We start from the raw sequence: 46,809 nt of genomic DNA on the forward strand, positions 1-46,809 counted from the left end.
GGTGACGACGACACCGCTCATCAGGGGCGAGAAACCGGAGCGGAAGCGGATGCCGGACGTGGTCATCGCGGCGGCGGCGACCGTACGGCCGTGGAAACCGCCGTGGCAGACCAGGATGTTGGGCCGGCCGGTGGCCTGGCGGGCCAGCCGCAGCGCGGCCTCGACGGCCTCGCTGCCGGAGTTGGTGAAGAACAGGCTGTCCAGGCCCTCGGGCAGCACCTCGCCGAGTTTCTCGACGAGGTGCCGCAGCGGGCGGTGCATGACGGTCGTGTACTGGCCGTGGACGAGGGTGCCCACCTGCTCCCGCGCCGCCGCCACGACCCTGGGGTGACAGTGCCCGGTGCTGGTGACGCCGATGCCGGCGGTGAAGTCGAGATAGCGGCGGCCGTCCTCGCCGTAGAGGTGGACGCCCTCGCCCCGGACCGCCGTGACGGGCGTGGCCTGGCGAAGGTGCGGCGACAGTGCGGTCATGGTCGTCTCCCGGCCGATGCGTTGCGGACTGCTCCGACGTGTCGAGCGTCGCGGTCCGTCCCCGGCGCGGACAATGCCCGAACTGTCCGGTGCGGGCGCGGAGTCCGGACGTTGTGTCAACCACGCGGGGGCGGATGCGGGGTCCTGGGCCTCGCGCGCCTCACCGGGGCCGCTCTTGCACAGGTCAGCACCGGTTGTCAGAGTGTCCGGACGGGCAGGGAGGCAGGATGAGCCAGAGTGCCGGACCGATTCGGCCCCCGGACGGGCACGGGACGGGCGAGGGAGCGCGGCCGGGCGGCGGGGCGTCGGGAAGCGGCCGCTCCCTCACGGTGGCCGACGCCCTGGCGCTCCCGGTGCTGGCGGCCGGTCAGCCGCAGGTCGTCACCGGCGTCACGCGCCTCGACCGGCCGGTGCGCTGGGTGCACATCACCGAACTCACCGACCCGGCCTCCTTCCTCAAGGGCGGTGAACTCGTCCTGACCACCGGCATGCCCCTGCCCGAGGACACGGCGGGCATCCGCCGCTACGTGGACGAACTCGCCGACGTCGATGCCGCGGCCCTGGTGATCGAACTCGTACGGCGCTACCACCGGCCGCCCGACGCCCTCGTGCAGGCCTGCCGGTCCCGGGAGATGCCGCTCGTCACCCTGGCCAGGGACGTCAACTTCCTGGAGGTCACCCAGGTCGTGCACGCCCTGATCCTCGGCACCCAGGCGGACGCGATGCGCCGTACCCAGCGCATCCACGAGGCGTTCACCGCTCTGACCCTGCGCGGCGCGGGACCCGAGGACGTCATGCGGGCGGCGGCGCAGATGAGCGGCCGCACGGTCGTCCTGGAGAACCTGGTGCACCAGGCCCTGATCTGCGAGCCCTCCGGCAGCACGGTGGAGGAGGCGCTCGCCGGCTGGGAGCAGCGCTCCCGGTCGACTCCCCCGGGCGATCAGCCGCGGACGCGCGGGCCCGAGGGCTGGCTGGTGACGCCGGTGGCGTACCAGGGCGAACAGTGGGGGCGCGTCGCCATGCTGCCGCCCCCGCCGGGCCCGGCAGCCGTCGGCGGGGCACCGGCGTTCTCGCCCGAGGACGTCACCGTCCTGGAGCGGACGGCGATGGCCCTCACCATCGCCCGCCTGATCCACGCCACCTCCTGGGAGCGCACCGCCCACCGCAGCGCCCTGCGCGACCTCACCGAGCAGCGTCACCACTCCCCCGAGGACGCCCGCGCCCGCTTCGCCGCGCTGGGGCTGCCCACCGAAGGCGCCGTCTACCTGGCCGTGCTGACGGACGGGGGGACCGCGGGCGACGAGGCCGGCCTGGAGAGCCGGCTGTCCCAGGAACTCACGGCGCTTGGCCTGCCGGCCCTCGTCGGCACGCTGGCCCCCGGGCGGATCGGCGTCCTGCTGGCCCTGCGGCCGGCGCAGCAGTGGCGGCCCACCGCCGAGCGGCTGAGCCGCGTCGTGCTGGGGGCGTACCCCGAAGCGGTGGTGAGCGTGGGTCCGGAGGTCACCCGTCTCGCCGACGCCCCCCGCTCCTTCCGCGCGGCGGCCCGCGTGGCCGAGGCGGCCCTGCCCGGCCGGCCGCTCCCCGACGGCAGGTCGTTCCACGAGCAGTCCGACGTCGGCCTGCGCCATCTGCTGTTCGCGCTCCGCGCGGACATCCGGGTCCAGGACTTCGCCGAACGACGGCTCGGCCCCCTCGTCGACCACGACACCCGGCACGGCACCGATCTGCTGACGACCCTGCGCCACTACCTGGACGCGGCAGGCAACAAGACCACCACCGCCCGCCGCGGCAACCTGTCCCGGGAGACCGTCTACCAGCGTCTGCGCACCATCGAGCGGGTCCTGGGCTGCGACCTCGAATCAGGCGAGGAGCGCACCGAACTGCACACGGCACTCACGGCGCTCGACGTCCTGCGACTCGGGTGACGCCGCCGTCGGGTGCTGTTCAGGCCTCTCGTCGGTCCACGACCGGATACGGCACGAACGTGCCGCTGTCGTGGTCGATCCGCGACGACGTCGAGGTCGGCGCGGCCGACCCGCCGGCCGTGCGCCGGATCGGCGGCCCGCCCACCCCGGAGGGCGTCCGCACCGACACCGCGATCGAACTGTGCCGCTTCGCCGCCCGGCCGCGCGGGCAGGGCGCGCTCACGCCGTACGGACTGATGGAGGACGCGGCGACCGCCGAGACCGCCCGCGCGCCGAGCCGAGTGGCTGCGGCACCGAGTGCTCGACCGGGAGCCGGACGCGCTAGGCCCGCGCGGTCTCGTCCGGGTGGAGGGCGTCGAGGATGAGGGCGAGGCCGAAGGTGAACTCGTCGGCATAGCGGTAGCCGGGCCGGAGGACGTGCTCGGTGGCCAGTTCGGTCAGGTGGGGGTAGGTGTCCGCGGGCATCTCGCGCAGGATCGCGCTCGCGACCTCGTCCAGCTCCGCCGCGCCCGTGAACGGCAGGCTGAGCTCCTGGAGCACGAAGCCGTACAGGTAGCTGTCGATCAGCGAGACGGCGTGCGCGGTCATCGGGACGGAGAATCCCCCGGCACGCAACGCTCCGATGACGGCGTCGTGGTGGCGCAGGGTCGCCGGGCCGGGCCGGGAGCGGGAGTCCATCAGACCGATGGCCCAGGGGTGGCGCCGCAGGGCGGCACGGGCGGAGAGCGCGCGGTGGCGCATGGCGCTCTTCCAGTCCGTGTCGCGCGGCGGCAGGTCGATCTCGCCGAACACGGCGTCCACCATGCCGTCGAGGATCTCCTCCCTGCCCGCCACGTGGTGGTAGAGCGACATCGCCTCGACTCCCAGCGCCGCGGCGACGGCCCGCATGGTGAGCGACGCCGACCCCTTCTCGTCCGCCACCGCCACGGCCGTGCGGATCACACGCTCACGACTGAGCGGGGTGCGCGCCGACGCCCCGCGCCGGCCCTTGCCGCCCTCGCGCATCTGCCCCTCCGTTCCTGCCCGTTGACTGCCTCTCAGCATACGGCTAGCTTGCCTTACTAAGTAAGGTCAGCAGGCCGGCGAAGGGGCTGCACCATGAGTACGGATCGAGTGAACAAGGTCTGCGTCGTCGGAGCTTCGGGCAAGCTCGGGCAGTACATGGTCAGGCACGCACTGGACCGCGGCTACGAGGTGGTCGGCGTGTGCCGGGAGGCCAGCGTGCCGAAGCTGGCCGCGTTCGAAGGCCGGATGACCGTCGTCCCGGGACGCACGAACGACCCGGAGGTGATCCGGCGCGCGGTCGCCGGGTGCGACGGAGTGCTGACGGTGCTGGTGCCCTGGGGCGTGCGGCAGTACGCGTCGGGCACGGCGCAGGCGGTGCTCGACCACGCACGGCCGGGCGCGCGCCTGGTCTTCTCGTGCGGCTGGCACATCACGCGCGACGGCAAGGACAGGTACTCGCGGCTGTTCACCCTGGGCGTCCGGGTCGCCGCCGTGCTGGGCAAGCTCGTCCGCGCCGTCGAGATCGACGACCAGGTGGAGGCATGCCGACGGGTGTTCGCCAGCGACACCCGCTGGACCGTGGTGCGCGGCAGCACCCTGGAAGAGGGCGAGAGCCAGGGCCTGCCCGTGTGGAGCCGGCACGTGGGCGACCCCGTGCTGGCCGGCAACCTGACGCGCCGGGTGGATTTCGCGCTGTTCATGGTCGAGGCGCTCACCGACGACACGCTCGTCCAGGAGGCCCCGGCGATCGTCGGCCGGCGAACCCCCAGCGCCCTCGCCCACACCGGCGGCCCGCCCGACCGCGCCTAGCATCGGGCGGCCGACGCCTGGTGCCCACGGCGCCGGCCGTCGCGCCTACGCGGTGACGGCCGGTGCCCGCTCGTCGGGCAGTGCCGGGGCCGGGTCCCGAAGTCACCGCGCGCTCCGGGCCGTTGAGCGCGCGCGGGCCAGGAATCGAGTGGCGGCGCCGTCCTGCCGCGGCGGGGCGCGGCCGTCCGGCCAACGACGCGCATCGCGGATCACCCCCGCCCCGGCGCGCCGCCGCCGGTGACGGCGCGAACCTGTGCGGACCGCCGCGCCTAAAATGGTTCTCACAGGCCCGGACCGGGACGCCACGGCGCTTCCCCACGGTCGCCGCCGCCGGTGCCCCGCGCGAGAGGGGGCCGCCATGGCTGCCACACGCCTGAGCAGTACGCCGCTGCCGGGGATCGGCGTCCGGTACGACCTGACCACTCGCGACCAGTGGCGCCTGTCGGTGGTCGCGCACCGCGACGGGGTGCGCACCCTCAGCACGTACCGCACGGACGACCCGGACGACTGCGCCCTGTCCGTGCGGCTCACCGCCGAGGAGGCGGCCGCTCTCGTGGACGCGCTGCTGCCAGAGCACCACGCACCGAACCTGCTGTCCCCCGCCGACCTGGGCCTGGTGGCCGAGCGGATCGAGCTGTCCGGCAGCTCGCACTGGAACGGGCGGCTGCTCGGCGAGACCCGGCTGCGCACCACGACCGGCGCCTCGATCGTGGCCGTCCTGCGCCGGGCCGAGGCGATCCCCTCCCCCACGCCGGACTTCCGGCTGGCCGGCGGAGACACCCTGATCGTGATCGGCACCCGCGAGGGCGTGGAGGCTGCCGCCGGGTCACTCGGGCGGGAGTGAGCCGCCGTGCACTCCTCGGCCGTGTTCCTGATCGAGTTCGGGGCGATCATCCTCGCCCTGGGGCTGCTGGGCCGGTTCGCGGGCCGGCTGCGGTTCTCGCCGATACCGCTGTATCTGCTGGCGGGGCTGGCGTTCGGCAGAGGCGGACTGCTTCCGCTGGGGGCCAGCGAGGAGTTCATCGCCGTCGGGGCCGAGATCGGCGTCATCCTGCTGCTGCTCATGCTCGGCCTGGAGTACACGGCCAGCGACCTCGTCACCAACCTCAAGTCCCACTACCCGGCCGGCCTGGTCGACTTCGCCCTCAACGCCGTGCCGGGCGCCGCGCTGGCGCTGCTGCTCGGCTGGGGCCCGGTCGCGGCCGTCGTCCTGGCGGGCGTCACCTGGATCTCGTCCTCCGGCGTGATCGCCAAGATCCTCGGCGACCTGGGCCGGCTGGGAAACCGTGAGACACCCGTCGTGCTGAGCATCCTGGTCCTCGAAGACCTCTCCATGGCCGTCTACCTGCCCATCCTGACAGCCCTGGTGGCGGGCATCGGCCTGGCGGCCGGCGGCATCACCCTGGCCATCGCGCTGGGCGCCGCCGCCCTCGTCCTCGTTCTCGCGGTGCGCTACGGCCGGGTCATCTCGCGGTTCGTCTCCAGCGACGACCCGGAGAAGCTGCTGCTGGTCGTCCTCGGGCTGACCCTGCTGATCGCCGGGCTCGCCCAGCAGGTGCAGGTGTCCGCGGCGGTGGGCGCCTTCCTGGTCGGCATCGCGCTGTCGGGCGAGGTCGCCGAGGGCGCGTACAGCCTGCTCGCCCCGTTGCGGGATCTGTTCGCCGCCGTCTTCTTCGTCTTCTTCGGCCTCAACACCGACCCGGCGAGCATCCCGCCCGTCCTGCTGCCCGCCCTCGCCCTGGCCGCCGTCACCGCGCTGACGAAGATCGCCACCGGCTACTGGGCGGCCCGACGGACGGACGTCGGCCCGAGGGGCCGCTGGCGGGCGGGCGGCACGCTGGTGGCTCGCGGCGAGTTCTCCATCGTCATCGCCGGGCTCGCCGTCACCGACGGGATCGAGCCCTCCCTCGGCCCGCTGGCCACCGCGTACGTCCTGATCCTGGTGATGCTCGGCCCGCTCACCGCCCGCTACACCGAGCCTGTCGCCTCACGGCTCGCCCGCCGGCGCCGCCGCGGGTCCGCGTCGGCGGACGGGAAGGCGGGGTCGGCGGGCGGCCTGGAACCGCACGAGCCGCTGGACGACCAGGACACAGTCGGCCGGGCCTGACGGACGGTGGCGCCGGGACGCGCGCCCGGGACACGAACCCTGACGCGGACCTGTGACGCAGAACACGTCGCAGCATGCAAAATTTGACCAGTGCAATGATGAATCCGGGCCGCCCGTCCGTACCTCCTGACGTACCAGCCACTCGCGTCAGGAGGCCCCATGCCCGTCTCACCCAGCAAGTTGGGAAGCATCTTCGTGTTCGGCGCCCTGGGTCTGACCGTCGCCGCCCTCGCGTACCCGGCCATGCTCGGGATCGAGAACACCGCCGGCTCTCCGGACCGCATCATCGCGAACACGCCCTACGGTCCGCTGACCGAGGCCGATCGTGACTTCGTCGTCAAGGTCCGCTCGGCCGGGCTGTGGGAGTACCCGCTCGGGGAGATGGCCATGGCGCGGGGCACCACGCCGGAGATGAAGGAGGCCGGCGAGCACCTCATCGTCGGGCACGCGGGGCTGGACGCCACCTGCCGCAGAATCGCCCCCGAACTCGGCATCACCCTGCCCAACCAGGCGACGCCGCAGCAGCAGCAGTTCGTGGCGACCGTGGACTCGGAGACGGGCAACCAGTTCGACATCACGGCGGTCAACATCATGCGCGTGACCCACGGCCAGATCTTCCCGGCGATCGCCAAGATCCGCGCCAACACCAAGAACACGCTGGTCCGTGCGCTGGCCGACCAGGCCAACGACACCGTCCTCGACCACATCACGGTGCTGGAGAAGACCGGCATGGTCAACTACGAGCAGGTCCAGTTCCAGCAGACCGCGCCGCCGAAGCTGCCCAAGGAGCAGCTGACCCCGCCTCCGCCCCAGCCGGGTTCCCCGATCCTGGCCCTCAAGCCGCGCCCCGACCTCGATGTGCAGACCACGTCGCCGACGCCGAGCCCGACGCCCGCCGGGCAGGTGGGCTGACCTGTCAAGGGCGACGACGCGGCACGGCGGCCTCAGGCGCCGTACCGCTCGGCCGGGGGGTCCTCCCAGCCGAGCGGGTGCGGGCCCGGGTCGCCCTGTGCGGGCGCGAGGGGTTCTCCGCCCGCGTCGTTGAAGGCGGTGAGCGCGGCGACGAGCGCCGCGCGCTGGTCCGGGTCCAGTCGCTGGACGATCGTGGCGATCTCGGCCCGGCGCCGCGCGGTCACGAAGGCTACGGTGCGCCGGCCTTCGTCCGTGAGCTGGAGGAGGGTCTCGCGGCGGTTGGCCGGATTGGTCTGCCGGTCGGCCAGCCCGGCCGCGATCAGCCGGTCGACCATCCGCATCGCTGTCGAGGGGGACACCTGAAGCTGGTCGGCGAGCGCCACCAGCTTGGTGGCGCCGCGTGTGGACAGCACCATCAGCATGCGGAACTGCGGGAGTGTCACGCGTTCCTCGACCTGGGCGAGGGACCGGGCGGACACCGCCACCAGCAGCCGTGACGCGGTGAGCACCGCTCGGGTGACCGCGTCCACATCGTCCATGCCCTTCACGGGCTCCTCACGCTCCGCCATGCCCCTTTCTATCGCGCCGGGGCACCCCGGCACGCATCTCACCGGCGCAGATTTTCCCGGACCATGACCATCGCGGGGCGTGACGGCGAGCACCTCCCTACGCGAGGACACTCGGTGGGTGCGCGCCAGATGACGGGCGACCACCGACCCGAGTGTACGATCGTACGCATGCCGACGGATCACTCGGCGCGCCTGAGGAGCGCGTCCTCGGGCACGCCGCCGAACTGCTTGGTCCCCATGCGATGTCCCGGTCGGCGAGATGCGTCCCGCGCGGTCGGCGACGACTCTCCTGCGGTTCCCGAGTAACCGCGAGCGAGGACGGGGGGACGGGCGGCCGGTGGTCCGGCCGCCTCGAGAGCGCCCGGTCGTCAGCCCGGGCGGTGTCCGGGTTCGGAGTCGTTCGGGTCGACACCGGTGAAGGCGTCGTCGTCCTTGGTGCCGCTGGGCCGGCCGGAGCGGCCCCTGCGACCGGTGTCCCGCATGCCCTTCTCCGACTCCTCGGCGTAGTCCTCGCCGCTGCGCCCCTCACTGCCGGCGACGTCACCGGGGACGGAGGTGCGCTCCTCCTTGGACTTGATGCGTCCCGATCCGCGCTGGGGCGCGTTCTCCTCGGCCCGGAAGGAGCGCCGGGCACTGGGGTTGTCCTGCTGTCGCGTCTCGTCGACGTCGGGGGACCAGCCGTGCTGCTCGGTCCCCTCGTGCCGGCTCGGCCCACGGCCGTGAGACGGCTTCGACGACTTGCGTTCCTTGGCCATGCGCCGACCTGCCTGTCCGCTGTCGGAGGGGGCGCGCTCGAGGCGTGCCCGGTCGCTAGCGATTCTCCCACTTGCCGACAACTGGGGCATATCGACCTGACCAAGGGGGGGTGCCCGAGTCGCGGGCGGCGGCCCCTGCGGCATATGGCGGGAAGCCCACCACCTACGAGTGACCGCCGGGATTCGCTTCGACGTCCACCGATGCGTCTGTATGACCATCACGGGCATGCGCATCCTGCTCATCGGCAGCGCCTACAACAGCCTCACCCAGCGTGTGCACGCGGAGCTGCGCGAGCGCGGGCACGGTGTGGCCGTCGAGGTGACGCCCCGCGGCGACGACGTACGGGCGGCCGTCCGGCGGCACGCGCCCGACCTGGTCGTGGCGCCGATGCTGAAGACCGTCGTACCGCGCGACGTGTGGTCGGCCCGCACCTGCCTGATCGTCCACCCCGGCCCCGTGGGCGACCGGGGCCCCTCCTCGCTGGACTGGGCCATCCGTGACGGCGCCCGCGAGTGGGGCGTGACCGTGCTCCAGGCCGACGAGGAGATGGACGCCGGGCCGGTGTGGGCGACGGCCGCCTGCCCCCTCCCCCGCGTGGGCAAGAGCGAGCTGTACCGGAACGAGGTGTCCGACGCGGCGGTCGAGGCGGTGCTGCTGGCCGTGGAGCGGTTCGCCTCCGGCCGGTACGTACCGCGGGATCAGGCCACCCTGCCGAGGGCGGCCGGCGCGCGGACCAGGCCCGTGATGCGCCAGGAGGACCGCCGCATCTCCTGGGCCGACGACTCCACCGACGCCGTGCTGCGCACCCTGCGCGCCGCCGACTCGCAGCCCGGTGTGCTCGACGAGCTGCTGGGCGCGCAGTGGTTCCTGCACGGCGGACATCCCGAGCTCCGGCTGCGGGGTCGCCCCGGTGAGCTGCTGGCGACCCGGGCGGGCGCGATCTGCCGGGCCACGACGGACGGCGCGGTCTGGATCCCAGAGCTGCGGGAGCGTACGGCCGCCGGTGCCCCGCGCGCGTGCAAGCTGCCCGCCGTGACCGCCATGGGCGCGCGGCTGCCCCGGCTGCCGGACCTGGACCCGGCGGGGGACTCCTCCTGGTCCGACATCCGGTACCGGGAGGACGGACCGGTGGGTGTCCTGTCGTTCGCGTTCCCGGGCGGGGCGATGTCCACCGACCGGTGCCGGCGGCTGCTGGCCGCCTACCGGGCGGCGTGCGAGCGGCCGACCACCGTGCTGGTGCTGGGAGCCGGGCGCGACTTCTTCTCGAACGGGATCCACCTCGGTGTCATCGAGGCCGCCGCCGAGCCGGCCGCGGAGTCCTGGGCGAACATCAACGCGATGGACGACCTCGTCGAGGCGGTCCTCACCACCACCGACCGGCTCGTCGTGAGCGCCGTCGGCGGCAACGCAGCGGCCGGAGGCGTGATGCTGGCACTGGCCGCCGACGTGGTCTGGTGCCGCTCCGGCTCGGTGCTCAATCCTCACTACCGGCGCATGGGGCTGTACGGCTCCGAGTACTGGACGTACAGCCTGCCCCGCCGGGTCGGCGCGGCCATGGCGGAGCGGCTCACCCAGGAGGCGCTGCCGGTCACCGCCGCCCGCGCCCAGGACATCGGGCTGATCGACCGGGTCGTCGCCTGCCCTCCGGCGCGCTTCACGGACGACGTCACTCTCCTGGCCCACCGGCTGGCGACCTCGGCCGTTGCGCAGTCACGCCTTGCCGCGAAGAAGGCCGAGTGCGAGCGCCGGGAGGCGGTCACCCCGCTGGCGGCGGTCCGGGAGCGGGAACTGCACCGGATGCGCAGGATCTTCTCGGACCCCGACGCGCCCTATCACGCACTGCGCCGGGCCTTCGTCCGCAAGGAGCGGGCGCCGGCCGGGCCGGCCGCTACGGATGCGGGGGCCGCCGCGCTGCCCGACGCTTAGCTGGAACATGGGCCGATTCGTCGGCTTCGAGGTTTTTCCTCCACGGGAGGCAGTTGATGAACGCAGCATCGCCGACCACGGCTCAGGAGCCGGACGCGGCCGGCTCACCCGGCACGGACGAGGAACCGATCCACATCCTCTGGATCAACGCCGGGCTGAGTTGCGACGGCGACTCGGTCGCCCTGACGGCCGCCATGCAGCCGAGCATCGAGGAGATCGCCCTGGGGGCGCTGCCGGGGCTGCCGAAGATCGCGGTGCACTGGCCGCTGATCGACTTCGAGTGCGGTCCGGTCGGTGGCGCGGACACGTTCATCGAATGGTTCTTCAAGGGCGAGCGCGGGGAGATCGACCCGTTCGTCCTCGTGGTCGAGGGGTCCGTCCCGAACGAGGCGATCAAGCAGGAGGGCTACTGGTGCGGCTTCGGCGACAACCCTGAGACCGGCCAGCCCATCACCACCAGTGAGTGGATCGACCGGCTCGCCCCGAAGGCCCTGGCCGTCGTCGCGATCGGCACCTGCGCCACGTACGGCGGCATCCACGCCATGGCAGGCAACCCGACCGGCGCGATGGGCGTGCCCGACTACCTGGGCTGGGACTGGAAGTCGAAGGCGGGCATCCCGATCGTGTGCGTGCCGGGCTGCCCGATCCAGCCGGACAACTTCGCCGAGACGCTGACGTATCTGCTGTACCAGGCGGCGGGGTCGGCGCCGATGATCCCGCTGGACGACAAGCTCCGGCCGACCTGGCTGTTCGGGGCGACCGTGCACGAGGGCTGCGACCGGGCCGGCTACTACGAGCAGGGCCAGTTCGCGATGGAGTACGACTCGCCCAAGTGCCTGGTGAAGCTCGGCTGCTGGGGTCCGGTCGTCAAGTGCAACGTGCCCAAGCGGGGCTGGATGAACGGCATCGGCGGCTGCCCGAACGTGGGCGGCATCTGCATCGCCTGCACGATGCCCGGCTTCCCCGACAAGTTCATGCCGTTCATGGACGAGCCGCCCGGCGGCAGGCTCTCCAGCACCGCCAGCGGTGCCTACGGCGCGGTGATCCGCAGGCTGCGGTCCATCACGGCGAAGACGGTGGACAAGGAGCCCAAGTGGCGGCACACGGGCCGGGAGATCACCACCGGCTACCGGCCCCCCTGGTGACCACGCTCCCCCGGCCGCTCTCCCCCTCGCAGACCCGACCGACCGAAGGGCATCACAGACACAATGGCGACCTCGACGACATCCGGTGACGGCACCGGACTGGTGGAGATGGCGTGGGACCCGATCACCCGGATCGTGGGCAGCCTCGGCATCCACGCGAAGATCGACTTCAAGCAGAAGCGGGTCGCCGAGTGCTACAGCACTTCGTCGGTCTTCCGCGGCTACAGCGTCTTCATGCGGGGCAAGGACCCGCGCGACGCGCACTTCATCACCAGCCGGATCTGCGGCATCTGCGGTGACAACCACGCCACTTGCTCGGTGTACGCGCAGAACATGGCGTACGGCGTGAAGCCGCCGCATCTCGGTGAGTGGATCATCAACTGCGGTGAGTCCGCGGAGTTCATGTTCGACCACAACATCTTCCAGGAGAACCTGGTCGGGGTCGACTACTGCGAGAAGATGGTCCGCGAGACCAACCCGGGCGTCATGGAACTCGCCGAGCGCACCGAGGCGCCGCACGCCGCCGACCACGGCTACCGCACGATCGCCGACATCATGCGCGCCCTGAACCCGCTGGAGGGCGAGTTCTACCGCGAGGCGCTCTCGGTCAGCCGCTACACCCGGGAGATGTTCTGCCTGATGGAGGGGCGCCACGTGCACCCCTCCACGCTCTACCCGGGCGGCGTCGGCACCATCGGCTCCGTGCAGCTCTTCACGGACTACATGACGCGCCTCATGCGGTACGTGGAGTTCATGAAGCGCGTCGTGCCGCTCCACGACGACCTGTTCGACTTCTTCTACGAGGCGCTGCCCGGCTACGAGGAGGTCGGCCGCCGCCGGGTGCTGCTCGGCTGCTGGGGGGCGTTCAACGACCCCGAGTACTGCGACTTCACGTACGCCAACATGACGGACTGGGGCCGGCGGATGCTCGTCACCCCCGGCATCGTCGTGGACGGCAAGCTGGTCACCAACGACCTCACCGAGATCAACCTCGGCATCCGGATCCTGCTCGGCAGCTCGTACTACGAGGACTGGGTGGGCCAGGAGCAGTTCGTCACGCACGACCCGCTGGGAAATCCCGTCGACCCGCGCCACCCCTGGAACCAGCACACCATCCCGGCGCCGCAGAAGCGGGACTTCAACGACAAGTACAGCTGGGTGATGTCGCCGCGCTGGTTCGACGGCAAGGACTACCTGCCGCTGGACACCGGCGGCGGCCCCCTCGCCCGGCTGTGGTCGACGGCCCTGTCGGGCCTGGTGGACATCGGGTACGTGAAGGCCACCGGGCACAGCGTGGTCATCAACCTGCCGCGCACGCTCACCAAGCCGGAGACCACCTTCGAGTGGAAGATCCCGAAGTGGAGCAACGCCCTCGAACGCAACCGCGCCCGGACCTACTTCCAGGCGTACGCCGCCGCGGTGGCGCTGCACAGCGCGGAGATGGGCCTCGCCGAGGTACGCGCCGGGCGAACCCAGACGTGGGAGAAGTTCGACGTGCCGGACGAGTCGATCGGCGTCGGCTTCACCGAGGCGGTGCGCGGGGTGCTCTCGCACCACATGGTCATCCGGGACGGCAAGATCGCCAACTACCACCCGTACCCGCCCACCCCGTGGAACGCCTCCACCCGCGACACCTACGGCACACCGGGCCCCTACGAGGACGCGGTGCAGAACACGCCGATCTTCGAGGAGAACCCGCCGGAGAACTTCAAGGGCATCGACATCATGCGCACCGTGCGCAGCTTCGACCCGTGTCTGCCGTGCGGTGTGCACATGTACGTCGGTGACGGCCGCACGACGAAGGCGATGCACGTCCCCACCGGCCTGAGCGGTCTGGCCGGATGAGCGGGACGCCCGGCGCGGTGAACGCGGTGAACGCGGAGACGGCCGGCCGGCAAGTCGAGGAGGTCCTCGACCGGCTGGCCGCCTCCGGCGACCCCGCGGTGTGCGAGGCGGCCGAGGAACTCGTGCGGGTTCTCATGGAGTTCTACGGCGCCGGCCTGGCGCGCGTCCTCGATCTGGTCGAGCGCGCCGCCGACGCGTCCGCCGCCCTCGGTGCCCTGCTCGGCGACGACCTGGTGGCGAGCCTGCTGGTACTGCACGGGCTGCACCCGGAGGACGCCCGCACCCGCATCGCCCGCGCGCTCGACAGCCTCCCCCAGCCCGTGGAGAACGCCGGCTTCGACCCGGCGACCGGTGCGCTGCGGCTGCGGCCCGCCGGCTCCGGCGGCTGTGGCTGCGGTGGCACCGGGGGCGTCGAGGAGGCGGCCCGGGAAGCGCTGGCGTGCTTCGCGCCGGAGGTCACCTCGGTCGAGATGGAGGCCCCGGCGCGGGAGCCCGCGCTGCTGCAGATCGGCACCGCTCCGCCCGGCGCCGGGACGGGCGGCCGCTCGTCGGCCGACGCGCGGTGAACGCGCCGCAGACCGGCCCGGGGCGCATGCGGAACGGCACCGGGCGCCGGGGCCTGAGCCGCTTCACCACCCCGCGCCGGCCCCGTGAGGAGCGCTGCGAGCTGTGCGCCGCGCCGCTCGCCGACACCCGGCACCGGCACCTCGTCGACGTCGAGAAGCGAGCTTTGGCCTGCGCCTGCGATCCCTGCGCCCAACTGCTCGACCGCTCCGGGGAGACGCACGGCCGGTTCCGCACCGTGCCCGGCCGCTATCTGCGCGATCCCGGACACCGGATCGACGAGCAGGCCTGGGAGCGGCTCGGCATCCCCGTCGGCGTCGCGTTCTTCTTCCGCAACTCGGCCCTCGACCGGCTGGTCGCCCTGTACCCGAGCCCGGCCGGGGCGACCGAGAGCGAACTGGACCCGGAGAGCTGGCAGTCCGTGCTGGCCGCCACGGAACTGGCCGGGCTGCTGGCACCCGACGTCGAGGCGCTGCTTCTGCGCCGGCACGAGGGCCGGGTCGAGTGCTTTCTGGTCCCGGTCGACATCTGTTACGAACTGGTCGGCCGGATGCGGCTGCGCTGGCAGGGCTTCGACGGCGGCGCGGAGGCCCGTGCCGACCTGGAGGCGTTCTTCGCGCACGTCGGTGATCAGGCCCGTGAGCCGCGAGGGAGCCGGTCGTGACCGAGTTCGCGTTCACGTGCACGGGGGTGCGCGCCGAACCGTACGCCATGGGCCCCACCCTGGTGTTCCGGCTGCGTGTCACGGCGTCCCCGCCCACCCGGGTGCACGCGCTGGCGTTGCGCTGCCAGATCCGGATCGAGCCCGCCCGGCGCGGCTACGCCGACTCCGAGGCCGCGGGGCTGACCGACCTGTTCGGCGAACGGTCCCGGTGGGGCAGCACCCTCCACCCGCTGCAGTTCGCGCAGGTGCAGGTGATGGTGCCCGGGTTCACCGGCGAGGTCGAGACCGATGTCGTGGTGCCCTGCACCTACGACATGGACATCGCGTCCACCCGCTACTTCGACGCCCTGGAGGACGGGGAGGTGCCACTGCTCATGCTGTTCTCCGGCACCGCCTTCACCGGTGACGGCGGCTTCCGCGTCGAGCCGGTCCCCTGGGACAGGGAGGCCGGATTCCGGATGCCGGTGAAGACGTGGCGGGAGATGGTCGAACAGCACTTCCCGGGTTCCGGCTGGATCCGACTGCCCCGGGACACCATGGACGCCCTGGTGGCGTACCGGTCACGGCGCGCGCTGCCCTCGTGGCAGGAGACCGTCGAGGCGCTCATGACGGCGGCCGGGGAGAGGACACCGTGATCACGACGACCTTCCGCCCCGAAGCAGAGGCCCGCCTGGCCGTCGCCCGGCAGGTCGCCGACGCCGTGCTGTTCGAGGGGTACGTGCTCTATCCGTACCGTGCCTCCGCCGCGAAGAACCGGCTGCGCTGGCAGTTCGGCGTGCTGGTGCCCCCGGCGTGGAGCGCGGCCACCGAGGAGCACGACTTCCAGCACACCGAGTTGCTGATGGAGCCCAGGCCGGGCGCGACGCTCGCCGTCGAGGTGCGCTTCCTGCACGCCCAGCGGCGCAGCGTGCAGCGGGCCTGCCCCGGCGGCGGCTTCGAGACGGTGCCCGAACTGGCCCTCGACGACCGGCTGCTGGTCCCCTGGGACGAGGGCCACGAGGAGCAGGTGAGGCTCGTCGTGCCGGTGGCGAGGCTGGCGGAAGGTGACGTCGTCGTGCCGTTCGGCATGCCGGCGGCCGAGCAGACCGAGCCCGTGACGGACCGCGCCGGCGCGACGGTCGGCCGGCTGGTGCGGCGCCGCGAAGAGCTCAGCGGCACCCTGCGCCTGTCGGTGAGCGAGCTGGACGGGCCGTACCGGACGCAGCGGTTGAGCGTGGTCGTGGAGAACACCGGTGACTGGCTGCCCGCGGAGGGCGCCGACCGTGACGCGGTCCTGCCCCGTTCGCTGGTCGCGAGCCACACGCTGCTGTGCCTGGACGCCGGGCGGTTCCTGTCGCTGACCGACCCGCCGGAGTGGGCCAAGGGGGCCGCCGCGGCCTGCCGCAACCTGCACACCTGGCCGGTGCTGGCCGGTGAGCCGGGCCGCGGTGACCTGGTGCTCTCCTCGCCGATCATCCTGGAGGACCACCCCGCGATCGCCCCGGAGAGCCCCGGCGCCCTGTACGACGCGACCGAGATCGACGAGATCCTCGCCCTTCGCACCGCCGCCCTGACTGACCAGGAGAAGCGCGAGGCCAGGGGCACGGACGAGCGGGCGGCAGCGGTGATCGACCTGGCCGACTCGATGCCGCCGGAGGTACTGGAGCGGCTGCACGGAGCGGTACGCGGCCTGCGGGAGGTCACGGGGCCGGCCGCGCGTGCCACGGACGGTGTGCCGCAGTTCCGTACGCCCGACGAGGCCGATCCCTTCCGGCGGGACGGTGTCATGCGCCCCGACACCCCGTGGTGGGACCCGGGCGGGGACACCGCCGTCGATCCGGCCAGCGACCACGTGCTGGTCGACGGGCAGCCGGTGCGGGCCGGCTGCCGGGTCGTGCTGCGGCCCCGGCTGCGGCACACCGACGCGCAGGACCTGTTCGTCGACGGGCGGCACGCACTCGTGGAGGCGGTGCTGCACGACGTCGACGGCGGTGTGCACATCGCCGTCACCCTGGAGGACGACCCGGGCGCCGACATCCGCCGGGAGCAGGGGCGTTTCCTGTACTTCCAGCCCGACGAAGTGGCCGTCGCCGAGATCCGGGAGGACGCGTGAACGCCGCCGCGGCACCACCCCCCCGTGCCCTGGTCGCCGGAGTGGGCAACATCTTCCTCGGCGACGACGGCTTCGGCGTCGAGGCGGCACGTCTGCTGGCCGGGCAGGAGCTGCCCCCCGGCGTCGAGGTCGCCGACATCGGCATCCGCGGGGTGCACCTGGCGTACCAGCTGCTCGACGGGTACGACACCCTCGTCCTCCTCGACGCGACGGCCCGCGGCGGCAGGCCCGGGACGTTGTACGTCATCGACGCGGCGGAGCCGGGCAGTCGCCGCCCGCCGCAGGACGTGCCGCTCGACGGCCACCGGATGTCGCCCGACGCCGTGCTGGCCCTGCTGGACACCCTGTGCGCCGGCATCGGTACGCCGCCGCCGCGGCGCACGCTGGTGGTGGGGTGCGAACCCGCCACCGTCGAGGAAGGCATCGGCCTCAGCCCGGCCGTCGCCGCCGCGCTGCCCGAGGCGGTGCGCCTGGTCGCCGGGCTGCTGCGCGACCCGTCCACCGTGAAGGAAGGCGATGAAGCAGCCGTATAGGTGCCGAGGGCTTCGCCGAGGCACCCCCCACCCCACGGAGAGCACCATGAAGAAGCGCATCATCAGCGGGGCGGCCGCCGCGACCGCCGCCACCGCGCTCGCGGCGTTGGTCACCCACGTCATGCCCGACATCAAGCGCTACCTGCGCATTCGCCGTATGTGACACCGACCTGAGCGCCCACCGCCGGCCGGGTGCACCGAACGGGCCAGGCATCCGTGTGACCCCGGCGCGCCGCTCGGCCGGCCGCCGGGCCCCCGCCGTGTAATGGGCGCCCAGGACTTGAGCCCGGCCCGGGACGGAGACCGATGCACGAAATGTCCGTCGCCCTGTCGGTCGTGGACCAGGTCGAGCGAGCGGCGCACTCACGAGGCGTGGCCGGTGTCGGCGCCGTGCATCTCGACATCGGCGAGCTCGCCGGAGTGGTGCCCGACTCCCTCGCGTTCTGCTTCGAACTGGCCTGTGCCGGGACCGTGCTGGAGGGCGCCGCGCTCACCACCCGGCCCGTGCCCGGCCGGGCGTCCTGTGCGCCGTGCGGGCGGGCCTGGGACACCGGGATGCCGCCCGACATGGTCTGCGCGGGCTGCGGGAGCGGCGCCACCGACCTGCTCGCGGGTCGTGAACTGCGGATCACCGAGGTGCACTGGGCCGACCCCCCCGACCCGCCCGCACCCACACCCGCCACCCCACGCAAGGAGAGCTGACCATGTGCCGCGTAGTGGACCTACGGCAGGCGGTGCTCGCCAAGAACACCATGGCGGCCCGCGTCCTGCGTACCGAACTGACGGCCCGGGGCACCACGGTGGTCAACCTCCTGTCCAGCCCCGGCAGTGGCAAGACGGCGCTGCTGGAGCGTGAGTTGCTGCTCGCCCGGGAGCGTGGCATCGCGACCGCCGCGCTCACCGCGGACCTCGCCACCGAGAACGACGCCGTCCGGCTGGCGCGTTCGGGCGTGCCGGTCAAGCAGGTGCTCACGGACGGGCTCTGCCATCTGGAGGCGGACATGCTGGCCGGCCATCTGCACGAGTGGCTGCCCGAGGACACCCGCCTGCTGTTCGTGGAGAACGTCGGCAACCTGGTGTGCCCCGCCTCCTACGACCTCGGCGAGTCGCTGCGCGTTGTCCTGGCGTCCGTCACGGAGGGCGAGGACAAGCCGCTGAAGTACCCGACCGCGTTCGGGCTGGCCCAGCTGGTGCTCGTCACCAAGTCCGACCTGGCAGGACCGGCGGAGTTCGACGAGGCCGCCTTCCGCGCCCATGTGCAGCAGGTCAATCCGGGCGTCGAGGTCGTGCTGACCTCCGTGCGCGGCGGTGAGGGCGCCGGCGTCCTGGTCGACCGGGCTGTGGCGGTGGCCGACGGGCACGGCGTCCACGCTCCGGTGATGGCCCGGACCGAGGCGTGAGCACGACGCCGCAGACCGGCACGGTCCCGGACGTGCGCGCCTCGCCCGCCGTGCGGCGGGCGCGGGTCGTCGTGCGGGGTGTGGTGCAGGGCGTGGGTTTCCGGCCGTATCTGTACGGACTCGCCACGGAGTTGCGGCTCGCCGGTCATGTCACCAACACCGGCGACGGCGTGCTCGTCGAGGTGGAGGGCGCGCCGGACGCCGTCGCCCGGTTCTGCGGGGGCATCGCGCCCGGCGCCCCGCCGCTCGCGCTGGTCGAGGCGGTGGAGGCCACCGACCTGGCGCCCACCGGGGACCGCGGCTTCACCATCGTCCCTTCCCGCACGACCGGTTCCGTCCGGACGCTGGTTGCTCCCGACACCGCCACCTGCGCCGACTGCCTCGCCGAACTCACCGACCCCGCCGACCGGCGCCACCGCCACCCCTTCATCACGTGCACGCACTGCGGGCCTCGCTTCACCATCGTGACGGGTCTGCCGTACGACCGTGCGCACACGACGATGGCGGACTTCCCCCTGTGTACCGAGTGCGCCCGCGAGTACGACGACCCCGCCGACCGGCGCTTCCACGCCCAGCCCGTCGCCTGCCCCGCCTGCGGCCCGCGCCTGAAGCTGACCGGCGCGCAGGGCGGGACGCCCGACGGCGATCCGATCGAGGTGGCGCGCGCCCTGCTCGCCGAGGGTGCCGTTCTCGCCGTGAAGGGTGTCGGCGGCTACCACCTCGCGTGCGACGCGACCGACCCGGCGGCGGTCGCCGCGCTGCGCCGCCGCAAGGCGCGCGGGGACAAGCCGTTCGCGCTGATGGCCGGGGACGTCGCCGACGTCGAGCACCTGGTGCGTGTCGGGCCCGTCGAACGGGAGTTGCTCACCGGACGGGTGCGGCCCATCGTCCTGATGCGCCGGCGCGCCGGAGGCCGGCCCGCCCCAGGTGCGCCGGTGCCGAGCGACGGCGTGGCTCCGGGCAGTCCGGACCTCGGCGTCATGCTGCCGTACACGCCGGTGCACCACCTGCTGTTCGGGAGCGAGGACGCACCCCGGCTGCTGGTGATGACGAGCGGCAACCTCTCCGGCGAGCCCATCGTCACCGACGACGCCGAGGCCCTCGAACGGCTAGCGATCCTGGCCGACGCGTGGCTCACCCACGACCGGCCCATCCACGTGCCGTGCGACGACTCCGTCGTGCGGGTGTGCGACGGCGAGCAGCTGGTGCTGCGCCGCTCGCGCGGCTACGCGCCCCTGCCGGTCACCCTGCCCGTGCCGGTGGTCCCCGCGCTCGCCGTCGGCGGGGACCTCAAGAACGTGTTCGGTCTCGGCGAGGGCCGCAGGGCCTGGCTGTCCGCGCACGTCGGGGACATGGACGACCTCGCCACACAGCGGGCGTTCGACCGGGCGGAACGGCAGCTGGAGTCCATCACGGGAGTACGGCCGACGCTCCTCGTCACCGACACGCACCCGGCATACCGGTCGGGCGCGTGGGCGCGACGGCACGCGGGCGGACGCCCGGTCGTCCCGGTCCAGCACCATCACGCGCACGTCGCCGCCGTCATGGCCGAGCACGGCCTCCAGGCGGACGCCCGGGTGATCGGCGTCGCCTTCGACGGCACCGGGCACGGGGACGACGGGGCCGTGTGGGGCGGTGAGTTCCTGCTCACGGGCTACGACGGCTTCCGCCGGTTCGCGCACCTGGCGTACGTGCCGCTGCCCGGTGGGGACGCGGCGGTGCGCCGGCCGTACCGCATGGCTCTGGCGCATCTGCACGCCGCAGGCCTCGCGCCCGGTCCGGACCTGCCGTGTGTCGCCGCCTGCCCGGCCACCGAACTGCCGGTGCTGCGGGCACAGTTGGAGCGGGGGTTGAACTGCGTGCCCACGTCCAGCATGGGGCGGCTCTTCGACGCCGTGGCGTCCCTCGCGGGGGTCTGTCAGCACGTCGGCTACGAGGCGCAGGCCGCGATCGAGCTGGAGGGCGCCGCCGTGTCCGCCACCGACGAGGACGACGACCCGCGGTACGCCTTCCGGCTGGCGGGTGCCGAGCCGGTCACCGCCGGTGCGGGGCCGCTGCTGGCGGCCGTCGCCGAGGACGTACGGGCGGGCGTTCCCGCGGCCGTGATCGCGGTGCGCTTCCACCTCGCCGTCGCCCGGCTGGTGCGGGCGGTGTGCGCCGCGGCCCGTACGGCGACCGGGCTGGAGACCGTGGCCCTGAGCGGCGGGGTGTTCGCGAACACCCTGCTGTCCTCGGCCTGTGCCCGTGGGCTGCGCGCGGACGGATTCACCGTCCTGCGGCACCGCGGGATCCCGCCCAACGACGGCGGACTGGCCCTCGGCCAGCTCGTGGTGGCCGCCCGCGCGGCGGAGCGAGGCGGATCCGGATGACGGGCGCGGGCCCGCCGCTCGACGAGGAGTCAAAGGAGACACATATGTGCCTGGCGGTACCCGGCAGAGTGCTGGGTGTGGAGGAACGGGACGGCACCCGCATGGCCACCGTCGACTTCGGCGGCGTGGTCAAGGAGGTGTGCCTGGAGTATCTGCCGGATCTTCAGGTCGGTGAGTACGCCATCGTGCACGTCGGGTTCGCCCTGCAGCGGCTGGACGAGGAGTCCGCCCGCCGCACGCTGGGGCTGTTCGAGAACCTCGGCATGCTCCAGGAGGAGTTCGGCGACCCGTGGGAGCAGGCCGAACAGGCCGCGCGGACCGAGGCCGGGGAGGTGCGGCCGTGAAGTACATCGACGAGTTCCAGGACCCGGAGCTGGCGGCACGGCTGCTCGACGACATCAGGGCCACGGTGACCCGGCCGTGGGCGCTGATGGAGGTGTGCGGCGGCCAGACGCACACCATCATCCGGCACGGCATCGACCAGCTGCTGCCCGATGAGGTGGAGTTGATCCACGGGCCGGGCTGTCCGGTGTGTGTGACGCCGCTCGAGGTGATCGACAAGGCGCTGGAGATCGCCTCGCGGCCGGGGGTGATCTTCTGTTCCTTCGGCGACATGCTGCGCGTTCCCGGGACGGGGCGTGACCTGTTCCAGGTGCGCGGGGAGGGCGGCGACGTGCGCGTGGTGTACTCGCCGCTCGACGCGCTGCGGATCGCCGAGGAAAACCCGGGCCGGCAGGTCGTCTTCTTCGGCATCGGTTTCGAGACGACGGCGCCGCCCAACGCGATGACGGTCCATCAGGCCCGCAAGCACGGCATCCGAAACTTCAGCCTGCTCGTCAGCCACGTCCGGGTCCCGCCGGCCATCGAGGCGATCATGCAGTCCCCGGACTGCAGGGTGCAGGGCTTCCTCGCGGCGGGCCATGTGTGCAGCGTGATGGGCGTCGAGGAGTATCCGGAGCTCGCGGAGCGGTTCCGGGTGCCGATCGTGGTGACGGGGTTCGAGCCGCTGGACATCCTGGAGGGCGTCCGGCGGACCGTGCGGCAGCTGGAGCGCGGCGAGCACACTGTCGACAACGCCTATCCGCGCGCGGTACGGCCGGAGGGCAATCCGGCGGCGCGGGCGATGCTGGACGACGTCTTCGAGGTCACCGACCGGGCCTGGCGCGGCATCGGGACCATCCCCGACAGCGGCTGGCGGCTGTCCGAACGCTACCGGGACTACGACGCCGAGCACCGCTTCCAGGTCGGCGACATCATGACGCGGGAGCCGGCCGAGTGCCGCAGCGGTGAGGTGCTGCAGGGGCTGCTGAAGCCGCACCAGTGCGAGGCCTTCGGCACGACGTGCACGCCGCGTACGCCACTCGGGGCGACGATGGTGTCCAGCGAGGGCGCCTGCGCGGCGTACTACCTGTACCGGCGGCTGGAACTGCCGGACCGCGCCGCGTCGGTGACCGTGACGACCCCGAGCCAGGAGGACACCTCCCTTGTCTGAGACCACGGCAGCGCCGGACATGCTCTCCTGGACCTGCCCGGCGCCCCTGCGGGACCGGCCCCGGGTGGTGATGGGCCACGGCGGTGGCGGCGCCCTGTCCGCCGAGCTGATCGAGCAGGTCGTCGTGCCCGCGCTGGGCGGGCCCGAGCCTGCCCCGCTGACCGACTCCGCGACCGTCGAGCTGGGCGGTGCGCGGCTCGCCTTCTCCACCGACTCCTTCGTCGTACGGCCGCTGTTCTTCCCCGGCGGGAGCATCGGCGACCTGGCCGTCAACGGCACGGTGAACGACCTCGCCATGAGCGGCGCCCGCCCGGCCGTTCTTTCCTGCGGGCTCATCCTGGAGGAGGGCGTCGAGATCGACACCGTCGCCAGGGTGGCCGAGGCGCTCGGGGCGGCCGCGAAGGCGGCCGGGGTGCGGGTCGTGACCGGTGACACCAAGGTCGTCGAGGCCGGGCACGGCGACGGCGTCTACATCAACACCTCCGGCATCGGGCTGATCCCGGACGGTGTCGATCTGCGCCCGGAACGGGTGGTCCCCGGGGACGTCGTGATCGTCAGCGGCGCCGTCGGCCTGCACGGCGTGGCCATCATGAGCGAGCGGGAGAACCTGCGGTTCGAGGTCGAGATCGAGAGCGACTGCGCCCCGCTCGGCGGGCTCGTGGATGCGATGCTCGCGGTGACGCCCGACCTGCATGTTCTGCGCGACCCCACCCGCGGGGGCCTGGCCGCCTCCCTCAACGAGATCGCCGCGGCCTCGGGAGCCGGGGTCGTCGTCCAGGAGCGCGCCGTGCCGGTGCCGCCCCCGGTGGCGAGTGCCTGCGCGATGCTGGGCCTGGACCCGATGTACGTGGCCAACGAGGGCAAGCTCGTCGGCTTCGTACCCCGCGAGCACGCCGACGCGGTGCTCGCCGCGATGCGGGCGCACGAGCGGGGCGCCGAGGCGGCGATCATCGGCGAGGTCGTCGCGGACCACCCGGGCATGGTCGTGGCCCGCACGGGGCTGGGGGGGACGCGGGTGGTGGATCTGCCACTGGGCGAGCAGTTGCCTCGCATCTGCTGAGTCGACTTCAGGCAAATCGGACTTGTTAGGCTATCCACTTCCGTGTTGTGCGAAGGGGCATTTCATGAGCGTTGATCCCGCCATAGTCCGTTTCGACCAGCCGGGCCATCGTCTGCACGAGATCAACGCCCGCCTTCGGACGGCGGGACCGGCGGTGCCCGTCGACCTGCTCGACGGTGTCAGGGCGTGGTCGGTCACCCGGTACGACGTGCTGTGCCGCCTGACGAAGGACGAGCGGGTCTCGCGTGACGCGCAACGGCACTGGCCCGCCTTGCCCTCGGTGCCGACCACCTGGCCACTGCACCAGTTCCTCGTCTCGCCGACCGTCCTCAACGCCTACGGGGCCGACCACACGAGGCTGCGAACCGCCATGCAGGGCGCCTTCTCCCCCGCACATGTGCGGGACCTGGAGATCGCTCTGCGTGAGAGGGTTCCGGTTCTGCTCGACTCGCTCGGCACCTCGGGCTCCCGTGAGGTGGTCGACGTACGGGCCGAATACGCCCACGTCCTCGCCGGCGAGACCATATGTGACCTGTTCGGTGTGGATCGGAGCCGGAGGGAGGAGACCAAGGCGGTCATCCACGCCTTCACCGTGCCTTCCCCCGACGCGGACCCGGACGCGGTCACCCACAGCACGCTCGCGTTCCTCCGCTCCCTCCTGCGACCGGGCTCACCGGACCTGAGCCTGATCAGCACCCTCCTCTCGTCCGGCCTCACGGACGAGGAGCGGGTGCTCGCCCTGGCCGTCACCGTCGCCGGTGGTGTGCCCTCGTCGACCGGCTTGATCACCAACGCCGTGCACGCTCTTCTGACCCACCCCGAGCAGCTCTCGTCCGTGACGGGCGGAGACACTTCCTGGGCCGCGGTGGTGGAAGAGACGCTGCGCGCGGACGCCCCCGTCCAGCACATGCCGCTCCGCTACGCCGTGGCGGACATCGACCTGGGTGAGGGCGTCGTGATCAAGCAGGGGGAGGCCATCATCATGGGCTTCGGTGCCGGAGGGCGTGATCCGCAGGTCAACGGCCCCGCAGCGGCCGTCTTCGACGCCGGACGCGAAAACAGGACGCACGTGGCGTTCGGGCATGGCGTGCACCGTTGCATCGCGGAGCCCCTGGGCCGGCTGCTGGCCGTCACGGCACTGTCCGCTCTGTTCGAACGGTTTCCTCAGCTGAGACTCGCCACCCCGAGCGCGGAACTGCCCCTGCTGCCCACCTTCGTCTTCCACGGCAAGGCATCGCTGCCCGTCGTCGTGTGACCAGCCTGCCGGCGGGGGCCTGCCTCAGTGGGTCAGACCTCGGCGGCCCGGGCGGGTGTCGAGGGTCCAGGTGTGGGTGCAGCCGGGGCACTGGAGGTGGACACGGGCGCCCTCGTTGCCGATGAGGTAGCGCCAGTGCGTGGGGCAGTTGCGCCGGGCGGCGCAGGTCACGCAGTCGCGGGCGTCGTCGCAGCCGGGGCACGGCACCCAGGCCCGGCGGGCCCGGTCGGCCTGCGGATCAATGGGAAGTCGCATCGCCCGCGTCCCGTCCCGGCAGCACACCGGCCGCGACCAGCGTGGCGTAGATCCGCTCCTGCTCCGCGTCGAGGCCGGAGTAGAGCAGGGCGTGGGCCGCCTCCTCCGACCGCAGCGCGGCCACGGGGTCCCAATCGGGCCCGAGGGCCGCCAGCACCTCGGCCCGTCGGCGGGCTTCCTCCCGCGTGAGGTCGATGCTGAAGGGCACGTGGTCGCGGCTGGAGCTGTCATCCATGTGGGCGGTGCTTTCACGGGGGGACGTCCTGGCCCAGCCACGTCTACCAGGCGCACTGCTCAGCGTGAAGCGGATGTGACGGATGCCATCGTCCGGGACCTGTGAGCTCAGGCCGCCGTGTCGTCCCGCTGCCCGGGCTCGTCATGGTGCGGGCGGCCCGTCCGGCCGGAGCGCGCGGGGGCGGCCGTGCGTCCCACCGCCGCGGCCAGTTTGCGCAGCCGGCGCCAGTCCAGGCGCGGCGGCAGGTCGGGCACGCCCGGTCGCCGGCGCGGGACGCGCACGCGCAGGGCACGGCGTTCGATGCGGCACCGCACGGGAGTGGTGAGGGTCGTGGCCTCACCGTCGAGGCCGACCTCCAGCTGCGGCTCGTCGGCCTCGATGATGACCTCCTGGGCCGTGTGCGCCCCGAACCCCTGCGGGTCGAGCAGCAGCTCCGCCGCCTCCAGGGCGCTGTCGACCTTCACGGACAGCACGCCGAGCCTGCCGGAGTTCAGCCGCTGACGCCGGCCGAAGCCGAGCGGGTCGTCGATGCGATACGGGTTGTTGCTCACCAGCACGGCCTGCGGATCGGTGAACGTCCTGCCGTCGGCGCGGGCGGTCAGGCGCGGGCCGCGCTGCCGGGTGAGCAGGTCGGGCAGCACTTCCAGTGCCGTACCGACCTTGTCGTCGCGGTAGCCGGGGCTCTGCACGACCGCGCCGTACACCCCGAAGGAGGCGTTGTTGACGAACGGGCGGTCGCCCGCGAAGCACAGGTCGACGCGGAGCTCGACACCGTCCGTCAGCGCGTCGAGACAGGCGGCGGGGTCGTCGCGGTCCAGGCCGAGGTCCATCGCGAAGTGGTTGCGGGTGCCGGCCGAGATCACGAGGAACGGCAGTCCGTGCTCGGCGGCCACCGCCGCGACCAGCGCCTGGGTCCCGTCGCCGCCGGCGACGCCCAGCAGGTCGGCGCCGTCGGCCACGCCCTGCCGCGCGAGCGCGGCGACGTCCTGATGGTGCTCGGGGTCCAGCAGCACCACCTGCGCACCGAGGCTCTCGGCCTTCTCCCGCAGCGCGAACTTCTCGACCTTGCCGCCGCCCGAGCGCGGATTGAGCAGCAGGAACGGGCGTCGCGGGGGCGGGGTGCGGTATTCCTTGAGCCGCCCCTGGCGCAGGCCCGTGCTGCGCAGCGCGTACCGGCCGCACCACACCGCCGCCCACCACAGGAGCCCCGAGACGGTAACCACCCACAGCAGGTTCGCCCGGGCGAAGAGCACGACCACGCCGACGGGGGTGGCGAGGGCCAGCAGGGCGGCGCCGACCCGTACGGGGCCGCGCCGGGACAGGGTCCACCACAGCGCGGCGCAGGTGAGGCCGAGGCCCGCGAGCCCCACGACGAGCAGGATCACGCCCCCCACGCCGCCCTGTGCCAGCGGCAGCAGGAGCGCGCCGGCCACCGCCGCCAGGGCACCCCTGGCGGCCCATGTCTGCCGACGGTGCCGCCACTCGACCGATGTCGCTCCCACAGGTCCCCTCCACCCGCTGCCGGCCGGCGTCGCCGTCCGTACGCCTCCAAGGTCTCATGCGGGCGGACGGCGGCGTAGAGGAGCCGGGGGTGCGTGCGCCGCGCCGTCCGTCCTGGTCCGTTCGAGTGGTGCGTTCCTCCACACGGTCGTAGCGTCGGAACCAGCCGACTCGATCGGCGCGTACGGACGCAGCACGACGGCGGGGAGCAGACATGAAGTGGCACAGCACGAGGGCGGCCGTCACGCTCTGCATGGCGGCGGCGCTCGCGGCGACCCTGGGCACCGCCTCCGGCGCGCCGTCGAGCGCGACCACGGAGCAGCAGGTGAGGGAGCCGGTGCTGGTCGACTGCTTCTGGCGCACCGCGGTACGCCCCGACGACTTCATGCTGGCCTGCGGTGACGGCAACAGCCGTCTCGCCTCCCTGAAGTGGCTGCGGTGGGACGGGGAGGCGGCGATGGCCCGGGGGATCAACTGGGTCAACGACTGCAAGCCGTACTGCGCGGCGGGCCGGTTCCAGTCGTACGCCGTGGAGGTGCGGCTGGAGGACCCCAAGCCGTGGAAGAAGAACCCGGACCTGCGTCAGTACGGCAAGATCAGCCTGACCTACATGGAGGGCAGGCCGGAGGGGTTCCCGAAGGTGGTCGAGTACCCCCTGTGGAGTTGAGCCGAGGCCGGTTCGACCAATACACGCCATTGCACTGAAGGTCCATGCCCCAGCAGGTCCCCGCCAAGAGGGGCCCGCATTGGCATGGACCTGACTGGCATGCCTGGCTAAGCTCTGCCCCAACCCTGTGAGAGCGCTCTCAATTGCGGTTGTTCCACCCCCACCTTGTTGGAACGACGAAGGGCAACTCCCTTGAGACGCAAGCGACTCATGCGTGCCGGTCTGGCCGCCCTGCTCATGCTGGGCACCTGGACCGCCGCAGGAACCCTCCCGGCCGCGGCGAGCGACTCCTCACCCACGGCCGACGCACCACAGGCCTCCGCGGGACTCGTCGAGGCGATGCAGCGGGACTTCGGGCTGACCAGGTCCGAGGCCGAGACGCGGCTGGCGGCCGAGAGCGAGGCGCGCGACATCGCGCCCGCCGCCCGCCGGGCCGCAGGGGCGGCGTACGGCGGTTCGTGGTTCGACGCCGGCAGTGACCGGCTGACAGTGGCCGTCACCGCCGACGCCCCGGCCGCGACCGTACGGGCCGTCCGCTCCACCGGCGCGGCCGTACGCACCGTCGAGCACAGCGCGCGCGAGCTCGACACGGCCGTGGCACGGCTCGACCGGATCGACGCGCCCCGGGGCGTGAGCAGTTGGCACGCCGACCCGGTGGCCAACACGGTCGTCGTCAACGTCGTCGACAGCCGGCGATCCGACAACGATGTCCGCAGGTTCGTCGCCAGCGCCCGCGCGGCCGGTCCGGTCACCGTGGAGACGGTGCCCGCCGCGCCCGGCACGTTCGCGGCCGGGACGGTCGGCGGCGACCCGTACTACACCGGCAACGTCCGCTGCTCGATCGGCTTCTCGGTGCACGGCGGGTTCGTCACCGCCGGGCACTGCGGGGGCGGCGGCGCCGCGGTCCGGGGCTGGGACGGCACGCACATCGGCACGTTCCAGGGCTCCTCGTTCCCCGGCGACGACTACGCCTGGGTCAGCGTCGGCAGCGGCTGGTGGACCGTCCCGGTCGTCCTCGGCTGGGGGACGGTCCCGGACCAGCTCGTGCGCGGCTCGGCCGAGGCGCCCGTCGGCACCTCGATCTGCCGCTCCGGCTCCACCACGCGGTGGCACTGCGGCACCGTGCTGGCCAGGAACGAGACCGTCAACTACAGCCAGGGCGCGGTGCACCAGATGACGAAGACCAGCGTCTGCGCCGAACCCGGCGACTCCGGCGGCTCGTTCATCAGCGGCGACCAGGCACAGGGCGTCACCTCGGGCGGCTGGGGCAACTGCTCCGGCGGCGGGGAGACCTGGTTCCAGCCGGTCAACGAGATCCTCAACCGCTACGGGCTGAGGCTGCACACCGCGTGAGCACCCGGCGGACACGCTGAACGGCACGACACACAGAGGGTTCCGCCGGTCACCCGGCGGAACCCTCCCTGTCTCTCGGTCGGTCGAGCGAGCTCGGGGAGCAATTCGGTGGCGGGGGCGCCTCGTGACTGGGTCGGGGTCCCTGTCCGGCCCCGAGGCGTCAAGACGCCGGCCACCGGTCCTCCGGTGGCACTCCACCGCACGCGTGACACGCCGCCCTTCTACCGGTCTCGCCGGCGTCCGCCGTGTCTGCCTGCGGAGCACCGTCGTCCGGGCTGCCCTCCTCCGGACGACGCATGCCCTGCCGCGTTCGCCCGCGTGGGCGTGGTTCAGCGTGCCGTCCTCCGGTTCCTTCCTCGGCGCCGGAGTACCGCCGTGCCACTCGCCGTCCATCTGCTCCACCCGGCCGTCTTCGCCAGGGAACCTCCGAGTTCATGCTGTCCGGTCTGCCGCCGGCATGGCACTCGACCTTCAGGTGTCCGTCCCGCCGCCGGGACACCGACCCCGGCGTTCGCCGTCGGCATGGTCGTCGGAGCGCCGCTGACGGCCGCGCTGGCCCCCAGCGGTGCCTTGTGGCCGGGGCGTTGGTGATCGGGGGGATCGCGCGGGTCGTTCTCCGGACACTCGACACAAAGGGGCGATCATGGCCCTGTTACGTCTTGGTGACATATGGGACGAAGTTGTGGCACGAATCCAGGGCAACGAACTGTCGGCGCGGCGAGTCGTAGGAGACGTAACGACGGGAAAGCGCACGACACATTGGGGGAAACATGACCGTCCGCGCCCGACTCCGCACCCGACTCGGCATCGCCGCCCTCGCGGCCGGTGCCGCTGTCGCCCTCACCGCCGTCCCGGCCTCCGCCGGCCCGGCCGCCCCCGGCTCACCCCGCTTCCTGGCCCCGGGCGAGCTGCCGCCGCACCCGGCCTCACCCTGGTACGCCGGGCGCGTCACCGCCGGTCAGCCGGACCCCCTGCCGATCTGCGTCGGCGACGCCCTGCCGTCGACCGCCTCGCACCGCACGTACTGGACGGAGTTCGACACCAACGCCCTGCAGGTCACCGTGGTGGAGCGGAACGAGCGGCGGGCGAAGGAGTTCGCCGCGCTGCTGCGCAAGGATCTCGCCGGCTGCGCCAAGAAGCTGATGGAGCAGGACCCCGACATGACGGCGGCCAAGAAGTACTACGGCCGGCTGAACGTCGAGGAGGGCGCCCATGTCTACGGCATCGACACCGCCCACTCCTGGGGCGCCTCCGACATCGCCCTGTTCTCGGTCGGCCGGGACGGCAGGACCGTGACGGTCGTCAAGTGGGCGCAGATGGGCAACTTCCAGCACGCCCAGGTCGCCGATTTCAAGGCGACGACGGTGAAGGCCGTCAAGAAGCTCCACTGAGAGGGCCACCGTCGCGGGCCCGGCACCCACAGGTGCCGGGCCGCATCGGCGTGCGCCGGGGACCCCGGGTGAGTCCTCGAAGGACGCCGCCCGAGTCGTCCTGGTGGACGACGGTGAGATGCCGCTCGGCTCCGGGCGCTTCGAGTTCCTCGGCCACGGCGACGGGCGAGGTCCTCGGCGCTGATCCACGAGCGGCCGTCGGTGGCGGTGGGCAGGGTGTCGGTGCCGCGCCGGTGGCGTCCGGTGCGGACACCGGGTTCGAGCACGGCCGACGGGCTCGGACACGTCCGGTTCGCGCCCCCGTGTGCCTGGCAGGCACGCAACCGGGCGACGCCGGCGAGCGCGACGGTCCGGTACTGGGCGGGCACGTCCGTCGGCTGGCCGCCGCCGGTCCGGAACTGGCACTGGTCCCGGTGACCGGCGCCCACGCCGGGTGGGGTATCCGGCCTGGAGCCGCTTCACCCCCCGCCCGGTGACCCGGGCCATGCTCCATGTGCTCGGCCTCAGGTCACCGGGACGCCCGGCGGACGGGTGAGCCGGTGAGGAGCCCGGCCGACTGGTCGACGGGGGCGAGGAACTCCTCGCGGGACAGCGGCCGGCCGACGATCCGGGTGTCGCCCATCCAGCCGTAGAAGCCCTGCCCGAAGCGCTCGTCGAAGGACGTGGCGCCGAGGATGAAGGGCTTGCCGAGGGTCGCGATGCCGGTCGACGGCTGGGTCGGGTTGCGGGCGATCTTCGAGCCGTCCACGTACAGCACCGTGCGGCGGCCGTCGTTGACCACGGCGATGTGCATCCAGCGGCCGACGGGCACCGCGTGGCTCCACGACGTCGGGTCGGCGTCCTGGCGGTGGGGGTAGACCACGAACTGGAGGAACCGCTCCGGCGACAGGTTGAGGCTGCACGTGGGCTCCAGCGGGGACCATCCGGTGGTCTTGCCCGCGTCGCCGCTGCGGCCCTGCCAGCTGAGGATGCCCATCCAGCTGTGGTCGCCCTCGAAGGGTTCGGGCAGCCGGACGAAGGTCTCGATGGTGTAGCCCCGCATGAACTTCTCGGCGTTCAGGGGCGCCTGTGCGGCGGTGGTCAGGATCGCGCCGCGGTCGGGGCTCTTGCCGCCGTCGAACCGGAGGCTGGCGCGGGCGGGCTGGCCGGGGTGGTGGTCCTCGGACCAGGTGAGCGCGTCGGGTCCGCTGGAGTGCAGCCGGCTGACGGTCAGGTCGTTGCCGTGGCCGGACAGGTCCCGCACGACGACACCGTCCGCGACGGGCGTGCCGGGCGCTCCCGGTGCCCGGGTGCCGGAGGCGTCGAAGCGCCAGTAGGCGAGGGTGCCGCGCGGCATCACCGCGGACGGCGGACGCGGGGCGGGCGGGATGACCGGGGCGAAGCCCGCGAAGCGCTCGTCGAAGTCGATGGTCAGGCTGAACCTGTCGACGTCACCGGTGAGTTCGATCGTCTCGGCCTCCAGCGGCGACCGCTTCTCCGGGTCCCGGGCCAGGAACCAGGGCGAGAAGGTCTCCACGTCGATGACGCCCCGCACGAGGTCGAACCCGTAGGTGCGGATCATCCCGGCGCCGCCGTAGTAGCGGTCCTGGTAGTTGGTGATGTGCACGTGGACATCGTTGTCGGAGTCGTTGACCAGGACCGTGCGCCCGGGGGGCCAGTAGTGGCCGCCCAGCGCGAGGAAGATCTGGTCGTTGCCCCTGATCAGGCCGTTCCAGAGGCGGTCGCCGTTGCCCGACAGCGTCGCCCGGCCCTCGTCGTCCGCCCAGGCGATGTCGTGCGTGGTCAGTACGGCGGGCAGGGTCGGGTGCTTGTCCAGCACCTCCTGCGCCCAGCGCAGCCCCTTGTCCGACACCCGCCAGTCCAGGGCGAGGACGAGCCACTCGCGGCCCCCGGCGCGCAGCACGTGGTACGTGTTGTAGCCGTCGGGCGAGGCGCCCCCGTAGGTGGGCATGGACGCGTAGCGGGCGGGGCCGAACGCGGCGAGGTAGGCCGAGTCGCCGCGCTGGTCGTCCGTCGAGGAGCGGATGTCGTGGTTGCCGGCGAGCACGCTGTAGGGCACCTTGCCGTGCAGGGTGCGGAAGGTGTCGGCGGCGAGTTCGATCTCGTCCTCGGTGCCGTGCTCGGTGACGTCACCGAGGTGCGTCATGAAGGCGATGTTGGCCGAGGCGCGCTCGGCCGCCAGGTAGCGGAAGGTCTCCCGCAGCGGCGTCGGGTCGGCGCTGTCGGCGTCGAAGAGGTACTGCGTGTCCGGCAGCACGGCCAGCGCGAAGCGCGGGCTCTCCGCGTCGAACCGGCCGCCGCGCGCCCCCTCGGAAGCCTGCGCGTGCGCGGCCGCGGGCCCGGCGAGGGCCATGCCGGCCGCGCCGGCCGCCGGCACCGCGACGGCGGCGCGCAGCAACGCGCGTCTGTGTACGGGGTTCTGCTCTTCTCCTGCGCTCATGCCTGCTCCAGGTGTGGTGAGCTGCGTCTGGTCAGGCCGTACGCTGCTCACTCACGCTGGCCGCACGGTGGCGATCAGCTGAACAGGGACTGCGAGGTGCTGGACGTCACACCTCCGACACCTCCCCCACCGGCACCACCCGCCCCTTCTCGCGGCAGCCGGGTGGGTCACCGCTGCGGGCCGCGGCAGCCTTCCGGACCGGCCGTCGGCTCCGTGCGGCAGAAGCAGGACGACGCGATCGGTACGTCCGCCAGGGCGGCGGCGATCTTCAGTTGCTGTGCCACGATCGCCGCCTCGGCCGGCTTGCCCAGCCGCGTCAGGCACTCGTGGAAGCCGCGCAGGGACCACACGTTGCCGGGGTGCTGCTGAGGCCGGGGCAGGGTCCCGTCGAGGCCGAGGTCGGCCCGGTAGACCGCCTCGGCCTCGGCGACCCGGCCCTGTTCGAGCAGCAGGGCGCCGTAGGCGTGCCGGGTGGGCTGCATCCAGCCCCAGGGCTCGTCGTAGGGCAGTCCGTCGTCGAGCGCGATCGACCGTTCCAGCGCGGCGAAGGCCGCCGTGTGGTCGCCCTTGCGGTACTCCAGTTCGCCGTCCAGCATCTCCGAGGCGATGGCGAGGATGTCGGCGCAGGTGTTGTTGAACAGGGTGCGGGACCGCGGGACGCGGGTGAGGGCCTCGCGGAACAGGTGGCGTTCGGCCTCGGCCTCCTCGATCCGGCCGGTCGCGGAGAGGGCGACGCCGCGGGCGTAGTGGAGCATCGCGGTGGTCACGCAGTACAGCCGCGCGTCCTCGGGGAACGGCAGTTCCAGGATGTCCGCCCAGCGTCCGAAGCGGATCAGCACGTGGACCCGCATGGCGAGGAAGCCCTCGAGCCAGTCGGCCATGGGCGGGCTCTGCACCCGCAGCAGCTCCTCCGTGATGGTCTCCTCCAGCTCGGCCGCGGTCGTCAGGGCGGTCCCGTACTGGCCGAGGAACATCGCGCCGTAGATCTTGAAGTGGTAGTTGTGCGAGCGGTACAGGGTGTAGAAGTTCATGGCGCCGGACCGGGCGAGGAACTTCCCGTCGGCGGCGATCGCCTCGCTGTTGCCGGAGACCACCCGCCGGTAGTCGCCGCACAGCACGTCCAGGTGCGAGGGCATGTGCTGGAGGTGACCGGCGTCGGGCACCAGACCGCGCAGCCGGTCGGCTACGGTGAGGGCCGCCTCGGGGGTGGCGGACATCTCCATCAGGTGGATGTACATGTGCAGCACTCCGGGGTGCCGTGCCCCGTCCTCGGTCGCGAGCGCGCGGTCCAGGACGTCCTTGGCCTCAAGGGTGCGGGCGCCCTCCGCCGGCTCTCCGGTGCGGATGTCCCACAGCTGCCAGGGCGTCAGGTTCATCAGGGCGTCGGCGTACAGGGTGGCGAGGTCGAGGTCGCCGGGGGCGAGTGCGTGGACGGCGCGCATGCGGTCGGCGTAGGGCTCGTTCCACACCGAGCAGTCCTCGACGGCCTCCGGCTGCGGATAGCGGGCACGCAGGGCCTCGATCAGGGCGCGTTCGACGGGGGTGGCGCCGGCCGACTTCTCGTGGGCGCGTTCCACGGCGGCGTGGGTGCGGTCGACGGCGCGGACCAGTTCCCGCTCGTCGAAGGCCTCCCAGGGCTTGTTGTAGTTGGGGCCGAGGGCGTAGGCGATGCCCCAGTACGCCATGGCGCAGTCGGGGTCGGCGGCCGCGGCGGCCTCGAAGCAGGAGACGGCCTCCTCGTGGTGGAAGGCGTACGTCCAGACGAGGCCGCGGTCGAACCACACCTGGGCTTCGGGGGACGTGGTCGTCACCGTACGGGTGTGGGTGCCGAGGTCGTAGTAGTCCATCCGTGTCTCCTGTGATCGCGCGGGCGTCGCGGCACCGGCCGGCCGGCGCGCGACCCGCACAATTCTCCGGTGCCGCAGGGCGGTTGGCGGGCCGTACGCACGCACGCGGGACGGTGCTGGCCATGAATTCACCCTGCCGCACCATGAATTCGTAGCGTGGACGTCTCGCCATGACACCGGGCATACGTTCGAGGCCGTGAACCTCGATGACGCCCCTCCCGGAGGCACCGGCCGTCAGCCGGCCTCGTCCCCCACGGCGGCCCCCCACCGCCGAACCCTCCTGCGCGCCGCTCTGACCGGCGGCGCGGCGCTCGGTGCCGGTCTCGTGCTCGACGCCTCCCCCGCGTCCGCCGTCACCGCAGCGCCGCGCCCCCGCCCCGGCACTCCCGCGGAGGCCCTGCGCGCACTGGAGGCGGGCAACCACCGCCGGCGCACGTACCACGAGCGGCATCCGAACGAGTCACCGGTCGTACGACAGGTCCTGACGTCAGGTCAGCATCCGTTCGCGGTCGTCCTCGGCTGCGTCGACTCCCGTGTGTCGTCCGGTCCCGTCTCGCCGCCGAACCCGACCTGGGCGCCAGGGTGACGTCCGGTCAGCTCGCCGTCGTGGGCGCCCGCTACGAGCTGACGACCCAGCGCGTGCACCGCGTCTCCTGACACACCCGAGGGGGCGGACGAGCCCCCCGGCCCGTCCGCCCCCTGGGGTCCCCCGCGCGTCAGCTGGGGTTGTCGCCGTGCGTGAGGGTCTCCCAGGCGACGAAGAGGTTGTTGCTGCCGGACGGACGGTTGCGCTCGGTCAGCGCCTGCGTGTTGGTCATGGCGTGGCCGAGCCGGTTGTGCAGGGCGTTGTAGCCGACCTCGGTGACCGGGCCGAGCCCGAGGTGCAGCGAACCGCCGCACAGCCAGCTCGGGACGCCCTCGCCCATCTCGTACTTGGCCTGGAAGCCGAGCGCGTGCCGCAGCCGCTCGCCGACGTCGGTGCCGTAGAGGTCCTGGCCCTGGATCCGGCTGGTCTCGGCGACGTGGGAAATGGCGGATATGCCGTACCCGGTGTGGGTGAGGTCTCGGCAGGTCTCCTGGGTGAGGCCGGTGACGAACGTGCCCTGGCCCTGCCAGTAGTTGACGATCTTGTCGCGGGTGTTGAGGTTCTGGCTCGGGACCGTCTTCGGCAGGGCACCGTCGGACTCCAGGTAGACGAAGGCGGCGGTGCGGGTGCGGAACTTCGCCATGGCCTTGTCGTACGACGCCTTGTCCTCCAGGAAGACGGAGATGCCGATCGCGGCCTCCATCATCGACAGCTCCCAGTTGCCGTTGGAGTTGGAGCCGTTGATGATCTCGGGGAGGTAGACGTCGCGGAGCATGGTGGCGAAGCGGCCGGAGTTCGCCCAGCCGCCGGTGTACGTGTACTTGATGATCTCGGCGGCCTTCGGCCAGGAGGAGCCCGCCCAGCCCGTCTGCAGCGGGGCGTTGCTGTTGGTGTGGTCGCGGATCACCGCGGACCAGGCGTCCATCAGCTCGATGGCCGTACGGGCGTGCCGGTCGTCGCGCGTGATGTACCAGGCGAGCGCGTGGGTGTACGCGGCGATGGCGTCCTCGCGCTCGTCGGTGCAGCCGTAGTTGGGGTTGGAGTAGGAGCCGCACTCGACGACCGCGCGGGGCTTGGGTACGCGGTTCAGGTCCGCGTACTTGCTCGCCATCATCCGGTCGAAGGCGTTCTTCCAGGGCTGGGCACCGGCGTTGACCTTGCCGCGGGTGAAGTCCAGCTGGCCCTTGGAGACGGTCACGCCGGGGTGGACGAAGGTGGCGGGGGCGGCGTCGGCGCTGGGTGCGCCGGGCCCGGCGACCAGGGTGGCCACCAGGGCGGCGGCCGCGGCGGTGGTCACGGCGGGGAGCGGACGGCGGGACCTGCGGCGGGGACGAACGGGGGCGTCTGTCATGGGGGGGGTCCGTTCTCGTATGTGAACGACAGGTGTGTAGCTGAACGCGCACACTGGCCGTGACCATAGGTACGGACCAGCCTTCCGTCAAGACGCAAGGAAAGAAGAGGTGTTGGGCGGCGGCGCGCGAAAAGTTACCCATAGGCATGTCGTGACTTCGGATGCCAACGGCAGTAGAACCCGTTTCGATTCACTCGAAATCGAGGAGTGCCGTATGAGCGCTGACCTCCAGAACAGAGGCCCACTAAACGGAATCTCCCGCCGCCGATTCATTGCTGGAACAGGTTTCATTTCGGGCGGCGTTGTGCTCGGTGGCCACCACTCGCCCGCCCTGGCGGCCCCGCGGCACATCGCCGCCGTGATCGAACCGGGCGCCCGCATCCCGGTCCTGGTGGTCGGCACGGGGTACGGCGGCTCGGTCGCCGCCCTCCGGCTCGCCCAGGCCGGCGTCGATGTGCACATGGTCGAAATGGGAATGGCCTGGGACACGCCCGGCCCCGACGGAAAGATCTTCGCCAACACGACCAGCCCCGACCACCGTTCGTACTGGCTGCGCACCAGAACCAAACAGCCCCTCAGCAACTTCCTGGGCTTTCCGCTCGACAAGAACGTCCCTCGCTACACGGGAATTCTCGACGCCGAGGAAATGGGCGGGATCACGGTCTATCAGGGACGCGGAGTCGGCGGTGGATCACTGGTGAACGGCGGCATGGCCGTCACACCGAGGCGCGAGAACTTCGGCGCCGTCCTGCCGTCCGTCGACGCCGACGAGATGTACGACGTCTACTACCCGCGTGCCAACGCCGAACTCGGCGTCGGCACGATCGACCCGGTGTGGTTCGAGACCGCCGCGTGCTACCAGTACGCCCGGGTGGGGCGGAAACACGCCCAGCGGTCCGGTTTCCCCTTCGTCTTCGTCCCGGACGTCTACGACTGGGAGTACATGAGGCGAGAAGCCGCCGGAACGGCCCCGAAATCGGCGCTGGCCGGTGAGATCCTCTACGGCAACAACCACGGCAAGAAGAGCCTCCAACAGACCTATCTCGCCCGGGCCCGGGCGACCGGAAAGGTCACCATCTCCCCGCTGCACAGAGTGGTGTCCGTCACTCCCGCGTCCTCGGGCGGCTACTCCGTCAACATCGAGCAGCTCGACACCGGAGGCGGCGTCACGGCCACGAAATCGGTCACCGCGGCCCGGGTGTTCTTCGCCGCCGGCAGCGTCGGCACCAGCAAGCTCCTGGTCCGGCTCAAGGCCCAGGGCGCGCTGCCCGGCCTGAACGGCGAGATCGGCAAGGGCTGGGGCGAGAACGGCAACGTCATGTGCGGACGGGCCAACCACATGTGGGACCCCACCGGTGCCCTGCAGTCCTCGATCCCCACCGCGGGAATCGACAACTGGGCCGCCGGCGGAGCCTTCGCGGAAGTCGCGCCACTGCCCACCGGAATCGAGACGTACGCCTCCTTCTACCTGTCGATCACCAAGAATCCGCACCGCGCCGAGTTCACCTGGAACGCGGCGAGCGGAAAGGTCGAACTCAACTGGCGGACGGCCTGGAAACAGTCGTCGATCACCATGGCCAAGTCGATATTCGACCGGATCAACGCGAAGGAGGGCACGATCTACCGCACCGACCTCTTCGGCGTGTACAAGATCTGGGGCGACCACCTCACCTACCATCCGCTGGGAGGTGCGGTGCTGGACAGGGCGACCGACAACTACGGTCGCCTGCACGGCCATGCGGGCCTCTACGTGGTCGACGGGGCGCTGATTCCGGGCCAGCGTGAACCCCTTCGTCACCATCACGGCGCTCGCCGAACGGAACATCGAGGAGATCATCGCCACCGACCTCTGACCCGCCTCAACGCTGGGGCAGGACACAGACGCCGTCCAGCCCCAGCACATGGTTGAGCCGCCCGAACGCCAGCCAGGATCCGATGCTCATACTGAGCTCCACGATCTCCGCCTGGCTGTAGTGGGCCGTCATCCGGCCCCAGAACTCCTCGTCCAGGCCGTGGTGGTCCAGGGCGTAGCGCTCGGCGTACTCGGCGGCCAGGCGGGTGCGTGCGTCGAAGGCGTCCGTGGCCCGCCAGGCGGTGACCGCCTCCGCGAAGCCGTCCTCCACCTTCTGCCCGTCGCGTTCGGTACGCCAGTCCAGGCAGAAGACGCAGCCGTTTACCTGTGCGATGCGCAGCCGCGCCGCCTCGAACTCCCGCAGGCCCAGGCTGGTGTGGGCGTACACGGCCAGCGAGAAGTTCGACGCCGCCATGCCTATCTCGGGGACCATGTCACCCCACACGTAGGGGATGGGGTCCGCTCCGTCGGGGATGTCGATGCGCAGGGTCATCGGTCAGGTCCTTCCCAGTCGGCCGGCCGCGGGGCGCAGCGGGACGTCGAGCGCGTCGTAGAGGCCGGGCTTGGCCTCGGTGAGCCAGTCGACGGCGTTGACCAGCCGGCCGGCCGCGGTGGCGTTGCCGCCCGCCGACCGGTTGCCGCCCTCGTCGCTCGCCTCGACGGTGACCTCGATGCGGGGGCGGCCCTCGACGACCACCCGGTGTGCTCCGGCACCGCCGTCCGGGGGCTGCGGCCAGTCCGGGGCGCAGGAGGCGTGGATGCGGGTGACGTGCTCGACGACGATGCGGGGTTCCCCGCCGACGAGGCCCTGCACCTCGAAGCGCACGGCGCCCTGGGTGCCGGCCGCGAACTCGCCCATGGTGGGTGTGGTGACGGTGGCCTCCAGCGGGCGCCGCTGAAGCGTCTCGCGGATCTCGTCGAGTTCGACGCCCAGGCCCCGGGCCATCATCCGCAGCTGGCCGCCCCACACCATCATCGGTACGCCCTCGAAGAGCATCGGCGGCTGGTGGTCCATCGGGTGCCCCATGCCGACCAGATGCCGTACCGAGTCCTCCTGGTCGTACGTGGAGTAGTCGAAGATCTCCTGGCAGCGGACCGCCTCGATGCGGGAGCCGAGGCCGGTGACCAGCAGGGGCAGGAGGTCGTTCGCCCAGCCCGGGTCCACGCCGGAGACGAACAGGGATCCGCCACCGGCCGCGACGGCCTCCACCAGCGGCTCCCTGATCTCGGGCGGGGCGCCCCGGTGGTCGTACATGCCGTAGACGGACGGTGTGACGACGACCGCCCCGGCCCGCACGGCCCGTTCGAGGTCCCGCAGGGCCTCGTCGGGCCGGATGTCGCCGGGGGCCGCGTAGACGACCGCACGCGGACCGGACGCGAGCACCGCGGCGACGTCGTCGGTCGCCGCCACGCCCAATGGGCGGCCCAGGTCGCTCAGGTCACCCGCGTCCCGGCCGACCTTGGCCGGATCGGCGACCAGGACGGCCACCAGATCCAGCGACGGATGGGCGTCGACGGCGCGGATGGCCGCGCGGCCGACATTGCCCGTACCCCACACAACCGTGGAAATCATGGGCGGAGGGTAACGAGGCACGGCAAAGGTTCCCAGAGCCGTGCAGGGAGATCTTTCCGGCCCGAATGGGGATCTTCACGACCCCCTCCGACTCAGCGGGACGGGCCTCCGCGGCGCGGGGTTCAGGCCCGCGGCGGCTTCATCGCCACGTCCAGGTAGAACGTGTCGATGCTGCGGACCGCCTCCTCGAACTCCGCCAGGTTGACGGGCTTGGTGACATAGGCGTTCGCGTGGTGGCGGTAGGCGCCGGAGACGTCGTCGGGGGCCGCGGACGTGGTCAGCACCACCACCGGAATGGTGCGCAGGTCCGGGTCCTCCTTGACGACGGCCAGGAACTCCCGGCCGTTCATGCGGGGCATGTTCAGGTCGAGGACGATCAGGTCGGGGCGCTGGTTCGCCGGATCGCGCAGATACTCCAGCGCCTCGATGCCGTCGGCGACCTGGGTGAGGTTGCGGGCGCCGCGTTCGGCCAGGGCGTCCTGGATGAGCATCGCGTCGGCGATGTCGTCCTCGACCAGCAGCACGTCGTAGGGGCGGATGGGGGCGGGGACGGACATGGCTATGAACTCCGGGAAGCGGAAGGGGTGTGACGTGGGGTGGCGCTGGTGATCAGACCCGGCCAGCGGCGCCGGGCTCCTTGCCGGCTCATGCCGGAGGCCCGGCCGATCTCGGGGTAGCCCGCACCGGCCGCCGCCGCGGCGCGGGCGGCACGATCTGCCAACTGCTGCGCCACCCGTTCCACCTGAACGAGCACGAGCAGCTGGGCGAGTGCCTCGTGGCGTGCCGAGCCGGTCCGGTCGTCCGGACCGGCCGGCTCCGGCAGCGCGTACCGCGCGCAGCGCAGGGCGAGTTCGTCGACCGCCTCGGTGACGAGATCGGTCATCTCCCCTTCCGCCTGGGGCAGAGAGAAGTGGGAGGCAGACATGGCACCACCCTAAGGGGCCCTCACCAGCCGCGACAACATCTGTTGTCCGACCTGGGTAAGGTGCCTTCCGCAGGGGGGCCTCGACGCGGCCCTGTCAGACGCGAAGGAGTTCAGCAGGCCGTGATGAACGAGCAGCCGCCCGGCGCCCGCAAGGTCACAGCGGGCTGGACCACCCGCCGCTGGCTGCGGGTGAGCGTCGCCGTCACCCTCGCGGTGCTGGCCGTGCTCGGCTCCCTCGGCGTGTGGGCGATGGCCCGCACGTCCCAGCTGACCGAGCAGATCGTGGACCGGCGGGGCCCCGCACTGACGTACGCGGTACGGCTGGAGACCGCGCTGGTCAACCAGGAGACCGGCGTGCGCGGCTACGGCCTGTCCGGCGAACGGGACTTCCTCCAGCCCTACGCGCAGGGTGTGACCGAGGAGAGGGAGGCGCTGCGGCAACTGGAGGCGCTGCTCTCGGACGCCCCGCGTGCCCGTGCGGAGCTGGCGACGGTACGGAGGCTGTCCGGCCGGTGGCAGAACGACGTCGCCGTGCCCATCGCGAGCGCGGCCCCCGCTCGCGCCGTGTCGATCGCCTCGGGCCGGGTGACGCAGGGCAAGGCCAGCTTCGACACCCTGCGCGACGCGCTGACCACGCAGCAGACGCACCTGGGCGAGGAACGGGCCGCCGCCTCCAGCGAGCTGCGGCGGGCCGCGCATCTGCGCAACTGGACGTTCACGGTGATCGCGCTGGTCATCGTGCTGGTGGCCGCGCTCGCCTTCGAGGCGCTGCGGCGCGGCATCACCAGCCCGCTCGGCCGGCTCGGGCAGACGGCGCGGGAAGTGGCCGAGGGCCGTTTCGAGCGGCCCATCGCCATCACCGGCCCCGCCGATCTGCGGCAGCTGGGCTCCGACGTGGAGTCGATGCGCGGGCGCCTGCTTCAGGAGCTCGAGTTCAGCGAGACCTCCCGTCGGCTGCTCGACGAGCAGGCCGCCGACCTGCAACGCTCCAACGCCGAGCTGGAGCAGTTCGCCTACGTCGCCTCCCACGACCTGCAGGAGCCGCTGCGCAAGGTCTCCAGCTTCACCCAGCTTCTGCAACGGCGGTACGGCGGGCAGCTCGACGAGCGGGCCGACCAGTACATCGCGTTCGCGGTCGACGGGGCCAACCGCATGCAGGTCCTGATCAACGACCTGCTCGCGTTCTCCCGGGTCGGGCGGGTGCTCAACGACCACGAGGAGGTCGACCTGGAGGCCGTCGTCGGCCACGCGCTGGACAATCTCAGTGTGGCGATCGAGGAGAGCGGCGCCGAGGTCACGCACGACCCGCTGCCCAAGGTCGTGGGCGACGCGACCCAACTGGGCATGCTCTGGCAGAACCTGCTGTCGAACTCCGTCAAGTTCCGCCGGCCCGACCGGACACCACAGATCCGGATCAGCGTCCGCGCCGACGGGGAGGGCCTGCGGGAGTTCGCCGTGACGGACAACGGCATCGGTATCGAGCCGGGCTTCCAGGAGAAGGTCTTCGTCCTCTTCCAGCGGCTGCACACCCGGGACGCCTATCCGGGCACCGGCATCGGGCTGGCCATGTGCAAGAAGGTCGTGGAGTTCCATGGCGGAACCATCCGCATCGACCCCGATCACACGGCCGGTACCCGTGTCGTGTTCACCCTTCCCGTTGAGCATTCCGCCACGGCGGACGGCGCGCGAGAGGCACAGCCGTGACAGAGACAGCCGTCGAGCAGGAAGCGCCGTACCGCATCGTCCTGGTCGAGGACGACGACGGCGATGCCCTGCTGGTCGAGGAACTGCTGTACGACACGGAGCTCCCGCACACCCTCGTGCGGTGCCGGACGCTGGCCGAGGCACGCGTCGAACTCGTGGCACGCCACCACGACTGCGTGCTGCTCGACCTGCATCTGCCCGACGCCCTCGGCCTCGACACGGTCGAGGCGATCCAGCGGACGGACACGCATGCCGCGGTCATCGTGCTCACCGGCCTGGCCGAGTCTCACGCGGGCGTGGACGCGCTGGCCGCCGGCGCCCAGGACTACCTCGTCAAGGGAAAGGTCGACCCGGACCTGCTGCAACGGGCCGTCCGCTACGCCGTCCAGCGCAAGCAGGCCGAGCGGGCCAGCGCGGATCTCCAGGTCGGACGGCTGCGGGCGCAGGAGAACGCGCGACTGGAGCGCGGGCTGCTGCCCACGCCGATCCTGTCCACCGCCTCGGTCACCGCCACCAGCCGCTACTTCCCCGGGCGGGAACAGGCGCTGCTCGGCGGTGACTTCCTGGACGTCGTGCAGACCGACGACGGACGGGTCCACGCCATCATCGGCGATGTCAGCGGGCACGGCCCGGACGCCGCCGCCCTCGGCGTCTGCCTGCGGATCGCCTGGCGGGCGCTTACGCTGGGCGGTCACCGCGACCACCAGCTGCTGCATCTGCTGGAGCAGATCCACACGGCGGAGCGCACCGGCAGCGACCTCTTCACCACCTGCACGCTCATCACCCTGGACCCGGCGGCGGCGACGGTCACCCTGCACCTGGTGGGCCACCACGAGCCGCTGCTCATCGGGCCCGCCGGCGCCGAGGTCGTGTCCGCCCCGCACGGCATCGCCCTCGGCATCGTGCCCGGGCTCGGGCAGTGGCCGTCGACGACGCTGCGGCTGCCGCCGGACGGTGCGCTGATCGCGTACACCGACGGCCTGATCGAGGGGTACGAGGGAGACGACCGGGACCGGCTCGGGGTCGACGGGCTGCTGCGGATCCTCGACGAGACGCGGGAGAGGAACCCCGGCAGGCATCTCGACCAGCTGATCGGCCGGGTCCGTGGCCTCAACGCCGAGCGGCACACCGACGACCTGGCGATCCTGCGCCTGGACTGGACGGCGCTGCCTGGCCGGGTGGCCGGTGGCGGGGCCGGGCAGCGGACGGTGCCGGAGCAGTCGTACGGGCGCGTGGGCGGCTCCTGAGGCCATGGGAGAGCCGACCGGCGGCTCCGACCGCGGTGAGAGGGCGGCAGGGCCATGATCGCTCGGTCGGACGTCGGCGACGTTCGAGCGGTAGGCTGCGTGAAGGGCTGCCGAGCGGGTGCTCGGCCGGCGCCGTACCGCCCAGTGACCGGTCGGAACAGGCAGTGGTCGGGTCCGAGGTCCGGTTCCGGTGGTCGGCCTTCGGGCGCCTTGCGACGCGAAGGCACGAGGAGCGGGACGGTGGACACGGATGGACTGGCGCGCGTTCGCCGAACAGATGGCCGAGCTGGCCCGGCATCTGCTGGCGCAGGGCTCCACGCAGGAGACGCTCGACGCGATCTCCGAGCGGGGTGTCGCGCTGATCGAGGGCTGCGACGCGGCCGGCGTCCTGGCCGTGCGCAAGGGCCGCGCGGTGACTCTGGCGGCCTGCGGGGACATGGTCGTGGAGTCCGACCGCCTGCAGGGCGAACTGGGTGAGGGCCCGTGCTTCGACGCGGCCCGGCGCGTCAACGGGGAGCGCCTGTTCCGGATCACGGACATGAGCAAGTCGCAGCCCGACTGGCCACGCTTCGCCCCCGCCGCCCGTGACCTGGGCGTGGGCAGCATGATGGGTTTCCTGCTCTACACCAAGGACGACGACTTCGGCGCCCTGAACCTCTACTCCGGACGGCCCGGCGCCTTCACGCCCGAGATGGAGACGGCCGGATGGCTGCTCGCCTCGCACGCCGCCGTGGCGCTGGCCAGCGCCCGCACGGTCGACCAGCTCGAACACGCCATGGACACCCGGCACGCCATCGGCGAGGCCATGGGCATCCTGCGCGAGCGCCACCAGATGAGCGAGGAAGCGGCGTTCGACGTGCTCAAGCGCATCTCCCAGACGCACAACGTCAAGCTCCGCGACGTCGCCCAGTCGATTCGCACCCGGGCCGTCCCGGAGCGCTGACGCCGGCTCGTCCCCCGTGTTGCGAAGACCGGTGCCCGGAATGCCGGCGGGAGCGATTCAGCCGAGGGCGAGTGGGGGTACCTGGAGGGCAGGGCGCAGCCGGTGCCGCGGAATCGGCTTCGCCAGGTGTCGTGGTTCGGACCAGAGCCACGACACCGCCGCGTTCGGCGCCGACGCCCCGGGCACTCTTAGGACGGCGCGTACGGGTTACTCGGGCTCCATGGCGAAGCTGCATCTCCCAGGTCACAAGGATCAGCGCGACGGAGAGAATCCGGCGCCGGAGGAGGCCGGTCCCCGGCCCGAGGTGGAAAGGGCGGCGCCCGACTCGCCGGCGAAACTCACCAAACGGTCGTGGGTGGCGGTGCTGAAGGGAAGCCTGCGTGAGTTCAAGGACGACGAGCTGACCGATCGGGCGGCGGCCCTGACCTACTACACGATGCTGTCACTGTTCCCCGCGCTGCTGGTGCTGGTGTCGCTGCTGGGCATCGCCGGCCGGTCGGTCACCGACCGGCTCCTGGACAGCCTCCAGCAGTTCGCTCCTGGCGCCGGCCGGGAGATCATCACCCAGGCCGTGCGGCAGCTGCAGAACAACGCCGGCGTCGGCTCGCTCCTGGCCGTCGTCGGCCTGGTGCTGGCCGTGTGGTCGGCGTCGGGCTACGTGGCCGCGTTCATCCGCACCTCCAACGTCGTGTACGACGTGCCCGAGGGCCGGCCGATCTGGAAGGTCCTGCCGGTCCGCGTCGGAGTGACCGTCGCCCTCATGGTGCTGGCCCTGATCAGCGCCGTGATCGTGGTCTTCACCGGCGGTCTGGCGCAACGGGCCGGGGACGCAATGGGCCTCGGCGACACCTTCCTGACCGTGTGGTCGATCGCCAAGTGGCCCGTCCTGGTCGTCCTGATCACGCTGATGATCGCGATCCTGTACTGGGCCTGCCCGAACGCCAAGGTCAGGGGGTGGCGCTGGATCACTCCTGGCAGCTTCCTGGCACTGCTGGTCTGGATGGCCGCGTCCGCGGGCTTCGCCTTCTACGTCGCCAACTTCGGCTCGTACAACAAGACGTACGGCACCATGGCCGGCGTCATCATCTTCCTCATCTGGCTGTGGGTGACCAATCTGGCCATCCTGCTCGGCCTGGAGTTCGATGCCGAGACCGCACGCCAACGGGCCATCGCCGGGGGCCATCCGGCCGAGGCCGAGCCGTACACCGAGCCGCGTGACACCCGTGCCTGGGACGAGCAGGACCGGCAGAGGGTGGACATGCCCGAGGACCGCAGCTCCTGACCCGAGCATCCGCAGCTCCTTCGGGGGACGGGCCCGGTGGCCCGGCCCCCGGCGCCGTGTCTACGACGCGTCACCGCGATCCCGGCGTACCAGCCGTGTCAGCAGTGGCCACGCCAGCAGTACGACGACCACGGCGTACACGGTCACCGCGAACGGGGTGTTGACCAGGCCGGTGACGCTGCCGTCGCTGATCTGCAGGGCGCGGCGCAGCTGCTGTTCGGCGTGGGGGCCGAGGATGACGCCGATGACGGCGGGGAGCACGGGCAGCCCGTAGCGGCGCATGCCGAACCCGATCAGACCGATGATCAGCAGGATCACCAGGTCGACGGCCTCGCCGCCGACGGCGTAGGCGCCGACCGAGGCGAAAAAGAGGATTCCCGCGTACAGATACGGCCGTGGAACGCGAAGCAGCTTGGCCCAGAGCGGCGCGAGCGGCAGGTTGAGGGCGAGCAGCAGCACCATGCCGACGAACAGCGAGGCGATCAGGCCCCACACCAGCTCGGGTTCGCGTTCGAAGAGCAGCGGGCCCGGCTGGATGCCGTACTGCTGGAAGGCGGCCAGCATGACGGCGGCGACCGCGGTGGTCGGCAGGCCCAGCGTCAGCATCGCCACCAGGGTGCCCGCCGCCGAGGCCGACGCGGCGGACTCGGGTCCCGCCACGCCCTCGATGGCGCCCTTGCCCCACTCGTCCTTGTGCCGGGAGAGGCGCTTCTCGGTGACGTAGGAGAGGAAGGTGGGGATCTCGGCGCCGCCCGCCG

43 protein-coding genes and 3 pseudogenes are annotated in these 46,809 nt (G+C 72.1%); 29 read left to right on the forward strand and 17 right to left on the reverse strand.

Going from position 1 to position 46,809, the window contains the following annotated elements:
- On the reverse strand, window positions 1-471 hold a 471-nt coding region (locus tag AB0O67_RS16970; protein WP_365450702.1), incomplete at its 3' end, for an aminotransferase class III-fold pyridoxal phosphate-dependent enzyme.
- A 227-nt stretch (window positions 472-698) separates the two neighbouring features.
- Between AB0O67_RS16970 and AB0O67_RS16975 the strand changes: the two genes are divergently transcribed.
- A complete protein-coding gene (locus tag AB0O67_RS16975; RefSeq protein WP_365450704.1) occupies window positions 699-2,396 on the forward strand; it encodes a PucR family transcriptional regulator ligand-binding domain-containing protein in 1,698 nt (565 codons plus the stop codon).
- A 19-nt stretch (window positions 2,397-2,415) separates the two neighbouring features.
- Here AB0O67_RS16975 and AB0O67_RS16980 read toward each other — a convergent pair whose 3' ends face one another.
- Both AB0O67_RS16980 and AB0O67_RS16985 read right to left on the reverse strand, forming a co-directional pair.
- Complete coding sequence (locus AB0O67_RS16980; RefSeq protein ID WP_365450706.1) at window positions 2,416-2,619, reverse strand: hypothetical protein; 204 nt, start codon at window positions 2,617-2,619, stop codon at window positions 2,416-2,418.
- 98 nt (window positions 2,620-2,717) lie between these two features.
- On the reverse strand, window positions 2,718-3,401 hold the full coding sequence (locus tag AB0O67_RS16985) for a TetR/AcrR family transcriptional regulator (RefSeq protein ID WP_365450779.1): 684 nt from the start codon (window positions 3,399-3,401) through the stop codon (window positions 2,718-2,720).
- 93 nt (window positions 3,402-3,494) lie between these two features.
- On the opposite strand from AB0O67_RS16985, the gene AB0O67_RS16990 reads away from it, so the two are divergent.
- The 4 genes from AB0O67_RS16990 (at window position 3,495) to AB0O67_RS17005 (ending at window position 7,230) form a co-directional block, all read left to right on the forward strand.
- Window positions 3,495-4,211 carry an NAD(P)H-binding protein gene (locus tag AB0O67_RS16990; RefSeq protein ID WP_365450708.1) on the forward strand — a complete coding sequence of 239 codons (717 nt, stop codon included), beginning with the start codon at window positions 3,495-3,497 and terminating at the stop codon, window positions 4,209-4,211.
- A 358-nt stretch (window positions 4,212-4,569) separates the two neighbouring features.
- Window positions 4,570-5,055: a TrkA C-terminal domain-containing protein gene (locus tag AB0O67_RS16995; protein WP_365450710.1), complete on the forward strand. Its 486-nt coding sequence runs from the start codon at window positions 4,570-4,572 to the stop codon at window positions 5,053-5,055.
- A gap of 6 nt (window positions 5,056-5,061) precedes the next feature.
- Complete coding sequence (locus AB0O67_RS17000) at window positions 5,062-6,318, forward strand: cation:proton antiporter (protein WP_365450712.1); 1,257 nt, start codon at window positions 5,062-5,064, stop codon at window positions 6,316-6,318.
- 159 nt (window positions 6,319-6,477) lie between these two features.
- A complete protein-coding gene (locus AB0O67_RS17005) occupies window positions 6,478-7,230 on the forward strand; it encodes a DUF4142 domain-containing protein (protein ID WP_365450714.1) in 753 nt (250 codons plus the stop codon).
- 32 nt (window positions 7,231-7,262) lie between these two features.
- On the opposite strand, the gene AB0O67_RS17010 is transcribed toward AB0O67_RS17005, so the two are convergent.
- Both AB0O67_RS17010 and AB0O67_RS17015 read right to left on the reverse strand, forming a co-directional pair.
- Window positions 7,263-7,799 (reverse strand): MarR family transcriptional regulator, encoded by a 537-nt coding sequence (locus tag AB0O67_RS17010; RefSeq protein ID WP_365450715.1) that lies wholly within the window; start codon window positions 7,797-7,799, stop codon window positions 7,263-7,265.
- Between the two features lie 368 nt (window positions 7,800-8,167).
- Window positions 8,168-8,554, reverse strand: coding sequence for a hypothetical protein (locus AB0O67_RS17015; RefSeq protein WP_365450717.1), 387 nt, complete (start codon window positions 8,552-8,554; stop codon window positions 8,168-8,170).
- A gap of 226 nt (window positions 8,555-8,780) precedes the next feature.
- On the opposite strand from AB0O67_RS17015, the gene AB0O67_RS17020 reads away from it, so the two are divergent.
- From AB0O67_RS17020 to AB0O67_RS17090, 15 genes are all read left to right on the forward strand, one after another.
- Window positions 8,781-10,481 (forward strand): hydrogenase maturation protein, encoded by a 1,701-nt coding sequence (locus tag AB0O67_RS17020; protein ID WP_365450719.1) that lies wholly within the window; start codon window positions 8,781-8,783, stop codon window positions 10,479-10,481.
- A 56-nt stretch (window positions 10,482-10,537) separates the two neighbouring features.
- Entirely contained in the window at window positions 10,538-11,626 is a 1,089-nt protein-coding gene (locus AB0O67_RS17025) for a hydrogenase expression protein HypE (protein ID WP_365450721.1), read from the forward strand.
- A gap of 63 nt (window positions 11,627-11,689) precedes the next feature.
- Window positions 11,690-13,471: a nickel-dependent hydrogenase large subunit gene (locus AB0O67_RS17030; protein ID WP_365450723.1), complete on the forward strand. Its 1,782-nt coding sequence runs from the start codon at window positions 11,690-11,692 to the stop codon at window positions 13,469-13,471.
- A complete protein-coding gene (locus AB0O67_RS17035; protein ID WP_365450725.1) occupies window positions 13,468-14,037 on the forward strand; it encodes a hypothetical protein in 570 nt (189 codons plus the stop codon). Before AB0O67_RS17030 ends, AB0O67_RS17035 begins: the two co-directional genes overlap by 4 nt.
- A 26-nt stretch (window positions 14,038-14,063) precedes the next feature.
- Window positions 14,064-14,699: a DUF5947 family protein gene (locus AB0O67_RS17040; protein ID WP_365450727.1), complete on the forward strand. Its 636-nt coding sequence runs from the start codon at window positions 14,064-14,066 to the stop codon at window positions 14,697-14,699.
- Entirely contained in the window at window positions 14,696-15,334 is a 639-nt protein-coding gene (locus AB0O67_RS17045) for a DUF6084 family protein (protein ID WP_365450729.1), read from the forward strand. Before AB0O67_RS17040 ends, AB0O67_RS17045 begins: the two co-directional genes overlap by 4 nt.
- Window positions 15,331-16,791 carry a hypothetical protein gene (locus AB0O67_RS17050; protein WP_365450731.1) on the forward strand — a complete coding sequence of 487 codons (1,461 nt, stop codon included), beginning with the start codon at window positions 15,331-15,333 and terminating at the stop codon, window positions 16,789-16,791. The genes AB0O67_RS17045 and AB0O67_RS17050 overlap by 4 nt, the downstream gene beginning before the upstream one ends.
- Window positions 16,788-17,324, forward strand: a complete 537-nt coding sequence (locus AB0O67_RS17055; RefSeq protein ID WP_365450733.1) for a hydrogenase maturation protease — start codon at window positions 16,788-16,790, stop codon at window positions 17,322-17,324. Before AB0O67_RS17050 ends, AB0O67_RS17055 begins: the two co-directional genes overlap by 4 nt.
- A gap of 306 nt (window positions 17,325-17,630) precedes the next feature.
- Complete coding sequence (locus AB0O67_RS17060) at window positions 17,631-18,026, forward strand: hydrogenase maturation nickel metallochaperone HypA (RefSeq protein WP_365450735.1); 396 nt, start codon at window positions 17,631-17,633, stop codon at window positions 18,024-18,026.
- A gap of 2 nt (window positions 18,027-18,028) precedes the next feature.
- Entirely contained in the window at window positions 18,029-18,724 is a 696-nt protein-coding gene (hypB, locus tag AB0O67_RS17065; protein WP_365450737.1) for a hydrogenase nickel incorporation protein HypB, read from the forward strand.
- A 32-nt stretch (window positions 18,725-18,756) separates the two neighbouring features.
- Window positions 18,757-21,093, forward strand: a complete 2,337-nt coding sequence (gene hypF / locus AB0O67_RS17070) for a carbamoyltransferase HypF (RefSeq protein ID WP_365450781.1) — start codon at window positions 18,757-18,759, stop codon at window positions 21,091-21,093.
- A 44-nt stretch (window positions 21,094-21,137) separates the two neighbouring features.
- A complete protein-coding gene (locus AB0O67_RS17075) occupies window positions 21,138-21,437 on the forward strand; it encodes a HypC/HybG/HupF family hydrogenase formation chaperone (RefSeq protein WP_365450739.1) in 300 nt (99 codons plus the stop codon).
- Window positions 21,434-22,585, forward strand: a complete 1,152-nt coding sequence (hypD, locus tag AB0O67_RS17080) for a hydrogenase formation protein HypD (RefSeq protein WP_365450741.1) — start codon at window positions 21,434-21,436, stop codon at window positions 22,583-22,585. Before AB0O67_RS17075 ends, hypD begins: the two co-directional genes overlap by 4 nt.
- Window positions 22,578-23,645: a hydrogenase expression/formation protein HypE gene (gene hypE / locus AB0O67_RS17085; RefSeq protein ID WP_365450743.1), complete on the forward strand. Its 1,068-nt coding sequence runs from the start codon at window positions 22,578-22,580 to the stop codon at window positions 23,643-23,645. Before hypD ends, hypE begins: the two co-directional genes overlap by 8 nt.
- Window positions 23,646-23,709: 64 nt before the next feature.
- Window positions 23,710-24,900, forward strand: coding sequence for a cytochrome P450 (locus tag AB0O67_RS17090; RefSeq protein ID WP_365450745.1), 1,191 nt, complete (start codon window positions 23,710-23,712; stop codon window positions 24,898-24,900).
- A gap of 24 nt (window positions 24,901-24,924) precedes the next feature.
- Here AB0O67_RS17090 and AB0O67_RS17095 read toward each other — a convergent pair whose 3' ends face one another.
- The 3 genes from AB0O67_RS17095 to AB0O67_RS17105 all read right to left on the reverse strand — a co-directional run bounded on the left by AB0O67_RS17095 (window position 24,925) and on the right by AB0O67_RS17105 (window position 26,892).
- Window positions 24,925-25,155 (reverse strand): hypothetical protein, encoded by a 231-nt coding sequence (locus tag AB0O67_RS17095; RefSeq protein WP_365450747.1) that lies wholly within the window; start codon window positions 25,153-25,155, stop codon window positions 24,925-24,927.
- On the reverse strand, window positions 25,139-25,390 hold the full coding sequence (locus AB0O67_RS17100; RefSeq protein ID WP_365450749.1) for a DUF6400 family protein: 252 nt from the start codon (window positions 25,388-25,390) through the stop codon (window positions 25,139-25,141). The genes AB0O67_RS17095 and AB0O67_RS17100 overlap by 17 nt, the downstream gene beginning before the upstream one ends.
- Window positions 25,391-25,497: 107 nt before the next feature.
- On the reverse strand, window positions 25,498-26,892 hold the full coding sequence (locus AB0O67_RS17105) for a diacylglycerol kinase family protein (RefSeq protein WP_365450751.1): 1,395 nt from the start codon (window positions 26,890-26,892) through the stop codon (window positions 25,498-25,500).
- A gap of 212 nt (window positions 26,893-27,104) precedes the next feature.
- On the opposite strand from AB0O67_RS17105, the gene AB0O67_RS17110 reads away from it, so the two are divergent.
- From AB0O67_RS17110 to AB0O67_RS17120, 3 genes are all read left to right on the forward strand, one after another.
- The gene (locus AB0O67_RS17110; protein WP_365450753.1) at window positions 27,105-27,557 is read left to right on the forward strand and encodes a hypothetical protein; all 453 of its coding nucleotides are present in this window, start codon (window positions 27,105-27,107) and stop codon (window positions 27,555-27,557) included.
- 192 nt (window positions 27,558-27,749) lie between these two features.
- A complete protein-coding gene (locus tag AB0O67_RS17115) occupies window positions 27,750-28,910 on the forward strand; it encodes a S1 family peptidase (RefSeq protein ID WP_365450755.1) in 1,161 nt (386 codons plus the stop codon).
- 770 nt (window positions 28,911-29,680) lie between these two features.
- Window positions 29,681-30,301 (forward strand): hypothetical protein, encoded by a 621-nt coding sequence (locus AB0O67_RS17120; RefSeq protein ID WP_365450757.1) that lies wholly within the window; start codon window positions 29,681-29,683, stop codon window positions 30,299-30,301.
- Between the two features lie 103 nt (window positions 30,302-30,404).
- Here AB0O67_RS17120 and AB0O67_RS17125 read toward each other — a convergent pair.
- From AB0O67_RS17125 to AB0O67_RS17135, 3 genes and pseudogenes are all read right to left on the reverse strand, one after another.
- Window positions 30,405-30,669 (reverse strand): annotated as a pseudogene (locus AB0O67_RS17125) (hypothetical protein); the annotation flags it as partial.
- Window positions 30,670-30,809: 140 nt separating this feature from the next.
- Window positions 30,810-32,741, reverse strand: a complete 1,932-nt coding sequence (locus AB0O67_RS17130; RefSeq protein WP_365450759.1) for a LamG-like jellyroll fold domain-containing protein — start codon at window positions 32,739-32,741, stop codon at window positions 30,810-30,812.
- Between the two features lie 167 nt (window positions 32,742-32,908).
- Window positions 32,909-34,588: a hypothetical protein gene (locus AB0O67_RS17135; protein ID WP_365450761.1), complete on the reverse strand. Its 1,680-nt coding sequence runs from the start codon at window positions 34,586-34,588 to the stop codon at window positions 32,909-32,911.
- Window positions 34,589-34,880: 292 nt separating this feature from the next.
- On the opposite strand from AB0O67_RS17135, the pseudogene AB0O67_RS17140 reads away from it, so the two are divergent.
- Window positions 34,881-35,245, forward strand: a pseudogene (locus AB0O67_RS17140) (hypothetical protein).
- 59 nt (window positions 35,246-35,304) lie between these two features.
- On the opposite strand, the gene AB0O67_RS17145 reads toward AB0O67_RS17140, so the two are convergent.
- Window positions 35,305-36,525, reverse strand: coding sequence for an alginate lyase family protein (locus AB0O67_RS17145; protein ID WP_365450763.1), 1,221 nt, complete (start codon window positions 36,523-36,525; stop codon window positions 35,305-35,307).
- A 379-nt stretch (window positions 36,526-36,904) separates the two neighbouring features.
- Between AB0O67_RS17145 and AB0O67_RS17150 the strand changes: the two are divergent.
- Window positions 36,905-38,378, forward strand: a pseudogene (locus tag AB0O67_RS17150) (GMC oxidoreductase).
- Between the two features lie 6 nt (window positions 38,379-38,384).
- On the opposite strand, the gene AB0O67_RS17155 reads toward AB0O67_RS17150, so the two are convergent.
- The 4 genes from AB0O67_RS17155 to AB0O67_RS17170 form a co-directional block, all read right to left on the reverse strand.
- The gene (locus tag AB0O67_RS17155; protein ID WP_365450783.1) at window positions 38,385-38,864 is read right to left on the reverse strand and encodes a carboxymuconolactone decarboxylase family protein; all 480 of its coding nucleotides are present in this window, start codon (window positions 38,862-38,864) and stop codon (window positions 38,385-38,387) included.
- Window positions 38,865-38,873: 9 nt separating this feature from the next.
- A complete protein-coding gene (locus AB0O67_RS17160) occupies window positions 38,874-39,950 on the reverse strand; it encodes a dihydrodipicolinate reductase (protein ID WP_365450765.1) in 1,077 nt (358 codons plus the stop codon).
- A gap of 122 nt (window positions 39,951-40,072) precedes the next feature.
- A complete protein-coding gene (locus tag AB0O67_RS17165; RefSeq protein ID WP_365450767.1) occupies window positions 40,073-40,507 on the reverse strand; it encodes a response regulator in 435 nt (144 codons plus the stop codon).
- A 2-nt stretch (window positions 40,508-40,509) separates the two neighbouring features.
- Window positions 40,510-40,875 carry a hypothetical protein gene (locus tag AB0O67_RS17170; RefSeq protein ID WP_365450769.1) on the reverse strand — a complete coding sequence of 122 codons (366 nt, stop codon included), beginning with the start codon at window positions 40,873-40,875 and terminating at the stop codon, window positions 40,510-40,512.
- Window positions 40,876-40,998: 123 nt separating this feature from the next.
- On the opposite strand from AB0O67_RS17170, the gene AB0O67_RS17175 reads away from it, so the two are divergent.
- From AB0O67_RS17175 to AB0O67_RS17190, 4 genes are all read left to right on the forward strand, one after another.
- Complete coding sequence (locus tag AB0O67_RS17175; protein ID WP_365450785.1) at window positions 40,999-42,579, forward strand: ATP-binding protein; 1,581 nt, start codon at window positions 40,999-41,001, stop codon at window positions 42,577-42,579.
- Complete coding sequence (locus tag AB0O67_RS17180; protein ID WP_365450771.1) at window positions 42,576-43,826, forward strand: SpoIIE family protein phosphatase; 1,251 nt, start codon at window positions 42,576-42,578, stop codon at window positions 43,824-43,826. Before AB0O67_RS17175 ends, AB0O67_RS17180 begins: the two co-directional genes overlap by 4 nt.
- Window positions 43,827-44,076: 250 nt before the next feature.
- Window positions 44,077-44,769, forward strand: coding sequence for a GAF and ANTAR domain-containing protein (locus AB0O67_RS17185; protein ID WP_365450773.1), 693 nt, complete (start codon window positions 44,077-44,079; stop codon window positions 44,767-44,769).
- Between the two features lie 220 nt (window positions 44,770-44,989).
- On the forward strand, window positions 44,990-46,051 hold the full coding sequence (locus tag AB0O67_RS17190; protein ID WP_365450775.1) for a YihY/virulence factor BrkB family protein: 1,062 nt from the start codon (window positions 44,990-44,992) through the stop codon (window positions 46,049-46,051).
- Window positions 46,052-46,111: 60 nt separating this feature from the next.
- On the opposite strand, the gene AB0O67_RS17195 is transcribed toward AB0O67_RS17190, so the two are convergent.
- The coding region (locus tag AB0O67_RS17195) for a tripartite tricarboxylate transporter permease (protein WP_365450777.1) at window positions 46,112-46,809 on the reverse strand (698 nt) is incomplete at its 5' end.

The organism is Streptomyces sp. NPDC086077 (genome assembly GCF_040686175.1).
Classification (GTDB): domain Bacteria; phylum Actinomycetota; class Actinomycetes; order Streptomycetales; family Streptomycetaceae; genus Streptomyces.

Excerpts from the sequence above, each read along its gene's own strand:
- AB0O67_RS16975 (WP_365450704.1), top strand. The coding sequence starts at position 699 with ATGAGCCAGAGTGCCGGACCGATTCGGCCCCCGGACGGGCACGGGACG.
- AB0O67_RS16985 (WP_365450779.1), bottom strand. The coding sequence starts at position 3,401 with ATGCGCGAGGGCGGCAAGGGCCGGCGCGGGGCGTCGGCGCGCACCCCG.
- AB0O67_RS16990 (WP_365450708.1), top strand. The coding sequence starts at position 3,495 with ATGAGTACGGATCGAGTGAACAAGGTCTGCGTCGTCGGAGCTTCGGGC.
- AB0O67_RS16995 (WP_365450710.1), top strand. The coding sequence starts at position 4,570 with ATGGCTGCCACACGCCTGAGCAGTACGCCGCTGCCGGGGATCGGCGTC.
- AB0O67_RS17005 (WP_365450714.1), top strand. The coding sequence starts at position 6,478 with ATGCCCGTCTCACCCAGCAAGTTGGGAAGCATCTTCGTGTTCGGCGCC.
- AB0O67_RS17010 (WP_365450715.1), bottom strand. The coding sequence starts at position 7,799 with ATGGCGGAGCGTGAGGAGCCCGTGAAGGGCATGGACGATGTGGACGCG.
- AB0O67_RS17015 (WP_365450717.1), bottom strand. The coding sequence starts at position 8,554 with ATGGCCAAGGAACGCAAGTCGTCGAAGCCGTCTCACGGCCGTGGGCCG.
- AB0O67_RS17020 (WP_365450719.1), top strand. The coding sequence starts at position 8,781 with ATGCGCATCCTGCTCATCGGCAGCGCCTACAACAGCCTCACCCAGCGT.
- AB0O67_RS17025 (WP_365450721.1), top strand. The coding sequence starts at position 10,538 with ATGAACGCAGCATCGCCGACCACGGCTCAGGAGCCGGACGCGGCCGGC.
- AB0O67_RS17030 (WP_365450723.1), top strand. The coding sequence starts at position 11,690 with ATGGCGACCTCGACGACATCCGGTGACGGCACCGGACTGGTGGAGATG.
- AB0O67_RS17035 (WP_365450725.1), top strand. The coding sequence starts at position 13,468 with ATGAGCGGGACGCCCGGCGCGGTGAACGCGGTGAACGCGGAGACGGCC.
- AB0O67_RS17040 (WP_365450727.1), top strand. The coding sequence starts at position 14,064 with ATGCGGAACGGCACCGGGCGCCGGGGCCTGAGCCGCTTCACCACCCCG.
- AB0O67_RS17060 (WP_365450735.1), top strand. The coding sequence starts at position 17,631 with ATGCACGAAATGTCCGTCGCCCTGTCGGTCGTGGACCAGGTCGAGCGA.
- hypB (WP_365450737.1), top strand. The coding sequence starts at position 18,029 with ATGTGCCGCGTAGTGGACCTACGGCAGGCGGTGCTCGCCAAGAACACC.
- AB0O67_RS17075 (WP_365450739.1), top strand. The coding sequence starts at position 21,138 with ATGTGCCTGGCGGTACCCGGCAGAGTGCTGGGTGTGGAGGAACGGGAC.
- AB0O67_RS17090 (WP_365450745.1), top strand. The coding sequence starts at position 23,710 with ATGAGCGTTGATCCCGCCATAGTCCGTTTCGACCAGCCGGGCCATCGT.
- AB0O67_RS17095 (WP_365450747.1), bottom strand. The coding sequence starts at position 25,155 with ATGCGACTTCCCATTGATCCGCAGGCCGACCGGGCCCGCCGGGCCTGG.
- AB0O67_RS17100 (WP_365450749.1), bottom strand. The coding sequence starts at position 25,390 with ATGGATGACAGCTCCAGCCGCGACCACGTGCCCTTCAGCATCGACCTC.
- AB0O67_RS17110 (WP_365450753.1), top strand. The coding sequence starts at position 27,105 with ATGAAGTGGCACAGCACGAGGGCGGCCGTCACGCTCTGCATGGCGGCG.
- AB0O67_RS17120 (WP_365450757.1), top strand. The coding sequence starts at position 29,681 with ATGACCGTCCGCGCCCGACTCCGCACCCGACTCGGCATCGCCGCCCTC.
- AB0O67_RS17130 (WP_365450759.1), bottom strand. The coding sequence starts at position 32,741 with ATGAGCGCAGGAGAAGAGCAGAACCCCGTACACAGACGCGCGTTGCTG.
- AB0O67_RS17135 (WP_365450761.1), bottom strand. The coding sequence starts at position 34,588 with ATGGACTACTACGACCTCGGCACCCACACCCGTACGGTGACGACCACG.
- AB0O67_RS17145 (WP_365450763.1), bottom strand. The coding sequence starts at position 36,525 with ATGACAGACGCCCCCGTTCGTCCCCGCCGCAGGTCCCGCCGTCCGCTC.
- AB0O67_RS17160 (WP_365450765.1), bottom strand. The coding sequence starts at position 39,950 with ATGATTTCCACGGTTGTGTGGGGTACGGGCAATGTCGGCCGCGCGGCC.
- AB0O67_RS17165 (WP_365450767.1), bottom strand. The coding sequence starts at position 40,507 with ATGTCCGTCCCCGCCCCCATCCGCCCCTACGACGTGCTGCTGGTCGAG.
- AB0O67_RS17170 (WP_365450769.1), bottom strand. The coding sequence starts at position 40,875 with ATGTCTGCCTCCCACTTCTCTCTGCCCCAGGCGGAAGGGGAGATGACC.
- AB0O67_RS17175 (WP_365450785.1), top strand. The coding sequence starts at position 40,999 with ATGAACGAGCAGCCGCCCGGCGCCCGCAAGGTCACAGCGGGCTGGACC.
- AB0O67_RS17185 (WP_365450773.1), top strand. The coding sequence starts at position 44,077 with ATGGACTGGCGCGCGTTCGCCGAACAGATGGCCGAGCTGGCCCGGCAT.
- AB0O67_RS17190 (WP_365450775.1), top strand. The coding sequence starts at position 44,990 with ATGGCGAAGCTGCATCTCCCAGGTCACAAGGATCAGCGCGACGGAGAG.